The organism is Mesorhizobium sp. CA15, assembly GCF_020165215.1.
In the GTDB taxonomy this organism is placed as follows: Bacteria; Pseudomonadota; Alphaproteobacteria; order Rhizobiales; family Rhizobiaceae; genus Mesorhizobium.
Window position 1 is genome coordinate 512,403 of the sequence record NZ_JAIUHQ010000003.1, and the last position, 55,575, is coordinate 567,977.

General features: G+C 64.0%; 51 protein-coding genes (2 of these 51 running past the window's edge). 30 read left to right on the forward strand and 21 right to left on the reverse strand.

All coding sequences use genetic code 11. The features are described from left to right. Nucleotides 1-588, reverse strand: the 5' portion of a protein-coding gene (locus LB515_RS09025; protein WP_224529906.1) for a haloacid dehalogenase type II. The gene continues 75 nt to the left of window position 1, outside the view; the window shows 588 of its 663 coding nt (coding positions 1-588); its start codon is at nt 586-588; its stop codon lies off the left edge, out of view. A 151-nt stretch (nt 589-739) separates the two neighbouring features. Between LB515_RS09025 and LB515_RS09030 the strand changes: the two genes are divergently transcribed. The 5 genes from LB515_RS09030 to LB515_RS09050 all read left to right on the forward strand — a co-directional run bounded on the left by LB515_RS09030 (nt 740) and on the right by LB515_RS09050 (nt 6,724). Further along, nucleotides 740-1,618: a branched-chain amino acid aminotransferase gene (locus tag LB515_RS09030; protein WP_224529897.1), complete on the forward strand. Its 879-nt coding sequence runs from the start codon at nt 740-742 to the stop codon at nt 1,616-1,618. A 210-nt stretch (nt 1,619-1,828) separates the two neighbouring features. After that, entirely contained in the window at nt 1,829-2,431 is a 603-nt protein-coding gene (locus tag LB515_RS09035) for a superoxide dismutase (RefSeq protein WP_095766866.1), read from the forward strand. A gap of 163 nt (nt 2,432-2,594) precedes the next feature. Next, on the forward strand, nt 2,595-3,032 hold the full coding sequence (locus LB515_RS09040; protein ID WP_041002227.1) for a c-type cytochrome: 438 nt from the start codon (nt 2,595-2,597) through the stop codon (nt 3,030-3,032). 10 nt (nt 3,033-3,042) lie between these two features. Then, a complete protein-coding gene (locus tag LB515_RS09045) occupies nt 3,043-3,987 on the forward strand; it encodes a cytochrome c (protein WP_224628754.1) in 945 nt (314 codons plus the stop codon). Between the two features lie 190 nt (nt 3,988-4,177). Next, complete coding sequence (locus LB515_RS09050) at nt 4,178-6,724, forward strand: AMP-binding protein (protein ID WP_224707473.1); 2,547 nt, start codon at nt 4,178-4,180, stop codon at nt 6,722-6,724. An 81-nt stretch (nt 6,725-6,805) separates the two neighbouring features. Here LB515_RS09050 and LB515_RS09055 read toward each other — a convergent pair whose 3' ends face one another. Continuing rightward, nucleotides 6,806-7,195, reverse strand: a complete 390-nt coding sequence (locus LB515_RS09055; RefSeq protein ID WP_095766869.1) for an SET domain-containing protein — start codon at nt 7,193-7,195, stop codon at nt 6,806-6,808. Between the two features lie 102 nt (nt 7,196-7,297). Beyond that, nucleotides 7,298-9,409, reverse strand: a complete 2,112-nt coding sequence (locus LB515_RS09060; protein ID WP_224707474.1) for a S9 family peptidase — start codon at nt 9,407-9,409, stop codon at nt 7,298-7,300. A 131-nt stretch (nt 9,410-9,540) separates the two neighbouring features. Here LB515_RS09060 and LB515_RS09065 point away from each other — a divergent pair, with 131 nt between their 5' ends. After that, the gene (locus tag LB515_RS09065) at nt 9,541-9,885 is read left to right on the forward strand and encodes an SH3 domain-containing protein (protein WP_224606435.1); all 345 of its coding nucleotides are present in this window, start codon (nt 9,541-9,543) and stop codon (nt 9,883-9,885) included. A 418-nt stretch (nt 9,886-10,303) separates the two neighbouring features. Beyond that, entirely contained in the window at nt 10,304-10,729 is a 426-nt protein-coding gene (locus tag LB515_RS09070) for a MucR family transcriptional regulator (protein ID WP_040991330.1), read from the forward strand. A gap of 80 nt (nt 10,730-10,809) precedes the next feature. Here LB515_RS09070 and LB515_RS09075 read toward each other — a convergent pair whose 3' ends face one another. After that, on the reverse strand, nt 10,810-11,238 hold the full coding sequence (locus LB515_RS09075; RefSeq protein WP_095767172.1) for a SufE family protein: 429 nt from the start codon (nt 11,236-11,238) through the stop codon (nt 10,810-10,812). 174 nt (nt 11,239-11,412) lie between these two features. Further along, complete coding sequence (locus tag LB515_RS09080) at nt 11,413-11,814, reverse strand: DUF5330 domain-containing protein (RefSeq protein ID WP_095766872.1); 402 nt, start codon at nt 11,812-11,814, stop codon at nt 11,413-11,415. A gap of 555 nt (nt 11,815-12,369) precedes the next feature. Here LB515_RS09080 and LB515_RS09085 point away from each other — a divergent pair. The 3 genes from LB515_RS09085 (at nt 12,370) to LB515_RS09095 (ending at nt 15,286) form a co-directional block, all read left to right on the forward strand. Then, entirely contained in the window at nt 12,370-14,106 is a 1,737-nt protein-coding gene (locus LB515_RS09085; RefSeq protein ID WP_224707476.1) for a PAS domain-containing sensor histidine kinase, read from the forward strand. Next, the gene (locus LB515_RS09090; protein WP_224707477.1) at nt 14,081-14,869 is read left to right on the forward strand and encodes a peptidoglycan-binding protein; all 789 of its coding nucleotides are present in this window, start codon (nt 14,081-14,083) and stop codon (nt 14,867-14,869) included. Before LB515_RS09085 ends, LB515_RS09090 begins: the two co-directional genes overlap by 26 nt. 69 nt (nt 14,870-14,938) lie before the next feature. Beyond that, nucleotides 14,939-15,286, forward strand: coding sequence for a DUF1491 family protein (locus tag LB515_RS09095; protein ID WP_224707478.1), 348 nt, complete (start codon nt 14,939-14,941; stop codon nt 15,284-15,286). A gap of 75 nt (nt 15,287-15,361) precedes the next feature. Here the strand turns inward: LB515_RS09095 and LB515_RS09100 are convergent, their stop codons facing one another. From LB515_RS09100 to LB515_RS09130, 7 genes are all read right to left on the reverse strand, one after another. Then, nucleotides 15,362-15,781 carry a carboxymuconolactone decarboxylase family protein gene (locus tag LB515_RS09100; RefSeq protein ID WP_140636153.1) on the reverse strand — a complete coding sequence of 140 codons (420 nt, stop codon included), beginning with the start codon at nt 15,779-15,781 and terminating at the stop codon, nt 15,362-15,364. Next, a complete protein-coding gene (locus tag LB515_RS09105; RefSeq protein WP_095767174.1) occupies nt 15,717-16,145 on the reverse strand; it encodes a MerR family transcriptional regulator in 429 nt (142 codons plus the stop codon). The genes LB515_RS09100 and LB515_RS09105 overlap by 65 nt, the downstream gene beginning before the upstream one ends. Before the next feature lie 196 nt (nt 16,146-16,341). Then, nucleotides 16,342-17,346 carry a DUF2336 domain-containing protein gene (locus LB515_RS09110; RefSeq protein ID WP_224707480.1) on the reverse strand — a complete coding sequence of 335 codons (1,005 nt, stop codon included), beginning with the start codon at nt 17,344-17,346 and terminating at the stop codon, nt 16,342-16,344. Between the two features lie 396 nt (nt 17,347-17,742). Continuing rightward, the gene (locus tag LB515_RS09115) at nt 17,743-18,291 is read right to left on the reverse strand and encodes a DUF1254 domain-containing protein (RefSeq protein WP_140845761.1); all 549 of its coding nucleotides are present in this window, start codon (nt 18,289-18,291) and stop codon (nt 17,743-17,745) included. Then, a complete protein-coding gene (locus LB515_RS09120) occupies nt 18,284-18,868 on the reverse strand; it encodes a DUF1214 domain-containing protein (RefSeq protein WP_224707481.1) in 585 nt (194 codons plus the stop codon). The genes LB515_RS09115 and LB515_RS09120 overlap by 8 nt, the downstream gene beginning before the upstream one ends. A gap of 80 nt (nt 18,869-18,948) precedes the next feature. Continuing rightward, nucleotides 18,949-21,108 carry a transglycosylase domain-containing protein gene (locus tag LB515_RS09125; RefSeq protein ID WP_224707482.1) on the reverse strand — a complete coding sequence of 720 codons (2,160 nt, stop codon included), beginning with the start codon at nt 21,106-21,108 and terminating at the stop codon, nt 18,949-18,951. Between the two features lie 325 nt (nt 21,109-21,433). Continuing rightward, nucleotides 21,434-22,156, reverse strand: coding sequence for a hypothetical protein (locus LB515_RS09130; RefSeq protein ID WP_224707483.1), 723 nt, complete (start codon nt 22,154-22,156; stop codon nt 21,434-21,436). 203 nt (nt 22,157-22,359) lie between these two features. Here LB515_RS09130 and LB515_RS28120 point away from each other — a divergent pair, with 203 nt between their 5' ends. The 3 genes from LB515_RS28120 (at nt 22,360) to LB515_RS09140 (ending at nt 24,606) form a co-directional block, all read left to right on the forward strand. Further along, nucleotides 22,360-22,491 carry a hypothetical protein gene (locus LB515_RS28120; protein WP_263490218.1) on the forward strand — a complete coding sequence of 44 codons (132 nt, stop codon included), beginning with the start codon at nt 22,360-22,362 and terminating at the stop codon, nt 22,489-22,491. Between the two features lie 12 nt (nt 22,492-22,503). Continuing rightward, nucleotides 22,504-24,057, forward strand: a complete 1,554-nt coding sequence (locus tag LB515_RS09135; RefSeq protein ID WP_224707484.1) for a trimethylamine methyltransferase family protein — start codon at nt 22,504-22,506, stop codon at nt 24,055-24,057. Nucleotides 24,058-24,198: 141 nt separating this feature from the next. Continuing rightward, entirely contained in the window at nt 24,199-24,606 is a 408-nt protein-coding gene (locus LB515_RS09140; protein ID WP_224544169.1) for a DUF3168 domain-containing protein, read from the forward strand. Between the two features lie 230 nt (nt 24,607-24,836). Here the strand turns inward: LB515_RS09140 and LB515_RS09145 are convergent, their stop codons facing one another. Continuing rightward, nucleotides 24,837-25,223 (reverse strand): ester cyclase, encoded by a 387-nt coding sequence (locus LB515_RS09145; RefSeq protein ID WP_224606408.1) that lies wholly within the window; start codon nt 25,221-25,223, stop codon nt 24,837-24,839. Nucleotides 25,224-25,439: 216 nt separating this feature from the next. Here LB515_RS09145 and LB515_RS09150 point away from each other — a divergent pair, with 216 nt between their 5' ends. The 14 genes from LB515_RS09150 (at nt 25,440) to LB515_RS09215 (ending at nt 40,470) form a co-directional block, all read left to right on the forward strand. Beyond that, entirely contained in the window at nt 25,440-25,739 is a 300-nt protein-coding gene (locus tag LB515_RS09150) for a hypothetical protein (RefSeq protein WP_095766886.1), read from the forward strand. 64 nt (nt 25,740-25,803) lie between these two features. After that, a complete protein-coding gene (locus LB515_RS09155; protein ID WP_041002188.1) occupies nt 25,804-26,469 on the forward strand; it encodes a response regulator transcription factor in 666 nt (221 codons plus the stop codon). A 22-nt stretch (nt 26,470-26,491) separates the two neighbouring features. After that, nucleotides 26,492-27,880, forward strand: a complete 1,389-nt coding sequence (locus tag LB515_RS09160; protein ID WP_224707485.1) for an ATP-binding protein — start codon at nt 26,492-26,494, stop codon at nt 27,878-27,880. Continuing rightward, nucleotides 27,877-28,020, forward strand: coding sequence for a hypothetical protein (locus LB515_RS09165; RefSeq protein WP_224707486.1), 144 nt, complete (start codon nt 27,877-27,879; stop codon nt 28,018-28,020). Before LB515_RS09160 ends, LB515_RS09165 begins: the two co-directional genes overlap by 4 nt. Continuing rightward, entirely contained in the window at nt 28,017-28,454 is a 438-nt protein-coding gene (locus LB515_RS09170; RefSeq protein ID WP_140845770.1) for a hypothetical protein, read from the forward strand. The genes LB515_RS09165 and LB515_RS09170 overlap by 4 nt, the downstream gene beginning before the upstream one ends. Before the next feature lie 129 nt (nt 28,455-28,583). Beyond that, nucleotides 28,584-29,720 carry a c-type cytochrome biogenesis protein CcmI gene (ccmI, locus tag LB515_RS09175; RefSeq protein WP_224707487.1) on the forward strand — a complete coding sequence of 379 codons (1,137 nt, stop codon included), beginning with the start codon at nt 28,584-28,586 and terminating at the stop codon, nt 29,718-29,720. A 4-nt stretch (nt 29,721-29,724) separates the two neighbouring features. Next, nucleotides 29,725-30,165, forward strand: coding sequence for a cytochrome c maturation protein CcmE (gene ccmE / locus LB515_RS09180; protein ID WP_140845772.1), 441 nt, complete (start codon nt 29,725-29,727; stop codon nt 30,163-30,165). 65 nt (nt 30,166-30,230) lie between these two features. Beyond that, nucleotides 30,231-32,216 carry a heme lyase CcmF/NrfE family subunit gene (locus LB515_RS09185; RefSeq protein WP_224707488.1) on the forward strand — a complete coding sequence of 662 codons (1,986 nt, stop codon included), beginning with the start codon at nt 30,231-30,233 and terminating at the stop codon, nt 32,214-32,216. After that, a complete protein-coding gene (locus LB515_RS09190; RefSeq protein WP_224707489.1) occupies nt 32,213-32,677 on the forward strand; it encodes a cytochrome c-type biogenesis protein in 465 nt (154 codons plus the stop codon). The genes LB515_RS09185 and LB515_RS09190 overlap by 4 nt, the downstream gene beginning before the upstream one ends. Before the next feature lie 408 nt (nt 32,678-33,085). Further along, complete coding sequence (locus LB515_RS09195; protein ID WP_095766893.1) at nt 33,086-34,636, forward strand: Do family serine endopeptidase; 1,551 nt, start codon at nt 33,086-33,088, stop codon at nt 34,634-34,636. Nucleotides 34,637-34,835: 199 nt separating this feature from the next. Beyond that, nucleotides 34,836-35,510, forward strand: a complete 675-nt coding sequence (locus tag LB515_RS09200) for a response regulator transcription factor (RefSeq protein ID WP_040991372.1) — start codon at nt 34,836-34,838, stop codon at nt 35,508-35,510. 8 nt (nt 35,511-35,518) lie between these two features. Then, nucleotides 35,519-36,997, forward strand: coding sequence for a sensor histidine kinase (locus LB515_RS09205; protein ID WP_224544162.1), 1,479 nt, complete (start codon nt 35,519-35,521; stop codon nt 36,995-36,997). Between the two features lie 12 nt (nt 36,998-37,009). Beyond that, entirely contained in the window at nt 37,010-39,985 is a 2,976-nt protein-coding gene (locus LB515_RS09210; protein ID WP_224707490.1) for a bifunctional [glutamine synthetase] adenylyltransferase/[glutamine synthetase]-adenylyl-L-tyrosine phosphorylase, read from the forward strand. 242 nt (nt 39,986-40,227) lie between these two features. After that, nucleotides 40,228-40,470 carry a hypothetical protein gene (locus LB515_RS09215; protein WP_224634088.1) on the forward strand — a complete coding sequence of 81 codons (243 nt, stop codon included), beginning with the start codon at nt 40,228-40,230 and terminating at the stop codon, nt 40,468-40,470. A gap of 227 nt (nt 40,471-40,697) precedes the next feature. On the opposite strand, the gene LB515_RS09220 is transcribed toward LB515_RS09215, so the two are convergent. Together LB515_RS09220 and pepN are read right to left on the reverse strand one after the other, a co-directional pair. After that, nucleotides 40,698-43,019: a PAS domain-containing sensor histidine kinase gene (locus LB515_RS09220; RefSeq protein ID WP_224707491.1), complete on the reverse strand. Its 2,322-nt coding sequence runs from the start codon at nt 43,017-43,019 to the stop codon at nt 40,698-40,700. A 180-nt stretch (nt 43,020-43,199) separates the two neighbouring features. Beyond that, on the reverse strand, nt 43,200-45,845 hold the full coding sequence (gene pepN, locus LB515_RS09225; RefSeq protein WP_224707492.1) for an aminopeptidase N: 2,646 nt from the start codon (nt 45,843-45,845) through the stop codon (nt 43,200-43,202). A gap of 210 nt (nt 45,846-46,055) precedes the next feature. On the opposite strand from pepN, the gene LB515_RS09230 reads away from it, so the two are divergent. Next, entirely contained in the window at nt 46,056-47,003 is a 948-nt protein-coding gene (locus LB515_RS09230) for a DMT family transporter (protein WP_224707493.1), read from the forward strand. 92 nt (nt 47,004-47,095) lie between these two features. Here LB515_RS09230 and LB515_RS09235 read toward each other — a convergent pair whose 3' ends face one another. The 3 genes from LB515_RS09235 to LB515_RS09245 form a co-directional block, all read right to left on the reverse strand. After that, nucleotides 47,096-47,905, reverse strand: a complete 810-nt coding sequence (locus LB515_RS09235; RefSeq protein ID WP_224707494.1) for a helix-turn-helix domain-containing protein — start codon at nt 47,903-47,905, stop codon at nt 47,096-47,098. A gap of 207 nt (nt 47,906-48,112) precedes the next feature. Next, on the reverse strand, nt 48,113-49,039 hold the full coding sequence (locus LB515_RS09240) for a uracil-DNA glycosylase family protein (RefSeq protein ID WP_224707495.1): 927 nt from the start codon (nt 49,037-49,039) through the stop codon (nt 48,113-48,115). A gap of 202 nt (nt 49,040-49,241) precedes the next feature. After that, entirely contained in the window at nt 49,242-49,880 is a 639-nt protein-coding gene (locus tag LB515_RS09245) for a hypothetical protein (protein WP_224707496.1), read from the reverse strand. Between the two features lie 251 nt (nt 49,881-50,131). On the opposite strand from LB515_RS09245, the gene LB515_RS09250 reads away from it, so the two are divergent. Beyond that, nucleotides 50,132-51,811, forward strand: a complete 1,680-nt coding sequence (locus LB515_RS09250; RefSeq protein ID WP_224707497.1) for an electron transfer flavoprotein-ubiquinone oxidoreductase — start codon at nt 50,132-50,134, stop codon at nt 51,809-51,811. Between the two features lie 134 nt (nt 51,812-51,945). Beyond that, nucleotides 51,946-52,542 (forward strand): DUF922 domain-containing protein, encoded by a 597-nt coding sequence (locus tag LB515_RS09255; RefSeq protein ID WP_224707498.1) that lies wholly within the window; start codon nt 51,946-51,948, stop codon nt 52,540-52,542. 31 nt (nt 52,543-52,573) lie between these two features. Here the strand turns inward: LB515_RS09255 and LB515_RS09260 are convergent, their stop codons facing one another. From LB515_RS09260 to LB515_RS09270, 3 genes are all read right to left on the reverse strand, one after another. After that, a complete protein-coding gene (locus LB515_RS09260; protein WP_224707518.1) occupies nt 52,574-53,584 on the reverse strand; it encodes an endonuclease/exonuclease/phosphatase family protein in 1,011 nt (336 codons plus the stop codon). A 127-nt stretch (nt 53,585-53,711) separates the two neighbouring features. Beyond that, complete coding sequence (locus LB515_RS09265) at nt 53,712-55,169, reverse strand: AMP nucleosidase (RefSeq protein WP_224707499.1); 1,458 nt, start codon at nt 55,167-55,169, stop codon at nt 53,712-53,714. A gap of 275 nt (nt 55,170-55,444) precedes the next feature. After that, nucleotides 55,445-55,575: the 3' portion of a hypothetical protein gene (locus tag LB515_RS09270; protein ID WP_095766908.1), read on the reverse strand. Its footprint extends 64 nt past the window's final position; only the last 131 of its 195 coding nucleotides appear in the window; its start codon lies beyond the right edge, outside the window; it ends in the stop codon at nt 55,445-55,447.

A 55,575-nucleotide genomic window follows, 5' to 3' on the forward strand; every position in this document is an offset into this window, starting at 1 on the left:
GTTGGTCCGGTTGATCCATACCGTGCGAAAACCGAATCTCGTCGCGCCGGCGATGTCCCAACGGTTCGACGACTGGAACGAAACCGCGCCGGGGTAAAGCCGCCAGCCGGTGACCACCATGTCGTAGACCGAGGGGTCGGTCTTGAAGCGTTTGACCTCGTCGACCGAAAACACGTCGTCGAGGATCTGGTCGAGCGCCGCGGATTGGACCGCCGCGTCGAGCATTTCAGGCGAGCCGTTGGATAAAATAGCGAGCTTCGCGCCCGACGCCTTGAGCGCCTTCAGCACTGCCGGCACTTCCGGATAGCAGTCGAGTCGCCAATAGGCTTCGAGCAGTTTCGTCCGCAGCGCCGGATCGGCCGAGGGCACCTTGCGCAAAGCGAAATCCAGCGCCTGTTCGGTCAGTTTCCAGAAGTCGGCGTATGATCCCATCAGCGTCCGCACCCAGGAATATTCGAGCTGCTTGGCGCGCCAGATTTCGGAGAGAAGCTGGCCGTCCGGGCCGATCTCGCCGGCATGACGGCGCACGGCGGCATGCACGTCGAACAACGTGCCATAGGCGTCGAAGACATAAGCCGCATGATGCATGTCTCAAGTTTTGCGGCGCGCAGGCTTGCCGCGCAAGCATTGATTGCGGCCAAGTGCCTCTGGCCTCAACGATTTTTCCCGATGTCAATTGACGCCAACCGTCAAAGCATCGTCCTATGGCGGACTGAAATCACTCAATTGGACGGCGACCATGACACTGGCGGCGGCGGCGCATACCGCGACTTGGACCTATGTGGACGGCGACTGGTACGAGGGCAACGTCGCCATTCTCGGGCCGCGCAGCCACGCCATGTGGCTCGGCACCAGCGTCTTTGACGGCGGTCGCTGGTTCGAGGGCGTCGCGCCCGACCTCGAACTGCACTCCGCTCGCGTCAACGCCTCCGCGATCGCGCTTGGCCTGAAGCCTTCGATGACGACCGAAGAGATCGTCTGCCTGACTTGGGACGGCCTCAAGAAATTCGACGGCAAGACGGCGGTCTATATAAGGCCGATGTATTGGGCCGAGCATGGCGGCTATATGGGCGTGCCGGCCGACCCGGCCTCGACCCGGTTCTGCCTCTGCCTCTATGAATCGCCGATGATCCCGCCATCCGGCTTTTCGATCGGCGTCTCGCCGTTCCGGCGCCCGACCATCGAGACCATGCCCACCAACGCCAAGGCCGGCTGCCTCTACCCCAACAATGGCCGTGCCATTCTGGAGGCCAAGAACCGCGGCTTCGACAACGCTTTGGTGCTCGACATGCTGGGCAATGTTGCTGAGACCGGGACCTCCAACATCTTCCTGGTCAAGGACGGTCATGTGATGACTCCGGCCCCGAACGGCACGTTTCTCTCGGGCATCACCCGCTCGCGCACCATCAGCCTGCTCGGCGACTACGGTTTCAGGACCACCGAGAAGACGCTGTCGGTCCGCGATTTCCTCGAAGCCGACGAGATATTCTCGACCGGCAACCACTCAAAAGTGGTGCCCGTCACGCGCATCGAAAACCGCGATCTGCAGCCCGGTCCGGTAGCCAAGAAGGCGCGCGAGCTCTATTGGGAATGGGCGCATTCAACGTCCGCCGCCTGACCCGCTGGAGCGTTTCACCGTTTCAGGGAAACGGCGACACGCTCCATCTTCCTGTTTTGCGCAATTCCGCACGGAAAACCGTTTCGCACTTTTCCTGGAATTGCTCTAAAAAGTCGCTCGGCGCTCCATTCCGGAGTTGCCCCGATCCATTCCAGACCTATCTTAGCCCGGTAGTATCACCGGACTTTTTTCCTCGAGGGAGTACCATCCATGGCTTTTGAGTTGCCCGCCTTGCCCTATGACTACGAGGCCTTGCAGCCTTACATGTCGAAGGAGACGCTGGAGTATCACCACGACAAGCACCACAAGGCCTATGTCGACAACGGCAACAAGCTGGCGGCCGAGGCCGGAATGGGCGACCTGTCCGTCGAAGAGGCCGTGAAGCAGTCCTTCGGCAAGAATGCCGGGCTCTTCAACAACGCCGCCCAGCACTACAACCACATCCATTTCTGGAAATGGATGAAGAAGGGCGGCGGCGGCAACAAGCTGCCGGGCGCGCTGCAGAAGGCCTTCGACAGCGATCTCGGCGGCTACGACAAGTTCAAGGCGGATTTCATCGCCGCTGGCACCACCCAGTTCGGCTCCGGCTGGGCCTGGGTCTCGGTCAAGAACGGCAAGCTGGAAATCTCCAAGACCCCGAACGGCGAGAACCCGCTGGTCCATGGCGGCTCGCCGATCCTCGGCGTCGACGTATGGGAGCACTCCTATTACATCGACTACCGCAACGCGCGGCCGAAATACCTCGAGGCCTTTGTCGACAGCCTGATCAACTGGGACTACGTCCTGGAGCTTTACGAGAAGGCCAAAGCCTGAGTGATTTTGACGAAAAGCCCCGGTTTGCCGGGGCTTTTCTTTTTCGGGCAGTGGAAACGGCAAGCCAGCCGGCAAAATCGTCACGGCGAAGGGGAATAATCCCGTTGTGACGTCCGTTAACGTTCAGTCGCGTACCCTCTTTCCTCACCATGGAGCCAATTGAATGAGAAAGCTTGTTCTCGCCATTTCTATGCTCGCTTTTGCCGGTTCGGTCGCCTTTGCCGATCCGATAAAGGATCGCCAGGCCTTGATGAAGGAGCGCGGCAAGCTTGCCGGTCAATTGTCTAAAGTCGTCAAGGGGGAGGAGGATTTCGACGCCGCCGCTGTGCTGACGACGCTGAAGGCCCTGCAGGCCAATGCTGAGAAATGGGATGCCGAGAAACTGTTCCCAGCCGGCAGCGACAAGGGCGACACCACGGCGGCGCCGAAGATCTGGGAAGACAAGGCCGGCTTCAATGCGGCAGAAGACAAGCTGCTGGCCGATGTCAAGGCCGCGGTGGCTTCGCCGCCGGCCGACGTCGACGCGCTGAAGGCGCAACTCAACACGATCGGCGGCGATTGCGGCACCTGCCACCAGACCTACCGGATCAAGAAGAGCTGATCGCCCGGCGATGGCCTGGCTGAGGAAGCTTGTCGGCGCCGCCGTCGTGCTTGGCGGCGCCGCGGCCGCTGCCGGCTGGGTCCTGTCGGCGCCCGCCAGGCTGGACGCCGGCACCGTCGCGCAACTCGGCCCCGGTGACGCCGCCAAAGGCAAGCGCATCTTCTATGCGGGGGGCTGCACCTCCTGCCATGCGAAACCGGGCGCGCAGGGCGACGCCCGGCTGCAATTGGTCGGCGGTTTGGAACTCAAGACGCCGTTCGGCACCTTCGTCCCACCCAACATCTCGCAAGACCGGAAGGACGGCATCGGCGCCTGGAGCGAGGCGGACTTCGCCAATGCCATGCTGAAAGGCGTCTCTCCTTCCGGCGAGCATTTCTATCCGGCCTTTCCCTATGCCTCCTACGCGCGCATGAAGCCGGCCGACATCGCCGATCTCTACGCCTTCATGAAGACGCTGCCGGCGATTGCCGGCAAGGCGCCGGATCACAGGCTTTCCTTCCCCTTCACCATCCGTCGCGGCATTGGCCTCTGGAAGCTTGTCTATCTCAGCCCCGAACCGGTGATCGCGCTGCCAGAGGGCGCGCCGGACAAGGTTCTCGCCGGCCGCTATCTGGTCGAGGGTCCGGGCCATTGCGGCGAATGCCACACGCCGCGCGATTTCGCCGGCGGCGTCAAGAAGGCCGAGTGGCTGGCGGGCGCCGTGGCCGCCGAAGGCTCGGGCGTTGTGCCCAATATCACCCCGCAGGGCGGCACCAAGGACTGGTCCGAGGCCGACATCGCCAATTACCTCGAAACCGGCTTCACACCCGATTTCGATTCGGTCGGCGGCTCCATGGTCGACGTGCAGCGCAACATCGCGCAACTGACCGCCGACGACCGCGCGGCGATTGCCGCCTACCTCAAGGCCGTCCCGCCGCACCCCAACGGCTATCCGGCGCGCAAGCCGGCGAGTTAACCTGCGCACGCGGCGTCAAACCCGCGACCACACATGATGGCGTAAAGCGGTTTGGCATGCCAATCGGTCGCGAATTAGTTGACTTGAATACTCATGTATTATAGGCGCTTCGGGCCAATTCCCCGAGGACCGAAGCTTGCCCACGCCCTCCATCGACCTTGTGTCCGAATTCACCCATGACGAGCAGCGCGTGGCGCTTGTCCTCGCCGGCGGACGCATGCTGTCCTACAGGGAACTCGGCGGTCTCGCGCTAGACTTCGCGTCGCAGTTGGGACGAAGACAAAAGCGGCTCGTGGCGATTGCGGCGGAAGCTTCCGAGCACGCAGTCGCCGCCTATATCGGAGCCCTGCAGGCTGGGCACGCAGCGGCCATGCTGCCGCCGTGCGACAATAGGCTTTGGGACGATTTCCAGGCAGCCTTCCAGCCGGATTTCACCTACAGGCCAATTGACGGCCGCTGGCGTCTCGTTGAGGAAGCTCGATCCGCTGGAGATGCGGAGCCGCTGCATCCCGATCTCGCGCTGCTGCTGATGACATCCGGCAGCTCGGGCGCTGCCAAGGCGGTCAGGCTTTCCTACGGCAATCTCGAATCCAATGCGCGCTCGATCGCGGCCTATCTCGAGCTCTCTTCCTTCGACCGGGCCGCTCTCGTGCTGCCTCTCCACTATTCCTATGGGCTGTCGGTCCTCAATTCGCATCTGATTGCGGGCGCTAGCGTCCTCTTCACCGGCATGTCGGTCATGGACAGCGACTTCGTCAGCACGATAGACCACGGCGGCTGCACGAATCTGTCTGGTGTCCCGTATTCTTACGAGCTTCTGGAACGGGTGCGTTTCCGCGACGCCGAGCTCAAGGCGTTGCGCATGATGACGGTGGCGGGCGGAGCGCTTGGCCCGGACCTCATCCGCCTTTATCGGAACCACATGGTCGCCAGGGGCGGCGGCTTCTTCGTCATGTATGGCCAGACCGAGGCGACGGCCCGCATGGCTTTCGTGCCGCCGGAGAGCCTTTCCGACAAGGAGGATCGGATCGGCGTGGCGATTCCGGGCGGCAGCCTCGGTATCGTCGACGCTGCAGGCGAGCCGATCAGCCAACCAGGCATTCCCGGAGAGCTCGTCTATCGCGGTCCGAACGTAATGATGGGTTACGGCACGCGGCGCCTCGACCTCGCGCGCGGCGCAGAGCTCGAGACCCTGAACACTGGCGACATTGCCGTACGGGACCAACATGGTTTCTTCCGCATCGTCGGGCGCAGAAGCCGCTTCGCCAAGATCGCAGGCCTCAGGATCGGCTTCGATACGATGGAGCAGGCGCTGAAGCGCGCCGGCATTGCCGCCGCGGTGGTTGGCGACGATCGGGGATTGCAGGCCTATGTGATAGGCGCCGACCAGACCGGGAGAGCACGGCGCATTCTTGCCGAGATCAGCCACCTGCCAGCCAATCTGGTTCGGGTTGCGACGCGCGAGGATTTTCCCAGACTTGCCTCTGGCAAGATCGATTATGCCTGCCTCCAGCAGGAGATGTTGGAAGGGCGGACGGAAATCCGCTGTGGGCGGGGTGGCCTGCTCGGTGCCTACGCCCGCGTATTCTATCCCCTCGCGGTCGGCCGCAATGACAGCTTTGTCTCTCTTGGCGGGGACTCCCTTCGATTCCTGCAATTGGCTCTGGAACTCGAGCGTCTCGGCATGAACCTGCCGGACGGATGGGAACGCTTGAGCATTGCCGAGCTGGCAAACCGCCAGGCGGCGGGACTTCCCGAACACCGGCACGCAAGCGAGATGCCGACCGATTTAGTGCTGAGGGTTATCGGAATCCTGCTGGTGGTCGTGCATCACGAAACGCTATGGCCTATCCCCGGCGGCTCCGGCGTCATGATGCTGCTGGCCGGCTACAGCCTTGCTCGTTTCCAGTCGGCCCATTTCCTTGCCGGTCGAATTGGGCACGCGCTCAAACCAGCGATCGACGTCCTGATCCCGTATTTTCTCATTGTCGCCGCTTACGCTGCAGCCTGGCGGACGATCCCCTGGGCTTCGATGACGCTTACTGGGAATTTCGGCTATGCCGAACCGGAGCGTCACGAGATGATTCCGTACCTTTACTGGTTCATCGAGGCCTATTCGCAGACGCTCCTGCTCTTCGCTCTGATCTTTGCCATTCCTGCAGTCCGCAAGCTTGCCCGGGCTCACCCCTTCGTTTTCTCGCTCGGCCTTTTGGGGGTTGCCGCTGTCGCGCGCTTTTCGTCCCCATCGCTCGTCGACCTAGGCAACCGCCAGATATTCACGATCTATTGGGTTTTCCATTTGGCCGTATTCGGTTGGTGTGCCTGTTTCGCCGACACTCCGGCGAGAAAGCTGGCTCTGACTGCGCTTGCCGCCGCTATGCTGGGTTATTTGGCCTTCTGGGAGTCGGTCTGGTTCGGGACGACGGTCAAATATCTGATGATCTTCGCGGCGCTTTTGGTCCTTCTTTACCTGCCGCGCGTTCGCCTGCCGGCCGGGATAGGGCGGGTGGTTGCCCAGGTCGCCGTCGCGGCGTTTCCGATCTACCTTTTCCACCGTTTCGTCCCGGAAATATTGATGGCGCCCGCCGCGGGCAAGCTGCCGGTCCCGATCTTCCAGCTGCTCGCGATCGTCGGTGGCATTGCCTTAGGCATCGTTTCCGGCAAGGCCTTGGCAGGCATCCGAAACCTGCGTGGCAGATTGACCCTGGGACGCCAGCCGGAATTGCTCTCCGCCTGATCCACGCTCGTGCCGCTCTAAATCAAAGTGATGGAGCATGACGTCGTCCGAAAACCGCTCCACACTTTTCGGCATCATGCTCTACGGGTGGCGGTCGCCCAGGAAGTCGAAGCCGTTCTCGAAAAAGTGGTTGTAGTCGCAGGTCAGTTCCTCGCCGGGAGCGATGTCGCGCAACGCATAGGCCTCTTCCGGAGAGGAGATATCGCAGTTCGGGTCGTCCGCGTGGTTCATATAGCGGGCGTCGTCCGCCTCGAAGACGATGAAGTTGGGATCGCGCCGGTCCGGATAGGAATAGCGGTCGAGATAGGACTTCACCGGGCCGGATTCGCCCTCATAGGTCTCCACGGGAATGCGTCGATCGAACCTTGGATCGAGCTTCCAGATCAATGTGCCCCGCGCAATGCGGTGTTTGGCGAAGACGCCGATGCCCTGGATGGGCGATTTGTCGAGATAGACGTCGACGAGCAGCATAGCGAACCTTGCGAATGTATCTGGACGCGGCCCCGAAATGGCCACAACCGAAAACGACGGCGCATTGCCTAGCGCGCGAGCCGTGCGATTGCGAGTAGAAAATCAAGCCTTGCCTGTCACTTTCAAGGCAAAGGCGTAAATATAGGCGATCTCCTCCAGCCGCGAGAAGCGACCCGAGGCGCCGGCATGGCCGGACTCCATGTTGATCTTGAACAGGACCGGGTTGCCGCCTGCCTTGCGTTCGCGCAGCCGCGCCACCCATTTCGCCGGCTCCCAATAGGTGACGCGCGGATCGGTCAGGCCCGCCAGCGCCAGGATCGGCGGATAGTCGAGCGCCGCCACATTGTCATAGGGCGAATAGGCCGCGATCGTCGCGTAGTCGGCGGCGGACGCGATCGGATTGCCCCATTCCGGCCATTCCGGCGGCGTGAGCGGCAAGCTGGCGTCGAGCATGGTGGTGAGCACGTCTACGAACGGCACCTCGGCGACGATGCCGCCGAAGCTTTCCGGGGCCAGGTTGGCGATCGCCCCCATCAGCATGCCGCCGGCGGAGCCTCCCTGCGCCACGATGCGGTCGTGCTGTGTGTAGCGCTCGGCAACGAGATGGCGGGCGCAGGCGATGAAATCGGTGAACGTGTTCATCTTCCTTGCCCGCTTGCCGCCCTCGTACCAACCGTATCCCTTGTCCTTGCCGCCGCGCACATGCGCGATGGCATAGACGAAGCCGCGGTCGACCAGCGACAGGCAATTGGTATTGAAGGCGGAAGGCACCGTGATTCCGTACGAGCCGTAGCCGTAAAGCAGGCAGGGCGCCGAACCGTCGAGGGGCGTGTCGCGATGATATAGCAGCGAGATCGGCACTAACTCGCCGTCGTCTGCCGGCGCCATCAGCCTGCGCGTGACATAGTGCGCAGGATCGTGGCCGGAGGGCACTTCCTGCGTCTTCAAAAGCACGCGTTCGCGGCTGCGCATGTTGTAGTCGAACACCTGCGCCGGCGTCGTCATCGACGAATAGGTGAAGCGCATCACGTCGGTGTCATATTCGTAGGAGCCGGAGAGACCGAGCGAAAAAGCTTCCTCGTCGAAAGTGATGAAATGCTCCTCGCCGCTGGCGCGCTCGCGCACGACGATGCGCGGCAGGCCTTCCTTGCGCTCGAGCCGGACCATGTGATGCTTGAAGCCGAGCACCGACAGGATCAGCCGGCCGGGCTCGTGCGGCACCAGTTCCTGCCAGTTGGCGCGCCCGGGATTGTCGACCGGCGCGGTCATGATCTTGAAGTCCTTGGCGCCGTCGGCATTGGTGAGGACGAAGAAGACGTCGCCGCCTTCTTCCAGATCGTATTGCAGGCCGGTCTCGCGCACCGCCACAAGCTTCGGCTCTGCGGTTGGATCATCGGCGGGCAGCAGGCGGTATTCCGACGTTTCATGATCGTTGATGCCGATCATGATCCAGTCGTTGGCGCGCGTGCCGCCGACATCCATGAAGAAGCCCGGATCGGTCTCCTCATAGATCAACCGGTCGTTTTCAGACCTGTCGCCCAGCGCGTGGAAGAACACTTTCGACGGACGATGGTTGTCGTCGAGACGGGTATAGAAGAAGCCGCCGTCGCCGGCGTCCCAGACCCCGCCGCCGCCCGTATCCGGGATCTGGTCGGCAAGTTCTTTGCCGCTCGCAAGATCGCGCACGCGCAGCGTGAAGAACTCCGAACCCTTGTCGTCGAAGCCCCACAGCAGCTTCCCGTGGTCGGCCGAATGGTCGACGCCGCCAAGCCGGAAATAGGGCTTGCCCTCGGCTTCCGCGTCGCCGTCGAGCAGGATCTCCTCAGTGCCGCCGTCGCACGGCGTGCGGAAATAGCGCGGCTGCTCGCCGCCCTGCCGGAACGACGATCCGTAGGCATAGCGGCCGTCCTTCATGGGGACCGTCGAGTCATCCTCCTTGATGCGCCCCTTCATCTCGGCAAACAGCCTGGCGCGCAGGTCCGCGGTGCCGGCCATGAGCGCGGCCTGATAGGCGTTCTCGGCATTGAGATGGGCGCGGATGCGGCCGTCGAGCAGGGAAGGGTCGCGGAACACGGCCTGCCAGTTGTCGGCCCGCATCCAGGCATAGTCGTCGCTGCGGGTGATGCCGTGATGCGTGTCCGAAACCGGGTGTTTCTCAGGGGTCGGCGGGCTGGCGGCCGGGAAGGCGGAAGTCAAGGCGGAAGCTCTGGTCATTACGTCTCGCTGCGGAATTTGCTTGAATGACGAATGAACACGCCGCTCAGCGGCGGTTCAACGGGCGCGGTTCAAGGTGGTACAGAAGCTAAGTCGAAGGGGGAAAGATGAAATCCTGTGTTTCTACCGCAATGTCAGTTGCCGTCGTAGCGGCAGGTCTGGCTTTTTCCAGCCAGTCTCATGCAACCGTCTTTGCCGCCTGGCAAGTGGCGGGCGTGCCGTTCGGTGATACGCTCAATGCTCGAAAATATCCGTCCAATACATCGCAGAAACAGGCCGCCTATCCGAACGGCACCGTGCTGCAGATGACCGGCCGCTGCACCGGAGGTGTAAACCTGCTCGATATCGGCCGGCAGCCACAATGGAAGCAGCGCCAGGCGATCCGCTATCGCTGGTGCGAGATCTGGCACGATCCGGCGCAGAATGGTCATTTCGTCACCGGCTGGGTCTACGGCAAATACATCGCGCCTTACTGATGAATCCCGTCGCGTCGCCTTGTCGGGTCCAGCCGCCAAGGCGGTATCCTTGCGCTTCGCTGTGCCGCACGATTCGTTGTGCAGGTGAAAGGGCACCCAAGCATTAGTCAAGCATTGAACGTGGTGTCGAGTGGCGATCGGATGTCTAACATGCGGATGCCGCAACGTCATGCCATGCTGGTCTGACCAGAAAAATCTCGCGAAGTTACACGGCGCACGAATTTTTGAAGCTGAATCGGCAATAGTTGATGAATATCGACCAATATAAGTCAATATGCGAATTGACTTACTTTCAATGCGGCGTCATTAAGATAACCGACGCGAATCTCAGAGCCTTTCCTGAACGAAATCCGCGCGATGCCCGATCCACAAAAAAGGGCGCAGTTTTAGAAACAACTCTCGTTGGGGCCTTAGCACTATGGAAATCGTCGAAACACCTTCGAAAAACGGTGACGCGCTGATCGAGCTGACCGCCGATGTCGTCGCCGCCTATGTCAGCAACAATCCGGTGCCGGTTGGGGAACTGCCGAACCTTATCGCCGACGTCCATGCCGCGTTGGGCCGCGTCGGGGGCTCGTCGGAGCAGCCGTCGGCTGAGAAGCAGAAGCCGGCCGTCAATCCGAAGCGCTCGGTCCATGACGACTACATCGTCTGTCTCGAGGACGGCAAGAAGTTCAAGTCGCTGAAGCGGCATCTGATGACCCACTACAATCTCACGCCGGAAGAGTATCGTGAGAAGTGGGGCCTGGACGCCAACTATCCGATGGTCGCCCCCAATTACGCTGCCGCCCGCTCGCAGCTCGCCAAGAAGATGGGTCTGGGCCGCAAGCGCAAGGGCCGTTGATAGGTCCCAGCTCGTCAAGCAATTCGACGGCGCCCTTACGGCGCCGTTTTGCTTTCCTGATGGGAGCGATATCGGCCGGATCAGGCCGTCTGCTTCAGCGCCGCTTCCGCATCGCGCTTGATGCGCTTGACCATCGAACGGAGGCCGTTGGCGCGCTGCGGCGACAGATGTTCGTCAAGGCCGAGCTCCTTCAGGGTCGCTTCGGCGTCCGTGTTCTGGATTTCGCTTGCCCGCCGGCCCGAAAACAGCGCCAGCATGATGGCGACGAGGCCGCGCACGATATGGGCGTCCGAATCGCCCTGGAAGCCGATCACCGGATCGGCGCCCGCTCCCTGCTTGGTGGTGAGCCACACCTGGCTCACACAGCCAGGCACCTTGTTCGCAGCCGTGCGCTCCTCCTCAGGGAAAGGCGGCAGGCTCTCGCCGAGCTCGATCACATAGCGATAACGGTCCTCCCACTCGTCGAGCAGGGAAAAGTCGTCGCGAATGGTCTGAATCGAGGTGGCCATTGCCCGCATATAGTGGCCCGACACGGCCGCGTCACGGAAAAAGAAAGACGCCGCGGGCGTCGAGAGGTCGGACGGGGCCCGCGGCGTTAGAGCAATTCTGGGGAACGTGCGTAGGCGGTTTTGCGCCAGGAATTGCGCTAAAATTAAAGTGCCGAGCGAACGGCCGGAAAGAACTCAGTTCTTGGCCGTCAACATCACCGGAATGTTGACCTTGGTCGGCAACACGATGTCCTCGGCGACGCTGCCGGTGGTCGTGACGGAGCCATCCGCGACCTTCGTTTCGGGCGTGCCTGCCTGCCCGGACTGCCCGGACTGCTTGTCGTCGATCATGGCCGCGGCGATCTTGGCCGTTTCCTTGGCGCGAACGGTGATGGTGTACATGGCCGATTTGCCGGTCTCGCAGACATCGGGCTTGCGCTCGCAGAGCCCTGCAATGTCGCCGACCGCCTCGCGCGCCGCAAACAGCGCCTGGATCGGTCCGACGCTCTGCTGGCCGTTCTCGCCCGGGCCGACGCCGAGCGGCAGCGCCAGCAGCACCAGCGAAAACCAGAAAGCCATCCTGATCAGAAAGCCCATCTTACTTGCCTCTCATCGGGGATGGAATGATGCATCCATCCGTGACGGATCACGCATCCATCGGCATGACCTCTTTTATGGGCACGATAGTGGCACGGTCACGCAAAGGACGGCTTGCATCGAAGCCGCGAATTTTCCTCAAATTTTAGGCAAATTCGAAAGGATCGGTTTTGACATGGGCTTGTGTCGAATCTCATCGGCTTCGTTAACTTTACGATAACCATGTATCGCATTGTTATTAAACGATTTTACTCCAGGCAGAACTTAGTCGGTTCAAGTTCCGGCCCGTTTTGGCACAGGCCTTGCGGCTAACCCGCCGTTTACCATGGCGCCAAGTCGGCATGCTTTGCCGGGCTGGCATCACAATATTTGCCTTGGCGCGGTCGCCGGCTTCGCCAGCCTTATCCATTCCTTAAACGCTGGATGCGAGTTTCAAGCCAATTGATGAGTCACCTGCCAGGCAGGCGTTTTTCACGACCGGGTACGCGTGCGTTGAGTTCTATTTCAGCCAGATACGTTCAATTGCCTGGCGCGGTTTCCGCCGGCTGCGAACGCATGGTTCACCCGACCGTGACGGGTGAGGCGGAGCGCCTGCGCCAGCGCCGCTTCATCGGTGTCATGCTCGCCGCGCCCTTCCTTGCCGCGGGCGCCGCGGTCACGCTGGTCACTTCAAGTGTCGGCGCTGCCGTCACGATAGCCGCGATCTTTGCCGCTTTCGGCCTGTGCTGGTTCGCGGCGCTTCTGGTGGCGGCCACCGGCCATATGGCGCTTGCCGGCCGCATGGCGGTCGTGTTGGGTGGGCTTGCCCTAGCCGGCGCTATCGCTGCGGCGGGCGGATTGGCCTCGCCGGCGGCACTCCTTGCTGTCGCATTGCCGGTTGAAAGCTGGTGGGTCTCAGGGTCGCGGCGCGCCGCGCTGACGGGCGCGCTGGCGGCGCTTGCCGCTATCGTGCTGCAGCCCTTTGCCGGGCAGTTGCTGCCGTTCGGCGAGACCGCCGCCTGGCATTGGCTGCTGCCGCTCGCCTGGGCGCTGACGCTGTTGCCGCGGGCCGCCGCCTTCGCCAGCCCGGCCGGCTTAGGGTCGGCGGAGCCTGCCGGCGATCGTCTCGAGGACGTCATCGACGCCGTCGTGCTCCGCCTCGGGCGCCAGGGCGAAGTGGTCGACGCGTCCGCCAAGACGCGTTCGATCCTGAAATTGGCGCCCGAGCTTCTGCTCGGCACCGGCCTGTTCGACCGCATCCATCTTTCCGACCGCGTCGCTTATCTCACCGCTCTGGCCGACATGCGCGAGGGCGCGCCGAAGCGCCAGCTTGATCTGCGCATCCGCTTGCCGCGCGAGGGTTCTGGCGCGGTCGACAATTTCCGCCCGTTCAGCCTCGAGCTGCTGCGCGGCGCGGTCGACCGCGACGTCTTCATCCTGGTTCTGCGCGAAAATGACGATGTCGCAGCACTTCGCGAGGAGCTTGCGCAGGCGAGGGAAGCCGCTGCGGCTGCCGACGTGGCCAAGGGCCGCTTCCTGGCCGTGGTCAGCCACGAGCTGCGCACGCCGCTCAATGCGATCCTCGGCTTTTCCGACATGCTCCTGCATGAGATGTTCGGGCCCTTCAAGGATCCGCGTCAGAAGGAATATGTCGGCCTGGTCAGGGAGTCCGGCCAGCATCTGCTGTCCGTCGTCACCTCGATCCTCGATGTTTCGCGCATCGAGGCGGGCGCCTATGCGACCGAGCTGGAGCCGTTCCGCTTTGTCGAGGCCGTCGACATGTGCCGCTCGATGATGCGACCGCTGGCCGATGCCAAGAGCATAGTTCTTGCCACGCAGATTGCCCCGGATGCGGGCGAGATCAATGCCGACCGCCGGGCGGTCCAGCAGATTCTGATTAATCTCGCCTCGAACGCGGTGAAGTTCACGCCCGATGGCGGCAGCGTGGTGATCGGGGCCAAGCGCGTCGGCTCGCACCTGCATTTCTGGGTGAGCGATACCGGTATCGGCATCGCCGAGGAGGACATGGCCAATCTCGGCAAGCCGTTCATGCAGATCCAGAACGACTACACGCGTCGTTTCGAGGGAACCGGACTCGGCCTGTCGCTGGTCAAGGGCCTGGTGGCGCTGCACGAGGGTACGATGTCGATCGAGAGCGCGCCGGGTGAGGGCACCACGGTGACGATCGGCCTGCCGGTGAACGGGCCGAAGCGGCGATCCGGTGCGCCATCCGGCGTGCTGGCCATGCCGGCGGCCAAGCCGAAGGGGGACGCAAATGGGGAGAGGAATGGCTCGCTCCGCAAAACGGCCTAAGGTGGTCGAACCCGAGCGCGGCGTTCTTGCCGAGGGCGCGGTTGCCGTCGGTCAACTGATCGCCAGCAATCCGGTTCTGGTCGGCGGCTCGACCGCTTTTCTGGTGACGCTGTTCTACGTCTCGGCCAATGCGCTCTGGTATCAGCCTTTTCCGCATACCGGAGCCTTCTTCGCCACGCGAAGCATCGAGAACTTCCCGCATACCGTCTCCGACGAACCGGAGACCACTATCAACATCGTGCGCCAGGCGCCGGCGCAGCCGACGGTCAAGCCGGACCCGGTCGTCCAGCAGGTGCAGGGCATCCTGAAGGACCTCAACTTCTACGACGGCACGGTCGACGGCCTCACCGGACCGGCCACGCGCAAGGCGATCCAGACCTACCAGCTGAAAGTCGGGCTGCCGGGGTCGGGCGAGATTGACGGCGCGCTGCTCGACCAGCTTGGCGCCCGCCAGACGACGGCGGCCATTCCCCACCCGGCGCCGCGGCCGGCCGATGGCGCAGTCGCCGCGTCTGCCAAACCGCAGGTGATCCAGGTCTCCGCTCCGGCCGATGGCGCCACGCAGCCGCCCGACGCCCGCATCGTCAAGATCCAGGCCGGCCTCAAGGCGTTCGGCAATGGCGACATGCAGCTCGACGGCAAGGTCGGCGCCCGCACCAAGGCCGCGATCAAGGAATTCCAGGCCTTGTTCGGACTGCCCGAGACCGGCGAGCCGGACGAGGCCGTTTATGTCAAAATGCGCGAGATCGGCCTGACGAACTGAGCGGCAGCGATCGTTTCGGTTCTTTGATCCTTGCTGTAAGAAACCGCGCATGACATCCGGAACCTTCCCATGCGCGTGACCACCGATCTCTGGGTCTCGGCCCTTGTGCGCCGCGTGTTCGGCGCCGGCGGCTTCGCCGCCGTCGTCAAGCGCGGCGCGACCGAGGCTGGCGCCGTCTTCGTGTTGTCGCGCGGGCGTCTGGGAGAGGTGACCTTCTACGGGCCGGCGCCGCAGACCAGCTACGATTCGGCCAAGCCCGATGAGCGCTTTTTCGCCGTGCTCGGCACGAGCGACGACAGCTCGGCCTTCGATGCGCGGCTGGAGCGGGAGAAAAAATTCGATCCCGACATCTGGGTGGTCGAGATCGAGGGCGGGACCGTTCCCATCGAAGAGCTTCTTTCGGTGAAGGCCGACTAGGGCGTTTTACCGTCTACGGGAATCACCATGAGAGCACGAGCGCCGGCCGCGGGCCAACGAAGCGCAGAAGGTTCATCACGCCGCTTCCCCGTTCTGGACGGGAAACCGTGCGGCGAAGACTTCTTTGGCCGCAAACAATCCGTTGAGCGCCGCGGGAAACCCGGCATAGACCGTCATCTGGATGATAGTTTCGACGATTTCGTCCTTGGTCAACCCGACATTGAGCCCCGCCTCGATATGGACTTTCAGTTGCGGGGTAGCGGTTCCCATCGCTGTCAGCGCCGCGATGGTCGCGATCTCACGGGCGCGCAGATCGAGACCGGGGCGGCTGTAGATGTCGCCAAACGAGAACTCGAACACGTAGTTCGCGAAGTCGGGGGCAATGTCAGCAAGAGCGGCAATGACTTTGTGGCCGGCTTCGCCGTCGATTTCAGCGAGCGCCCGCTTGCCGCGTTCCAGCCGGCTTTCGCCGATGTTCGGGGATTGATGCGTCATAGTCCTTCATCCTCTGTTTCACGCCGGCATATCCGGCGATCTTGGTGTCGAGGACGAGAAGGCAGGCTTGCAGTTTGGCCACATGCGCACGGACACGCTCACGGTGCTGCTTGAGCAGCGCGCCGCGCTCCGCTTCGGTGTCGGCGCCGCGCTCCCGCAAGGCCGCGTAGCGCAGCATTTCCCGAATAGGCATCCCGGTCGTTTTGAGCCGGTCGAGAAATTCTATCCAGGTCAGGATTGATGCGTCGTAGTCACGTTGGCCCGATTGGTCCCTGTCGGCATGGGGAAGCAGCCCGATCCGCTCATAGTAACGGATTGTGTAGGCAGACAGTCCCGAACGCTTCGCCAGCTCGCCAATCTTCATCAATGCCATTCTTTCGTCACGACGCCCAGAAAGCTACGAGTTAGAGCGCACTCTAAGTCAAGAGGCGTTGTCACTTTGTCGTGTCGCGGAAATGCCCGGTCTCGCGACGAACATCGGCTCGTTGATTTTAAAATAAAAAACAAACGCTTAAAGGCGTCGCCACCGGGTTCCTTCAGCGCGAGGCGCTTTAAACCGATCAGGATGCCTTGACGCTGGCACTCGCCGCGCCGCTGTTCGAAGCCTGATGCGCGACGCCGGACGCGTCGGGCGCACCGCCGCGGATCGCCCGCGAAAGGGTCTCCGTCTTCCAGGCGCGTACCTTATCGAGCGCCGTCTCGCGGTGCAGCAGCCGATAGCTGTCGAGGAACAGGCGGATCGCCTGCGGATGCGGGAACTCGCCGGGATAGACCGCGACGGCGATCAGGAAGGCCCTGTCTTCGCTGAGGTCGAGGGCACGCAGCGCCGCAAGCAGCGCGACATAGCCCGATTGCCCGGTCACCGAGCGGGCCGTCGCGAAGTCGATCTCCAGCACATCGGCCAGCGCGGTCTGGAAGAATGCCAGGTTCCCCGTCAGCGCCGTCTCGCGCAATTTCACATAGGCCGGCTGGCCAAGGAAGGTGTTGACGTCCGCAGCGTCGCCGGTCGGGCGCATCATCGCCCGCAGGCGGCGCCGCGCGTGCTCCGCGGCTTCGCCTGGCGCGGGACGGTCGGTATCCGCCTTGGCCGCCGGCTCGGGTTTCGGCGCAAGCCTGGTGACCGTCTCGGGCGGCCGTGCCTTGACCAGCGTCGGCCTTTCCAGCACGCGGATCAGGTCGGCGATCGTCGGGTTGAGCTCCTTGCGGCGCGCAATGGCGCGCGCATGCGGTAGGCCGTGCCGGCCGATCAGCGCGATGAGGTCGATATCGCTCAGCGCGTTGGAGCGGGTGAGCAGGGGGGCTGCGATCTCGACCGGCTCTTCAGCCAGCCGCCTGACCAGCGCGGTCGGCGCGTAGTCGCATTCGGAAAGGGCGGCAGCGACGTAGCGGCGCGACTCGACCGAGACTTCGTCGAACAGCGGCAGTGTCAGGTCTTCGAGCTGGGCGATCTCTCGGCGCGAGGGACGCGTCAGCGAGCAGAAGGCCGACACGGCGGCGCGGAACAGCCTTTCGGCCTTTCCTGCTTCGGTCCGGATAGCGATTTGCCTGAAATCGGAAGATGACACGGAGGATACGCCCGATACTCGACACAATCCCGAACCGCGCAATCCGGCCGGGCCGGTTTCGCACCTTCAGGAAAACAAACGTCAAATTAGCCGCTATCCGTTAGCGCTCCGTTAACCCTCTAAGCCCCTTAATCAACTTTGGAGGCGTTGCGTTGTGCTCCGGTCAAACCGAGAGGAATGCGCGAACCATGGGCATGGTCCTGTCTTTTGTGCCGCGAGCGGCACCAGTAAATCGAGCAAGTCACGACACCACGACGGCGGCGGCGGTCATCATTTTCCCCGGCGTCCGTTACGAGTTGCATCCGCAGGCCGGTGAGGCACGGCCCGGCGACAGCAGCTCCGACAGGCCGGGCTCTCCGCCTCCTGCCAAGCCGCATCACTGATCGGGCGCCTTTCTCAGTAGTCCTGCAATTCGCAGGCGCCCTGATCGAGGAAGCGTGACACGATCGGCTTCCAGCTCCCGTCCGGCACAAAGGCGCGGACGACGAAAATGCCTTCCTCGATCGGCGCCTCGACGAAGATCGCGCCCTGCAGATCCTCCGGAAGGTCGCGCCGCACGTCGATCATCTGCGCCGGCGTCAACACCACCGCGTCGAGCTTCTCGCCATTGGCGTTGTGGTCGTTGAAGGAATAGATGTTGTGGCCGTTGCGGTCGTAGACCGAGGCCGACCAGAACGGCACGTCGCCCGGCGCCCTGATCCTGACCAGCCCGTCGGCAAGGTTGAAACGGCAGGCGGCCGCATAAAACAATGGATCCACCGATTTCACCACCGGCGCGCCGCCGGCCTCGGCGTCTAGCCGCGTCATCTTGTAGAAGTCGGATGCCATCGCCAGGCGCGACCAGGCATCGCGTTCGGAAAATTCCGGCACCAGGAACAGCACAACGATGTGCACGATGCCGGCGCCGAGCAGGCCGAGGATCAGGGCATGCAGCAGTCTACGCATTGCAGCCCGCCTTCAGGATGCGCGGCAGTGTCACGTCCGAGAGGCCGGTGCTCGAGGCGATCGGCGTGTCGTAAAAGGTCAGCACGAAATACATCTTGCCGGAGCCGCCGGTCAGCAGCCAGTTTCCGGGCGCCGGCCGGCTGCCGACGGAGATGACGACGGAATTGTCGGGCTGGCGCAGCACTTCGTAGGATTGCAGCGCCGACTGCCTCGGCTTGCCTGTGTCGATCGCGCCAAGCGACTGGTCGGCGGCATAGAGCGTCCAGAAGCGGGCGGTCGGATAACCGCCTTCGATCGTATAGGTGCATTCGCGTTTCAGCGGCTCGCCGGCATCGTCGCGCTCGGCAACGAAGGCAAGTCCCTCGGCCTGGCCGAGCGCCAGCACGCCCTCGCGTGCAACGCGCGCCTTGGAATAAGGGTCGGCGGCCAGTGTCCCGACCTCCGGGAAAGCGGTCCATTGGCCGATGCGGATCGCGCCCACGCCGTCCTGCGCGTTGAGCGCATACCAGACGCTGTAGCCGCCTAGCCCGATGGCTATGGCAAGCGAAAGCAGCGTCAGGATGGCGTTCTTGAGCATGAGAGCCGCAAACAGAGGAGGTTGCCCGGGATATCGCGGCGCGGGGTGCCGTGGCAAGCCGGCTTCACGCCAGGGCCGTCCTAAAGCGCCGAAAGCGTCTCCGGCATGGTGGGCGCAACGAGCGCCGGCGCGGCCTGGAACGCCTTGGTCATGTCCCGTAACGTTTGGCTGGTGCGGCTGGAAAGCACCGGCGGGCGTTCGGCCTCGGCTTGCGCCGCCGCCGCATCGGCTTCCTTCTTGGCCGCTTCCTCTGCTTTGGCCGCGACCTCCGGATCGACCCAAGGATGATCGAGACCGGGGATCGGCTTCAGATCGATGTTCTGATGCGCGTAGACCATCAGCCGCTGCCAGACCATCGCCGGCAGCGAGCCGCCTGTCATCTTGTTGGTCGCCGTGAAGTCGTCATTGCCGAGCCAGACGGCGGCTGTGTAATTGCCGGTGAAGCCGACGAACCAGGCGTCGCGGTAGGATTGCGTCGTCCCGGTCTTGCCGGCAACGACGATGTTCGGAAGCTGGGCGCGTCTCGCGGTGCCGATAACCGGCACCGCCGCCAGCATGGTGTTCATGTATTTCAGCGCCTTTTCCGACAGCACCCGATGTGGTGGCGGCGCGTCCTTGGCCCAGTCATAGACCACGTCGCCGGTGCGGGTGACGAGCTGGGTGATGCCGTGGCGCGAGCCGACGAAACCGTTCTGCGCAAAGACGCTGTAGCCCGTCGCCTGGTCCATCACCGTCATGCCGGATGTGCCGAGCACCATGGTCTTGTGCGATTCCAGTGGCGATTCCACGCCCATCGATTCGGCCATCGCCTTGATCGGCCCGATGCCGAGGTAATCCTTGGCGAGCCGCACCGGCACCGTGTTGATCGACTTGGCGATCGCCGTGAGCAGCGTCACGTTGCCGGCCGATCCGCCGCTGTAATTATGCGGCGACCAGCTGCCCCAGCTGATCGCGCCGCCGGAAACCACCGAGTCCGGCGTGAACCCGTGCTCCATCGCTGTGGCGTAGACATACGGTTTGAAGGATGAACCGGTCTGGCGCAGAGCCTTGGTGGCGCGGTTGAACTGGCTGGTGCCATAATCCCGGCCGCCGACGATGGCGCGCACCGCGCCGTTGGTCTCGATCACCACCACCGCGCCTTCGGTGACATTGTATTCCTTGCCGAACTGGCGAAGATGGAACTCGACCGACTCCTCGGCCGCCTTCTGGATGTTGGCGTCGAAAGTGGTGTGGGCGACCAGCGAGTGCTGGCCAGGCTTGGCGATCTTCTTGACCTCGTCGAAGGCCCAGTCGAGGAAATAATCCGGGCTCTTCTGCTCGCCGCGATCGACGACGTCGGCCGGATGCAGGCGCGCCTGCAGCACCTGGCCCTCGGTCATGAAACCCGCATCGACCAGGTTTGACAGCACCACATTGGCGCGGGCACGGGCCGCCGGCAGGTTGATGTGCGGGGCGTATTTGGTCGGCGCCTTGAACAGGCCGGCCAGCATCGCCGCTTCGGCGAGGCTCAAATCCTTCACGCTCTTGCCGAAATAGAAATCCGCCGCCGCCTCGATGCCGAACGTGCCGCCGCCCATATAGGCGCGGTCGAGATAGAGCTGCAGGATCTCTTTCTTGGACAGGTTTGCTTCCAGCCATAGCGACAGGAAGGCTTCCTTGATCTTGCGCTCCAATGTGCGCTCGTTGGAGAGAAACAGGTTCTTGGCGAGCTGCTGCGTGATGCTGGAGCCGCCCTGGACCACGGAATTGGCGCGCACATTCTCGAAGATCGCGCGCGACAGGCCGAGGACATCGATGCCGTAATGGTCGAAGAAACGCCGGTCCTCGGTCGCCAGCACCGCCTTGATGACGATGTCGGGCATCTCGTCGACCGGCACGGAATCGCGCTGGATGATACCGCGCTGGCCGATCTCGTTGCCGTAGCGATCCAGGAAGGTCACGGCGAAATCGCCCTGGCTGCGCCAGTCGCCGGTGGTGATGTCGAAGGCGGGCATGGCGAGCGCGAGCAGCACCACGAAGCCGCCGGCGCCCATGGTGAACCCTTCGCTCAGCACCTCGATGACCGTGCGGCGCCAGCCATGCACCCGGAAACGGCGGGAAAAGATAGTCGCCGCTTCCCAGAATTCGCGGGCCTTGAAGCCGATCTCGTAGAGCGAGCTATCGAACCAAGCGTCGACGCCGAGCAGCGCCGAAGCGATGCGGCCTCTTCTCCTCTTGCGTGGTTTCGAAGGACTTGCCATTCCGACTTCCGCCCCAACGCCCTTTCGCCCGAAAACAGCATGCGGGCAGTTTCAGGGTGGCACCCTGTCAAACTATTTGACCATTTTATCACCGCTCACAAGGGCAGCGAAGCCACAGCACCAGCTTTGTTGATCGGAGGTGTGCTGGCCGTCAACGGCCGATCGAAATCACCGCGCTGCGATGAATCGCATACGATGCACCGCATCCGCCTCGGTCGGTTCCTGGCCGATGAAGGAGCGCAGATAGGCGGCGAGATGGCTGACGCGCGCCTTGCCCCATCGAGGTGTCTGTCACGCGAGGTTGGCCCATTCTTGCCGCGCGAATTCATAGACTTGCACGATTATGCTCCGGGGTGCTCTCGACCCGTTCATCTGAACGGCCGGCGCCACGGGAGGCAGCTGTGGTGCTTGGGAACCGCACGTCCAGCATATGTTCGACAGCATTCCATCTAGCCTCTTGGTATCGACGAAGGGCGAAGACGCTGACGGCGAATACCAACATGCCAATTCCGGTTGCTGGAACGATACCCAGGACTGCGACGGCTTTCGCCAGCACGCCGGCGAAGACACCTGCAATGACACTGGCGACGACGCTCACCATCCCCGCTGTGCTCATGAATGACTGCCAGTGCGAGGAATGAAGGGCTTTGCTGACGATCAATGCCTCGTCGTCGTCGTGACGGGAGTGGATCAAGTATTTCTCCACGCCTGGAGCCGTCTCCACGAAATAGTGCCGGATGCGAGCCATGCCACGTGCGAGGACCATGTCCTCGATTGCGACTTGGACCGCCCGAACGAAGGTGACGATACCGATGAAATACAGGCAGGGAAGCAGGATCAGACTGAAAAAAACGAATGGCTGCCCCATGCGCGTTACTTGAGCGACGAATGCCAGCGCGACGGTCGCGCTGGAAACGGCGGTCAGGAAAAGGTCTGCGCGCGAATTGGCTTCCTGGATGGTGGCCGACCGCGCCGTCTGCAACACGAAATGTTCGGTCGTGAGGCATTGCAGGGTTTGATCGCTGGTTTTGTCCTCGCCCGTCGTCATTGGATGCCGTCAACTCGCTGCCTTGAAATGACGCGGCTTTGTGATGGACCTTGAACTGAAACAATCTTTAATTGTTCCAAAATGCATCCGATTCTTCGGAAGGTCGCGAGACGTGGGTGTCCAACGGTCGTCGGCTTGAACGAACAGATAGGAACCTCCGCGCCGGCAGGGTGCGTTGCTACAGGCTCGCTAAGAGCGTCGCCTTGGCGTTGCTCGATGACGGTTTCGCCGGGGAGGGGACCGAGCTTTCCGTACACATTGTCGGGGTCGAACGGCCGGCGCGCGCCATCGCCGCCTCGCCCTGCGACGTCGAAGGCAAGGCGATGCGGCAATGAGGAGGAACCGCCATGATTGAGGAAGCCGCACGCGATCTCAGGCGCGAGCGCCGCCGGGGACGCACCGGGGAGGCCGGCAGCGAGTCGAGCCGCCATCCGAATTACTGGTCGCTGAAGAACCCGTTCCTGCCGCAGCCGATCTTTTCCGACGACCAGGTCGCGGCCATCCACGCTACCGCGCTGCGCGTGCTGGAGGAGCTAGGCATCAAGGTGCTGCTACCCGAGGCGCGGACGATCTACGGCAAGGCCGGTGCATTGGTCGACGAAGACGGCCAGATGGTCAGGATCGGTCGCGACATGGTCGAAGCCGCGCTCGCCTCGGCGCCGCGCACGATTCCGGCACTCGGCGGCGACCGCTCCCGCGACCTGACGCTCGAGCTCGGCTCGATGACCTTCCTTGCCGGCTCCGGAGCCCCTAATGTCACCGATCTCGAGCGCGGCCGCCGGCCGGGCACGCTCCAGGCCTTCGAGGAATTCATCAAGCTGGTCCAGCATTTCGACGTGCTGCATATGCTCGGGCCTTGCGTCGAGCCACAGGAACTCGACAATCGCTTCCGCCATTATGCCGTCAACCGGGCGCAGCTGACGCTGTCGGACAAGTTCCCCTTCGTCTTCGCGCGCGGCACGTCGCAGGTGGAGGACGGCTTCGAGATGATCTGCCTGGCGCGCGGCCTCTCGCAGGACGAGTTCCGCGCCGGTGCCTATTGCTACACCGTCATCAACACCAACTCGCCGCGCCAGCTGGATATCCCGATGGCGCAAGGCATCGTCGACTTCGCCAAGGCCGGCCAGGTGCTGGTCATCACGCCTTTCTGCCTGGCGGGCGCGATGGCGCCGATCACGGTCGCCGGCGCGCTGACCTTGCAGCATGCCGAGGCGCTCGCCGGATTGACGCTGGCCCAGATCGTGCGGCCTGGCGCGCCGGTGGTCTATGGCTCCTTCTCGTCCAATGTCGACATGAAGTCCGGCGCTCCGGCCTTCGGCACGCCGGAGCACGTCAAGGCGACGCTTGGGGCGGGGCAGCTAGCTCGCCACATCGGCCTGCCCTGGCGCTCCGGCGGCGGCAGCGCCGCCAATGTCTCCGACGCGCAGGCCGCGCACGAGACCCAGTTCGCGCTGTGGGGCTCGGTGCTGGCCGGCGCCACCGTCTGCATCCACGCCGCCGGCTGGCTGGAAGGCGGTCTCAGCGTCTCGCTGGAGAAGCTGATCACCGACGTCGAGGCGCTGCAGACGGTCGCCGAGCTTTGCGCCACGACGCCGGGCGACGAGGATGCAATTGGCTTCGAAGCGATTGCCGAAGTGCAGCCCGGAGGTCATTTCTTCTCGGCCACCCACACCATGACGCGCTACCGCAGCGCCTTCTACGAGCCGCTGGTGGCCGACTGGTCGAACTTCGGCAATTGGACGCAAGCCGGCGGCAAGAGAGCCACGGAGCGCGCGACCGGCATCTGGAAGCGGATTGTCGCCGACTTCCAGCCGCCGGCCACCGCTGCCGCCGCCGCGGGAGTGCTCGACGAGTTCATTGCCAGGCGCACCGAAGAAGGCGGTGCGGCTCCGGTCTCATGATTTGACTAAAACATAATAAATTCTAGACCTTCGCCCTTCACGCTATACTCAAATCGATTTGCGATCTGGCATCGGATCGCGAGCGCGGCTACGCTGCCGGAATTGGCTGCGGCGCGGAGACATGTTGGCGATGGACTGTAGATGACGGCGCCTGGCGATTTGATGCAGGCCTTGTTCCTGAGGCTGAAGACCGATGAGTCGCTGTCGGCGCTGCTTGGCGGCGCGGGCCTGCTCGAGCAGGCGAGCGACAAGGCCGCCTTTCCGCACGTCACATACGGCCGCACCAGCGCCTTCGACCTCGAGACCGGCGTCGACAACGACAATGACCAGCTGGTCACCTTGCACGTCTGGTCGAAAGCCCAGGGCGAGGCCGAGACACGCCTCATCATGGACAGCATCAAGGCGAGCCTCGATGGCGCGGCGCTGTCCATTGGCCCGCGCGGCCAGACGCGCCTGTCCCTGGAATTCGCGGAGGCGCGCTATGACGAGGATCTTGCAGTCTATCATGGATTGCTGCGCTTCCGCGCGCTGACCCAGGAAAGTGCATAAGGTGTGTTGAGATTCAGGTCAGGCCGAGTCGGAGTCGAAGACGGGCGCGAAGCGACCAAACTGGGTGGCTTCCGAGAACCGGCCTACGCCGGCCGTAGCCTTCATAGAGCGCATACACTTATGAGGGCTTCGGCCGGCGAAGGCCGGCGCGGAGCGTACTTAAAGTACGTGAGCACCGGAGCGCAGGAAGCCGGCATTTGCAGGCAGCCTCACCTGAACATCAACACACCCTAAAGCTGCGCCTGGATCGCGGCCTTGTCGATGACCGACCAGACCTCCCTTATGCGGCTGTCGTGGAATTCGTAGAACACGTTCTCGGCGAAAGAAACCCGCCTGCCGTGGACCGGCAGGCCGAACAGCACGCCTTTGGGATGGCAGTCGAAATGCAGGCGCGCCGCCACGCGCGGCGGCTCCGAGATAAGAAGCTCGATGTTGAAACGCAGGTCGGGAATGGCCTCGAAATCGCCTTCCAGCATGCGCCGATACCCCGACAGCCCGATCGTCTCGCCATTATACTGCACCTCCTCGCCGACGAACCGGCCGAGATTGCCCCAGTCCTGCTCGTTAAGGCAGGCGATGTAGCCCCGGTAGAGATGGGCAATATCCTCACGCGTCATCGCATCCTCCCATGGCCGTCCGGCGTTTCTACACTAGGTAGCGCGGGGCACGGAATCGGCAGGCCGAAAAGCGTAGCGGACCGACTTATTTTCCGGCTATGAATTTGCACCCGGGCTTGAGGGAGCGTTGGCGTCCATAGGGGGCATGGCGGGCATGGATTTTCGATCGTTCACCGTTCATTTCACGTTCAGCCCATATGCGTTAGAACCGTGATCATGAAAAAGTTTGGCCCTCATCTCCGCAAAGCAGTGCTGGCGCTTGCCGCAGCCGGCCTCTTTGCGTCGCAGGCGATTGCCCTGCCGGTCACCGAGCCGTCGGTCGATCGGCCGGTGGTGCTCGCCGCCAGCGATTGCTACGCCATCGGCCAGCAGGTCGCCGCGCAGAATGGCGGCACGCTGGCCAAGGCCTCGCAGGCGACGCGGGGCGGCCAGCAGGTCTGCGTGATTGTCGTTCTGGTTCCCGGCAAGGAAGGCCAGCGTCCGCGCCGCTCGGAAATCGTCGTTCCGATGGGCTGACCCTGTCGTTTCCCAGGCTGGCGGAATCGGCCTATAGGTCTACCCAACAACAGGCTTCAATCCCATGCGCGTGCTCGTCGTCGAGGATGACAAGGATCTCAACCGGCAACTGGCCGACGCGCTGGTCGATGCCGGCTATGTGGTCGACCGCGCTTATGACGGCGAGGAGGGGCACTTCCTCGGCGACACTGAGCCTTACGATGCCGTCGTCCTCGATATTGGCCTGCCGCAGATGGACGGCATCAGCGTCGTCGAGCGCTGGCGCCGCGGCGGCCGCAAGATGCCGGTGCTGATCCTGACCGCGCGGGACCGCTGGAGCGACAAGGTGGCCGGCATCGACGCCGGCGCCGACGATTATGTGACCAAACCCTTCCACATCGAGGAGGTGCTGGCGCGGGTGCGGGCGCTGATCCGCCGCGCGGCCGGCCATGCCTCGTCGGAACTCACCTGCGGGCCGTTGCGCCTGGACACCAAGGCGTCCAAGGCCGATGTCAACGGCGTGCCGCTCAAGCTCACCTCGCACGAGTTCCGGCTGCTCGCCTATCTGATGCATCATATGGGCGAGGTGGTGTCGCGCACCGAGCTGGTCGAGCATCTCTACGATCAGGATTTCGATCGCGATTCCAACACGATAGAAGTGTTTGTCGGCCGGCTTCGCAAGAAGATGGGCATCGACATGATCGAAACCGTGCGTGGCATGGGCTATCGCATGCGTGAGCCGGAGGCGTGACGCGGAACCGCTGAAGCCAACCATGGAAACGCGGCTTTCGAAGCTGCGGCTCTGGCCGCGCTCGCTGACCTTCCGCGTCATCGCCTTTTCCACCATCTGGGCGATCCTGACTCTGGTTGTCATCTTCACCCTCATCACCACGCTTTACCGCCAGGCCAGCGAGCGCGGCTTCGACAGCCTGCTTTCGGCGCATTTGTTCAACCTGATCGGCTCCGTCGGCATTTCCGACAACGGCGCGCTGACCGGCTCGCCCGACCTCGGCGACCTGCGCTTTTCCGAGCCGAATTCCGGCTGGTACTGGTCGGTGGAGCCTGCCTCCGAAGGCGTGCATGGCGAAATCCATTCCTCCTCGATGACGACCTCGCTCCTGTCGCCGAGCGTCGCGGAGGTCCCGTTCAATGCGAACTTCCAGCGCAGCTACTCGATGGAGGGCATCAAGGGCGAGCGGCTCGAAGTGTTCGAGAGCGAGTTCGTGCTCGACGCCAAGAACCGCGCCGCGCGCTTCCGCGTCATGGGCAACCACAGCGAGCTCGAGCAGGAGATTGCGAGCTTCCAGCGTCGCCTGCTCACCTATCTCTCGCTGTTCGGCGTCGGCATGATCGCCATCAATGCCATCGCCATCCTGCTGGGTCTCCAGCCTTTGCGCCGGGTCCGCAATGCGCTCGCCATGGTGCGCGAGGGCACCGCGCAGCGGCTCGACGGCAGCTTCCCAGCCGAGATCGAGCCGCTGGCCAGCGAGACCAATGCGCTGATCGAGAACAACCGGCGCATCGTCGAGCGCTCGCGCACCCAGGTCGGCAACCTTGCCCATTCGCTGAAGACGCCCTTAGCTGTGCTGATCAATGAAGGCCGCGCGCTCGGCGGCGCCAAGGGCCAGTTGATCGCCGAACAGGCCACCTCCATGCAGAAACAGGTCGACCACTATCTGCAGCGCGCGCGTGTCGCCGCGCAACGCGACAGCGTCGTTTTCCGCACGCCGGTTTCACCGCTGGTCGAGCGCATGGTGCGCGTGTTGCGGAAACTCAATCCGCAAACCAGGCTGACGCTGTCGCTGCCGCCGGCGGAGATCGTCTTTGCCGGCGAGCGCGAGGATCTGGAGGAATTGCTCGGCAACCTGCTCGACAATGCGATGAAATGGGCAAAGAGCGCCGTTGCCGTTTCGGTCGCGCTTGCACCGGGAATGAGCAACATGTTCGAAATCGTTATAGAGGATGATGGCCCGGGCATTCCCGAGGACAGCGCGCGGGACGTTTTGAAACGTGGCAAGAGACTCGACGAGACGAAGCCGGGAACAGGGCTCGGGCTGGCCATTGTCGCCGACCTCGTCAACGAGTATGGAGGCTCGCTGGCGCTGGAACGGTCCGGCATGGGCGGCTTGAGGGCGGTGGTGGGATTGCGGAGCCTTCAATGATGTTTTTTATCGATTTGCGAGCAGCGGCCGACGGCCAAATTTCCGACAAATATCAACACTATGGCCATGAAAACGTCCTGATGGCGCGCCCCCAGTCCATCCAGTTCCATCCCGCTGAAGAGAACCGGTTGTCGGCATGAAGATCCGCGTCGCGCTCGTTTCCGCCCTGCTCGCCGTTTCCGGCTGCACGACCCTGGGCAAGGGTGGTCCGACCTCTCCCGTCACGCCTGTTTCCACGCCGCCGACCGGCGGCAAGGTGTCGACCGGCATCGTTTCGGCCATGAATGGCGGGCTTATCGGCGGGTCGATCGGTTCGGGCCTCAGCGATGCCGAAAAGCGCAAGGGCCTGGAAGCGGAATACAAGGCGCTGGAATACAACACCAGCGGCCAGAAGGTGACGTGGAAGAGCGACAACTCCTCGCATTATGGCGAGGTCGTCGCCGCCCAGCCTTACAGGGTCGGCTCGCAGGATTGCCGCCAGTACACCCATACCGTCTATACGAGCGGCGCGGGTGTCACCGCACGCGGCACCGCCTGCCGCAATGCCGACGGCAGCTGGACGCCGCTGACCTAGAAAGAAACCCGGCCGGCCCCGTTATTCGGTCGGATTGACCTCGATCAAGGTCGGACGGCGCGTTTGCCGTCAAAGCGTCGCAGTACGTCCGTGTTGGCAGGGCAGGGCTCTGCCTTTATTGGAAGGACCATGCTGTTCTGGGTCATAGCCGCAATCCTCACGCTGGGCGCCAGCCTGGCCGTGCTGTTGCCGCTTACCGGCGGCATGAAAGGCGCGTCGCCGGCCGGCGATCACGATCTCGAAGTCTATCGCGACCAGCTGTCCGAGCTCGACCGCGACATGGCGCGCGGCCTGATCCAGCCCGGGGAGGCCGAGGAGGCGCGTGCCGAGATCGGCCGCCGCATCCTCCGTCTGGGCGCGGCCGTGCAGCCGGACGCGGCAATACTCAAGCCCTCGCGCAGCGCCAGATGGGTCGCCAGCGTGGCCGTGCTTGCGGTTCCCCTGCTGAGCTGGGGGCTCTACGGAATGCTCGGCTCTCCCGATCTGCCTTCGCAGCCGCTGGCCGAACGTCTGGCCAAGAACCCGGCCGATGCCTCGGTCGACGAGCTGGTCGCCCGCGCCGAAGCCCATCTCGCCGCCAATCCGTCGGACGGCAAGGGCTGGGACGTGCTGGCGCCGATCTATCTTCGGCTGCAGCGCTTTCCCGAGGCCGTGACCGCCTATCGCAACGCCATCCGCCTCGACGGCGACAGCGCCGTGCGCCAGTCGGGTCTCGGCGAAGCGATCGCCAGCGCTGCCGGCGGCATCGTTTCGGCAGACGCCCAAATAGCCTTCGAGGCGGCCCTGAAGCTCGATCCGTCCAACGCCAAGGCGAATTTCTACCTGGCGGTGGGCCTGGCACAGGAAGGCAAGAAGGCCGATGCCGTCGCCGCCTGGCAAAAGATGCTCGGCCAGCTCGCGCCGGATTCGCCCTGGCGCAGCGCCGTCCGGCACGCGCTTGCCGAGGCCGGCGAGCCCGCTGTCGCCGGTGCCGCGCCGGCCAACGGCCCGGACGCGCAGCAGGCGGAAGCCGCGCAGCAGATGTCGCCGCAGGACCGGAAGGCGATGATCGAGACCATGGTCGCCGGTCTCGACGACAAATTGAAGCAGAATCCCCGCGACGAGGAAGGATGGATGCGGCTCATCCGTTCCTATGTCGTGCTTGGCAAGGCCGACCAGGCGCGCGACGCGCTCGGCCGCGCTGTCGCCGCCTTTGGTGCCGACAGTGAACAGGCCAAGAAATTCACCGCCTTCGCCGCCTCGCTCGGCGTGACGGCGACGGAGTAAGGCAATGACGCGCAAGCAGAAGCGGATGTCGGTGATCCTGGCGGGGCTGGCTTTCCTCGGCGCCGCTGCCGGGCTCACCTTCTATGCGCTGGGACAGAAGGCCTCCTATTTCTACATGCCGGCCGACCTCGCCACGGCAAGCGTGCCGCCCGGACAGCGGATCCGGCTCGGCGGTCTTGTCGAGAAGGGCACCATCATGCGCGGGCAAGGCGCCACCGTCGCCTTCTCGGTCACCGACAAGCAGAAATCGGTCAAGGTCACCTATACCGGCATCCTGCCCGATCTGTTCCGTGAGGAGCAGGGCGTCATCACCGAGGGCGCTTTCGGCCCGGACGGCGTCTTCGTCGCCGACAGTGTGCTGGCCAAGCACGACGAGCGCTACATGCCCAAGGAAGTCGCCGACGGCCTGAAGGCCAAGGGCGTCTGGCAGGAAAGCACGAACTGATGAGCAGGTTGCGCAAAAGTGCCATGCGGTTTTGCGATCAGAACCTGCGGGAGAACAGGTAACCAATGGTCGAGACCGGACATTTCGCGCTTGTGCTCGCCTTCGCGCTGTCGCTGGTGCAGATGCTGGTGCCGCTGGTCGGCGCCCGCACCGGCAACCAGCGCCTGATGGCGGTTGGCGGTCCGGTCACGGTCACCGGCTTCGCATTGACCGCGTTGTCCTTCGCCGCCCTTGCCAGCGCCTACGCCGGCTCGGATTTCTCGGTAGCGAGCGTTTGGGAGAACTCCCATTCGCTGCAGCCGATGATCTACAAGATCACCGGCACCTGGGGGAACCACGAAGGCTCGATGCTGCTTTGGGTGCTGATCCTGACCTTCTTCGGCGCGCTCGTCGCCGTCTTCGGCAACAATCTGCCCTCGACGCTCAAGGCCAATGTGCTGGCCGTGCAAGGCATGATCGGCGCCGCCTTCTTCCTGTTCATCCTGGCGACATCCAACCCGTTCATCCGCCTCAATCCGGCGCCGATTGAGGGCCGCGACCTCAATCCGATCCTGCAGGATCTCGGCCTCGCCATCCACCCGCCGATGCTTTATCTCGGCTATGTCGGCTTCTCGATCTGCTTCTCTTTCTCGGTCGCGGCGCTGATCGAGGGGCGCATCGACGCCTCCTGGGCACGCTGGGTGCGGCCCTGGACGCTGGTCGCCTGGATGTTTTTGACCGGCGGCATCGCCATGGGTTCCTACTGGGCTTATTACGAGCTCGGCTGGGGTGGCTTCTGGTTCTGGGACCCGGTCGAGAACGCTTCCTTCATGCCCTGGCTCGCCGGCACCGCGCTGCTCCATTCGGCCATCGTCATGGAGAAGCGCTCGGCGCTGAAGATCTGGACACTGCTCTTGGCCATCCTGACCTTCTCGCTGTCGCTGCTCGGCACCTTCCTGGTGCGTTCCGGCGTGCTGACCTCCGTGCACGCCTTCGCCACCGACCCGGCGCGCGGCGTCTTCATCCTGTGCATCCTGACGCTGTTCATCGGCGGCTCGCTGGCGCTGTTTGCGCTGCGCGCCTCGCGGCTGACGGCGGGCGGCCTGTTCCATCCGATCTCGCGCGAGGGCGCGCTGGTGCTGAACAATCTCTTTCTCACCACCGCCACGGCAACGGTGCTGGTCGGCACGCTCTACCCGCTGGCGCTGGAGGCGCTGACCGGAGGCAAGATCTCGGTCGGCGCGCCGTTCTTCGATCTGACCTTCGGACCGCTAATGCTGCCGCTATTGGCGATCGTCCCGTTCGGCCCCTTGCTCGCCTGGAAGCGCGGCGACGTCATTGCCGCCTCGCAGCGGCTGATGGCGGCCTTCGCTTTGGCGATCGCCGCGATGCTGGTCACCGGCCTGTTCATCGACGGCGCCTCGGTCTTCGCAGCGCTTGGCGTCGGTCTTGCCGTCTGGCTGGTCGTCGGCGCACTGACCGATCTTGCCGTCAAATCCGGTTTCGGCGCCGTGCCGCCGGCAATCATGCTGCGGCGCTTCGCCGGCCTGCCGCGGTCGGTCTTTGGCACGGCGTTTGCCCATCTCGGCCTCGGGCTGACCTTGCTCGGCATCGTCGGCACGCTCTGCTTCGGCACGGAGAAAATCCTCAGCATGCATCCCGGCGAGACGGTGGAACTCTCCGGCCACACGCTGCGCTTCGAAGGGCTCTCCCCGCGGAAAGGTCCGAACTTCACCGAGGATCGCGGTCGCTTCCTGCTGATGGGCGCCGACGGCAACGCCGATGGCATGATTACCTCCGCAAAACGCTTCTATCCGGTGCGCCAGACGGTGACGACGGAGTCCGGCATCAGGACGATCGGCTTGAGCCAGCTGTATCTGTCGCTCGGCGACGAGAACAATGACGGCTCCGTCGTCGTGCGCCTCTGGTGGAAGCCGCTGGTCACGCTGATCTGGGGCGGCGGGCTGGTGATGATGGCGGGCGCAGCCATGTCGCTGCTCGACCGTCGCCTGCGCATCGGCGCGCCGGCAAAGCGGCGCAAGCCTGCGACAGCGGCAGCGGCCTCGCCATGAAGGCAAGATTTTCGCTCGCCTCGCTGGTCCTGCTGCTGGCGCTGTTCTTCGCCGGCGCCGCTCAGGCGGTGAAGCCTGACGAGGTGCTGCAGGATCCCGCATTGGAGGTGAGGGCGCGGGCGCTCTCGGAAGGCCTGCGCTGCATGGTCTGCCAGAACCAGTCGATCGACGAATCCGACGCCGATCTTGCTCGCGACCTGCGCATCCTCGTGCGCCAGCGCCTCGTCGCCGGCGACACCGACCAGCAGGTGATGGACTATATCGTCTCGCGCTATGGCGAGTTCGTGCTCTTGAAGCCGCGCTTCAGCCTGCGCAACGCGCTTTTGTGGGGCACGCCGGTGTTTCTGCTTCTGGCCGGCGGCCTGTTCATCGTGCTCAGCGCCCGCTCGCGCCGAACTATGCCGGACAGCACCCTGAGCGCCGAGGAACAGGCGGCGCTGGATAAGATGCTAAGCGACTAACATGAATTGCGGACCTCGGAGATTGGCCGAGACCCCTGTGTCGTCGTCATCCACGGGCGAAGCAAGGAGCGAAGCGACGCGCGCAGACCCGAGGATCCATTCCGTGACTTCAAAGGCGTCGCGGCCGTCCAGAATTTCTGCTCTGCTGCAACCCTCGCGCGAGGTAACGGCATGGATTCCAGGGTCTCCGCGACGGAGCTTCGCTCCTGCTTCGCCCTGGAATGACGAAGTCTCGGGTGCTTCCGCAAGCCTTCCAAGCGCGGCATGCCTGTGGTCATCGTCGCCAATCCTCAACATTACAAAACTTTCATGTACCGGAAATGGCCCCGTAATGTGCGGCTCTCTAATCCTCTTGCCCGAGGATGCTTCGCCTGAGTGCATCCACGTCGATAGAGGATAGGAAACCCCATGAATAATGCCCCCAATTCATTTGCCTCCACCCGCAAGCGCCTGATGGCGGCTGCAGCGTCCCTGGCCGTTATCGGTGCGGTCGGCGCGGGCGCGCTTGCCACCGGCACCGCCCCCGTGCTGGCCGATGCCGTGCGCGTCGAAGCCCCGCAGGTGCCGAGCTTCGCCGATGTCGTTGAGCATGTCTCGCCGGCGGTCGTCAGCGTCAAGGTCAAGGCCAAGATCCAGCCGACGGCCGACGATGGTTCCGACGACCAGGACGGTTTCGACAACCTGCCGGACAATCCGCAGCTGCGCCGCTTCTTCAAGGAATTCCGTGGCTTCGGTGACCAGGGTGGCCAGTTCGGCATGCGCCGCTTCGACCACCGCGACCATGGCAATGGCCAGCCGCGTCCGATCGCTCAGGGCTCGGGCTTCTTCATCTCCGAGGATGGCTATCTCGTCACCAACAACCACGTCGTCTCGGAAGGCTCGGATTTCAGCGTCGTCACCAATGATGGCAAGGAGCTCGACGCCAAGCTGATCGGCACCGATCCGCGCACCGATCTCGCCGTGCTCAAGGTCGATGGCGGCGGCAACAAGTTCACCTATGTCGACTTCGCCGACGATTCCAAGGTCCGCATCGGCGACTGGGTGGTCGCCGTCGGCAATCCGTTCGGCCTGGGCGGCACTGTCACCGCGGGCATCGTCTCGGCCCGCGGCCGCGACATCGGCGCCGGCCCTTATGACGACTTCATCCAGATCGACGCTTCGGTCAACCGCGGCAATTCGGGCGGTCCGACCTTCAACCTCAACGGCCAGGTGATCGGCATCAACACCGCCATCTTCTCGCCGTCGGGCGGCAGCGTCGGCATTGCCTTCGACATCCCGGCCTCGACCGCCAAGCAGGTGGTCCAGGACCTGATGAAGAGCGGCTCGGTCCAGCGCGGCTGGCTCGGCGTCGAGATCCAGCCGGTCACCTCCGACATCGCCGAGTCGCTCGGCCTGAAGTCGGACAAGGGCGCGCTGGTCTCGAGCGCCCAGGACGGCGGGCCGGGCAAGAAGGCGGGCATCGTCGCCGGCGACGTCATCACCAAGGTCGACGGCAAGGACGTTGCCTCGCCGAAGGAACTCGCCCGCATGATCGGCGCATTCGCCCCGGGCAAACCGGTCGACGTCACCGTCTGGCGCAACGGCAAGGACGAGACGGTCAAGGTCGATCTCGGCACGCTGCCGGCAAGCGACAAGCAGGCTTCGAACGATGACAGCAACAAGCAGTCGGCGCCGGCGGCCAAGGCCGACACGCTGGCCGATCTCGGCCTGACCGTCACCAAGGCGGAAAAAGGCAAGGGCCTCGTGGTCACCGACGTCGATCCCGACAGCGACGCGGCCGACCGCGGCATCCAGCCCGGCGACGTCATCACCTCGATCAATTCGAACGACGTGAACACCACCGACGACGTGTCCAAGGCGATGACGGATGCCGCCAAGGCCGGCCGCAAGGCCGTGCTGATGCAGATCACCCGTGACGACTCGAACCGCTTCGTGGCGCTGCCGGTCGGCAAGGGCTGACATCGACTTTCAGCTTCCCCATGGCGGTATCAACACCCCCGAGCCGCCATGGGGAAACATGGGGCCGAGCACGTAAGTCAGTCACCGTGTTTCGCTCCTGGCGGCAGCGGGTTTCCCATCACCCGCTGCCGTTTTAACTTGAAGGCAAGACGATATGACTGCCCCTCAACCTTCCAATGAAATCGCGTATAACGGCTCCATGAAGATTCTCGTCATGGAAGACGATCGCGAGGCGGCGGACTACTTGCAGAAAGCCTTCGCCGAGGCGGGCCACACCGCCCATGTCGCCGGCGACGGCGAGACCGGCTTCGCGCTCGCCGATGCCGGCGACTATGACGTGATGGTGGTCGACCGCCTGATGCCGCGCCGTGACGGCCTGTCGGTGATCGCCGCGCTTCGCTCGCGCGGCAACACCACGCCGGTGCTGATCCTTTCGGCGCTTGGCGAGGTCGACGACCGGGTCACCGGATTGCGCGCCGGCGGCGACGATTACCTCACCAAACCCTACGCCTTTTCCGAATTGCTCGCCCGCGTCGAGGTGCTGAACCGCCGCGCCAGCGCGCGCGAGTCCGAGACGGTCTACCGCGTTGGAGATCTCGAGCTCGACCGGCTGTCGCATTCGGTCAAGCGCGCCGGCCGCGAGATCACGCTGCAGCCGCGCGAGTTCCGCCTGCTCGAATATCTGATGCGCCATGCCGGCCAGGTGGTGACGCGCACCATGCTTCTGGAAAATGTCTGGGACTATCATTTCGATCCGCAGACCAACGTCATCGATGTCCACGTCTCGCGCCTACGCGGCAAGATCGAAAAAGGCTTCGACAAGCCGATCCTGCACACGATCCGCGGCGCCGGCTACATGCTGAAAGGCGGCTAGAACCCGTTATGGCATTGTCCCTGCCGGCCATCATGAAGACGACGGCGGCCCGGCTTTCGGCGCTTTATCTTCTGCTTTTCGCGCTCTGCGCGGTGCTGCTCGTCCTCTACATGACGTCGCTGTCGGCGCGCATGCTGACCGCGCAGACGCAGGAGACCATCAACGACGAGGTGCTGGGCCTGGCCCGCGCCTATCAGCGCGGCGGCCTGCCGGTGCTGGTGCGCGTCGTCGAGGCCCGCTCGCGCCAGCCCGGCGCCAATCTCTATCTGATCGCCGACGCCAACGGCCAGATCTTGACCGGCAATGTGCAGAGCCTGGAGCCCGGGGTCATCGAGACCGAGGGCTGGACGACGGACCCGTTTTCCTACCAGCGCTTCGGCGAAGGCGAGCTCGATCGGCTGCGCAGCGGCGGTTCGGACCAAGCCACGCCTCCGGCCAACGAGGGCAACACTCCACAATCGACAGGTGAGAAGGGGCACAACGCCATCGCGCTGGTGCTGAGACTGCCCAACCAGATGATCATGCTGGTCGGCCGCGATCTTGGCGAGCCCGAGCGCTTCCGCGCCGTCATCAGCCGCGCGTTGACCCTGGCGCTTGGCATGATGGGTTTGGGCGGCATCCTGATCTGGTTCTTCGTCGGGCGCGCCGCGCTAAAGCGCATCGACAGCGTCTCGGACGCCAGCCGCCGCATCATGGGCGGCGATTTGTCCGGACGGCTGCCGGTCACCGGCGCCGGCGACGAATTCGACCGCCTGTCCGAAAACCTCAATTCGATGCTGGCCAGGATCGCCATGTTGAACGAGGGGCTGAAGCAGGTCTCCGACAACATCGCCCATGATCTGAAGACGCCGCTGACCAGGCTGCGCAACCGCGCCGAGGCGACGCTCGCCGGCAGGCACAAGACGGAGGAGTACCGCCAGGCGCTTGAAGGCACGATCGCGGAGTCCGACCAGCTCATCAAGACGTTCAACGCCATCCTGATGATCTCGCGCCTGGAGGCCGGCTACTCCTCGGAACAGACCGGTCCCGTCGATCTCGCCGCCACGGTGAGCGATGTCGTCGAGCTTTACGAGCCGGTGGCGGAGGAGGCGGGGGTTGCGCTGGAAACGATCGTGTCCGAGGCCTTCACGATCAACGGCAATCGCGAGCTGATCGGCCAGGCGTTGTCCAACATCGTCGACAACGCCATCAAATACTCGACCGACGCTGCCGAGGCGCCGAAAGTACGGGTGGTGCTGGAGCGCGCCGGCAACGAGATCAAGCTTGCCGTCACCGACAATGGCCACGGCATCCCGGACGACGCCGATCGCGCCCGCGCCACCGAGCGCTTCGTGCGCCTGGAAAAGAGCCGCTCGCAACCGGGCTCGGGCCTCGGCCTCAGCCTCGCCAAGGCAATCATGACTTTCCACAACGGAAGGCTTGATCTTTTGCCCGCCAATCCGGGATTGTCCGTGGTCATGAGTTTCCCGTTGCGGGAGACGCATTGACAGCGCGGATAAATGGCGAAGAAGATAATCGAATCCGAATTCCGGCATAGCCCGACACTGGCGCTCCACCCCTTGGACGCGGGCCATGCCCGGCGCGAATTGTCAGAAATCGCCGATGCCGCCGAGGAGGAGGGGCTTTCCCGCCTTGCTGCGTTCCTGGCGGGCGAGGGGCCGCTGCAGGACCTGCTAGCGGCCGTCTTTGACCTCTCGCCCTTCTTGCGCGATGTCGCGCGCCGGCGGCCGGCAATTCTCGACACGCTGTTCGACCGGAAAATCGAAGCGCGGCTCGGCGCCATCGGCGAGGCGATCGGCGGCGCGGCCAGCGGGGATGATGCCTCGGAATCGAGCCTGATGATGGCGCTGCGGCAATGGAAGACCGAAGCGCATTTCCTGATCGCGCTGGCCGATCTTTCGGGTGAAGCGGAGACCTCGGTGACGGTGCGCCGTCTCAGCGATCTCGCGGATGCCTGCACAAAAGCCGCCGTCGATTTCCTGCTGCTCGACGCGCACCGGCAAGGCAAGCTCAAGCTGCCGAATCCGGCGGAACCGGCGAAGGGTTCGGGCTGGATCCTGCTCGGCATGGGCAAGCTCGGCGCGCATGAGCTGAATTTTTCCTCCGACATCGATCTCGTCGTCTTCTTCGATCCGGAGGCGCCGGCCGTCATCGATCCGCTCGACGCCACCGAGCTGTTCTCACGCCTCACCCGCCGGCTCGTGCGCATCCTGCAGGACCGCACCGAGCACGGCTATGTGTTTCGCACCGATCTGAGGCTCCGCCCTGATCCCGGCTCGACGCCGCTGGCGATCCCCGTCGAGGCCGCACTTCGCTATTACGAGGCGCGCGGCCAGAACTGGGAGCGGGCGGCCATGATCAAGGCGCGGCCGGTTGCCGGCGACCTTGCCGCGGGCGCGGCCTTCCTCAAGGAATTGCAGCCCTATGTCTGGCGCAAATACATGGACTATGCGGCGATCGCCGACGTCCATTCGATCAAGCGCCAGATCCATGCCCACAAGGGCCATGGCGAGATCGCGGTGAAGGGCCATAACGTCAAGCTCGGCCGCGGCGGCATCCGCGAGATCGAGTTCTTCGTCCAGACCCAGCAACTCATCGCCGGCGGCCGCTTCCCGGAGCTGCGCGGCCGCGAAACCGTGCCGATGCTCGCAGCGCTCGCCGCGCGCGGCTGGATCACCGCCGACGCACGCGACGCGCTCACGCGACAATACTGGTTCCTGCGCCGCGTCGAGCATGCCATCCAGATGGTGGCGGACGAGCAGACGCATATCCTGCCGGAAGAAGACGAGGAGCTGAAGCGCATCGCGCTGATGCTGGGTTTTGTCGGCGAGGCGGAATTCACCCAGACCTTCCGCGCCTCGCTGCAGCAGGTCGAGCGCCATTATGCGGCGCTGTTCGAAACTGCTCCCGAGCTTTCGGCCGGCGTCGGCAATCTGGTCTTCACCGGCGATGTCGACGATCCCGACACGCTGCAGACGCTCGATCGCCTGGGCTTCCAGCGGCCTAGTGACATCTGCCGTGTCATCCGCGGCTGGCATTTCGGCCGCTACCGCGTCACCCAGTCGGCCGAGGCGCGCGAGCGGCTGACCGAATTGGCGCCGGCGCTGCTCAAAGCCTTCGGCCAGACGCGGCGCGCCGACGAGGCGCTGATGCGCTTCGACGAGTTCCTCGCCGGCCTGCCCGCCGGTATCCAGCTTTTCTCGCTGCTGCAGTCGAACCCGGCGCTGCTCAAGCTGATGGCGACCATCATGGGCGCCGCGCCTCGGCTGGCGGCGATCATCACGCGTCGTCCGCATGTCTTCGACGGACTGCTCGATCCGGCATTGCTCACCGAACTGCCGGATCGCGCCTATCTCTCGGCCCGGCTTGCCGCCTTTATCGAAGGCGACCGCGCCTATGAGGATGTGCTCGACCGGCTGCGCATCTTCGCTTCCGAGCAGAAATTCCTGATCGGCGTTCGCCTGCTTGCCGGCTCTATCGATCCGGCGCGGGCGGGGCGCGCCTTCTCGGATCTCGCCGATCTCACCATCGAAGCGGCGCTCGACGCCGTGATCGCCGAATTCGCGCTGCGCCACGGCAGCATCGCGGGCGGCAGGGTGGCGCTGCTCGGCATGGGCAAGCTGGGCAGCCGCGAGCTTACGGCGGGTTCGGATGTCGATCTCATCCTGCTCTATGACCATGACACCGACGCCGAGGACTCCGACGGCGAGAAGCCGCTGGCGCCTTCGCATTACTATACCCGCATGACGCAGCGCCTGATCGCGGCCGTCTCGGCGCCGACGGCCGAAGGTGTGCTCTACGAACTGGATCTGCGCCTGCGTCCATCAGGCAACAAGGGGCCGGTCGCCACGCATATCGACGCGTTCAAGAAATATCAGCGCCAGGATGCGTGGACCTGGGAACACTTGGCGCTGGCACGGGCCCGCGCCATCGGCGGCGACGCCGAACTCTGCGCCGAGCTCGAGACGGAAGTGGCGGCGGTACTGGCGCAGCCGCGCGACGCGGCCAAGGTCAAAGCCGAGGCCTCGGACATGCGTGCGCTGATCGAGAAGGAGAAGGCGCCGCGCGATCTCTGGGACATCAAGCTGATCCCGGGCGGGCTCATCGACCTGGAATTCATCGCGCAGGTCGCGGTCATTACCGGCGCGATCGAACCTGGCCGCCGGGTCACGGCGACTGCCGACATTCTGGCCCGGCTTTCTCCGGACTTCGCCGCAGCCGATATGCGTGAAGAGCTTGGCGAGGCCTATCGGCTCTATCTGGCGCTGACCCAGATGATCAGGCTTTGCCTCACCGGCGAGTTCCAGCGCGACGATGTCCCGCCGGGACTCTCGGATCTGCTGCTCGCGGTCACCGACCTGCCGGATTTCGCTGTGCTGGAAGCACATCTCAAGGAGATGTCGCGGAAGGTCAGGAGAGATTTCGACCGTCTGCTTCGTGCGGGAGCGTCGCCATCAACCGCATCGTTGCGATGAGATTCCCCAGGTGGCACATTAGCCACAGTTAATATTAATCGGCGATCCGGTCTTGCGCCAGTGGCAGAGGTGTCCCGTAATGGGTCAATAGGTCTGGCACCGCAATTGCACTGTCAGCAATGCCGGGGTCAACCATCACCCCGACGATGGGGGGCCCCGCCGCTTCGCAAATGGAGCGGCGGGTTCTTAACGGCTGATTTGAAAGCCGCCTAAATCGCCATGCATTGGGGCGCTGGGCAATTATGGATCTTCCGAAATTTTTGGTAGGCATGTTCACGACGTCATTCATCGTGGCGATCTGGGCTTACAACGAAACTGGTTCTGTCTGGGCGGTGCTTGGATGGGCAATCCTGGCCATGATCATTCTGCAGGTCGGATATATCGGTCTGGTCATCAGCTTGATCTATAGACGGGCGTCGAAAGGCGCCGATGCAAGTCCGGCATCTGCAGCAGCAAATGATTTAAACCTTACCGGTCCAGTTTAGCGACCCGACAGTCCGTTGGGTTTGACTGATTGCCGCCCTGACCGGCCCGGGGCAAGCCGGAAGTGAGATGTCCAGCAGGACGGAGGGGGGTGTCCGCCGGAGCCTTTGGAAATTCCGCATTCTGAACTAGAGCAATTCCAGGAAAAGTGTGTGCGGTTTTCCGTTCGGAATTGCGTAAAAACAAAGAGCTAGAGCGGTTCGCCGTTTTCATGAAACGGTGAAACGCTCTAAGCCGCCGCCTTCACCGCGGACGGCGCCTTCTTCAGCGGAATGCGTACCGACACGATAGTGCCGACACCCTCGGTCGAACGGATCTTCAGCGCGCCGCCCTGCAATTCGGCCAGCGAGCGCGAGATGGCGAGCCCGAGGCCCGAGCCTGTGTGGTTCTTGGAGAACTGGTTCTGCACCTGCTCGAACGGCCGGCCGAGCTTGCTCAGCGCCTGCTTGGGAATGCCGCAGCCATTGTCCTCGATGGTGAGCAGCAGCGCGCCCGACGTGTTGCGCGCTCTGACCGTGATCTTGCCGCCTTGTCCGGTGAATTTCACCGCATTGGAAAGAAGGTTGATGGCGATCTGCTTGATCGCGCGGCGGTCGGCATAGAGCCGCATCGTATCGGCGATGCGCGTCTCGACATTGATCGACTTCTCCGCTGCCTGCAGCGAGATCACCCGCACCGTTTCCTTGATCAGCGGGCAGAGGTCGATCTCCTCGTGGTCGAGCGAGAACTGGCCCGCTTCGATCTTCGACATATCGAGGATGTCGTTGATGACGCCGAGCAGGTATTTGCCGCTGCCGTTGATGTCGGTCGCGTATTCCTCATAGCGCTCCGAGCCGAGCGGTCCGAACAGGCCCTGCTGCATCAATTCGGAGAAGCCGATGATGGCGTTGAGCGGCGTGCGCAATTCATGCGACATGTTGGCGAGGAATTCCGACTTGGCGCGATTGGCCGCCTCGGCGCGCTCGGTTTCCTTCATGTATTTGCGGTTGAGCTCTACCAGTTCGCTGGCGCGTTCCTCCTCGGCGCGCCGCGCGAGGCTGAGATCGTGGATCGTCGCCATCAGCCGGCGCTCGCTGTCGACCAGCTTTTCCTGATGCAGCTTTATCTGGGTGATGTCGGAGCCGACCGAGACGACACCGCCGTCGCGGGTCCTGAGCTCGTTGACCTGCAGCCAGCGGCCGTCGGCGAGCTGGCGCTCGAGTGTGATGCCGCCATGCGGCCCGTTGGCATTGGCCAACCTGCGCTCCGAGGCGAAGGCCAGCATGCGCTGCTCCAGCATATCGCGCGTCGCGCCCGGCACCACGTCGCGATCCGACAGCCCATTGTCCTTCTGGAACTTCGAATTGCACATGATCAGCCGTTCGGCGGCATCCCACAGAACGAAGGATTCGTTGATGTTCTCGATCGCTGTCCTGAGCCGCATGTCGGCCGCTTCCGAACGCAGCGCCAGATGCCGCTGCTCGGTGACGTCGACGGCGATGCCGATCAGCTGAATCTCCGGCGCCTCCGGGTCGATCACCTGGGCGCGGGCTCGCATCCAAACCCATTGTCCGTCGGCGTGGCGCATGCGAAAGACCTGGTCGATATGGTCGATCTCGCGTTCGATGATGCGGTTGGCGAGCTCGAACAGGTCGCCGTCTTCCGGGTGGACGATCTCGTCGACCTCGCCGAAGGAGAGCATCGTGTCGCAGGGCTCATAGCCCAGCATGTCGTACATCGAGCGCGACCAGTACATCTTGCCGCGCACCATATCCCAGTCCCACAACCCACAGCGGCCGCGCACCAGCGCCATGTCGATGCGCTGATGCGCTTCGAGATAGATGCGGTCCGCCGCCTGGGCGCGCGCCGCCTGGCCGAAATAGGCGTAGAGGATGACGATCAGCACGCCCGCCGTCAGCACGAACAGCGTGACGTTGAGCGACATAGACTTGCGCCAGCTGTCGAACACCGCTTCCTTCGGCACCAGCACTGCGGCCGCGTGTTTGCGGTCGCCGCTGAGGCTGACAGCGGCAAACCAATCCTGTCCGCCGGTGCTGACATCCATCACCCCGGCTCGGTCGCCGAACATGAAAAGCGGCTGGCCGCCAAGGACCAAACTGTCGAGCATGCGGCCCTGCCAGCCCGTCGACAACGGCGAAACGGCGATGACCTTGAAGTTGGCGTCGGTGATGGCAAGCACATGGGCGCGGCTCATGGCGCCCTGGCGGCTGACGTTCTCCAGGAGGCTTGTGGCATTGACGCCGGCCACGCTGGGGTCCGCGGTGATCGCCTGCGCCATCTGGCCGGCGGCGAGCGCCAGCACTGCCTTGGCGTCGCGCTCGATCTCGTCATGCTCGTTCATCAGCGACAGGAAGCGCAATGCCGCGATGACGATGAGGAAAACGACGATCAGCGCCGGGATCGACCGGCGCAGCAGCGGCTCGGCGGCCAGGAGCCGCTGATAGGTGGGTTCGGCGATCAGGCGCGCATTGCCGGCAAGTCCGTCGCTCCTTGCCTTGCGACGCGCAAAAGCCTTCCCTCCGGGCGCGCCCCACGCGTCCGCCTTGGCCATAAATGGCACTCCCCGATTTGCCGCATACTTGGATGATCCGGCTACGCCGCACGCCCCGAATCGCCATTAAAGAATCAAAGCCGATTCGCCTTGTCCAGAGGCGCGGGCGAAAAAGATTAAAAGTTGATTGAAATTCGTCGCAACTGCTGATCTCTCCCCCACGAGGGGGGAGATTGCTAATCACGCCAGCGTCCGCTCGACGATATCGCGCAGATCCGCCGACAGGTTCTCAACCTTCGCCATGTCGAGCAGCGCCTGCCTGGCCTTGGCCTGGCGTCCAGGCTCCAGCGAGCGCCAGGAGCGTAGCGCCGTGGCCAGCCGCGCCGCCACTTGCGGGTTGCGCTTCTCCACTTCCAGCACCGTCTCGGCGAAGAAACGGTAACCTTCGCCGTCGGGGCGGTGGAAGCCGGTCTGGTTGGCGCTGGAGAAGGTGCCGATCAGAGAACGCACCCGGTTCGGGTTGGCGATCGAGAAAGCCGGATGCTGCGTGAGCTCGCGCACTTTCTCGACGGTCCTTGCTCCGGGCACGCCAGCCTGGATCTGGAACCATTTGTCGAGCACCAGCGCGTCGCCGCGATAGCGGACCTCGAAAGCGGCCAGCGCTTCTTCGGCCTCGGCCGTGCCTGAATGGCGATGCGCCAGCACGGCGAGCGCCGCGGCGCGGTCGGTCATATTGGTGGCGGCAGTGAAGTGTCGCGCGGCGAGGCCCGCGCCGCCCGGCAGCAGCGAAAGATAGTCGAGCAGGGTGTTGCGCAGGGCCCGGCGTCCGGCGCTCGCCGCGTCCGGACTGAAAGGCCCGTTGTCGGCAAGCCGGTCATGGAGCGTCGCGAAGGTCTCGCGGTTTGCCTCGGCGATCGCCCGCGCCAGCGCCTCGCGCGCGGCAAAGACGGCGTCTGGATCGATGCCCTTGCCGATGTCGCGGGCGATGTCGGCTTCGCCGGGCAGCGACAGCGCCAGTGCCCGGTAGGCCGGCTCCAGCGCCTCGTCGCCGGCGATCCTGCCGGCAAGCTCGGCGAGCCGTGCCGCGAAGGCCGGCTCCCTGCCGCCGAGGATCTGGCGGAAGGCGACGATCAGCGCGTCGGTCAGCAGCGTGTTGAACGCCTGCCAGCGCGCGAAGGCATCGCTGTCATGCGCCGCGAGGAAGAACTGGTCGTCGGCCTTCTGCTGCACGGAAAGCGTGATCGGCGCCGAGAAGCCGCGGTTGAGCGACACCGAAGGCCGTTGCGAAATACCCGAGAAGCGCACCGTGTGCCGGCGCTTGCGGATATGGATGACACCATCGTCCACCGTTGCGCCCTCGACGGCCGTCCAGGTGACGGGCTTGCCGTTGGCGCCGACCAGGCCGAAGGCCAAGGGGATATGCATCAGCCGCTTGCGGCTTTCCGACGGCGTCGGCGGCACCGACTGCTCGATCTCCAGGGTGAACTCCTTCGCCGCCGCATTGTGCGTGGAACTCACCGTCAGGTTCGGGGTGCCGGCCTGGTGGTACCAGAGCGCGAATTGCGCAAGGTCTCTGCCGGAGACGTCCTCGAACACTTTGAGGAAATCCTCGATGGTCGCCGCCTCGCCGTCATGCCGCTCGAAATAGAGGTCCATGCCGGCACGGAAGGTCTCTGCGCCGAGGATGGTGCGGATCATGCGCACCACTTCCGAGCCCTTCTCGTAGACGGTCGCCGTGTAGAAGTTGTTGATCTCGCGGTAGCGGCGCGGCCTGACCGGATGCGCCAGCGGCCCCTGGTCTTCCGGGAACTGGTGCGCGCGCAGCGTGCGCACCTCGGCGATGCGCTTCACCGCCCGCGAGCGTTGGTCGGCGGAGAACTCGTGGTCGCGGTAGACCGTCAGCCCTTCCTTCAGGCAGAGCTGGAACCAGTCGCGGCAAGTGATTCTGTTGCCGGTCCAATTGTGGAAATACTCATGCGCGATGATCGCCTCGATATTGGCGAAGTCGGCATCAGTCGCAGTCTCCTCGTCGGCCAGCACATATTTGTCGTTGAAGACGTTGAGGCCCTTGTTCTCCATGGCGCCCATGTTGAAGTCGGATACGGCGACGATGTTGAAGACGTCGAGGTCGTATTCGCGGCCGAAGGCTTCCTCGTCCCATTTCATCGAGCGTTTCAGCGCGTCCATCGCGTAGCCGGCAAGCCGTTCCTTGCCGGGTTCGACATAGATGCCGAGCTCGACCTCGCGGCCGGACATGGTGGTGAAGCTGCCAGCCACCTTGCCAAGCGCGCCCGCCACCAGTGCAAAAAGGTAGGAGGGTTTGGGGAAGGGGTCGTGCCAGACCGCATAATGGCGTCCGTCGGCGAGCGCGCCGCGTTCGACGGGATTGCCGTTTGAAAGCAAAAGCGGCGCCTCGTTGTGCGGCGCTTCGATGCGCACAGTGTAGACCGACAGGATATCGGGACGGTCGAGAAAATAGGTGATGCGGCGAAAGCCTTCGGCCTCGCATTGCGTGCAATAGACGTTGCTGGAGCGGTACAAGCCCATAAGCGCCTCGTTGCGCGAAGGTGCGATCTCCGTCTCCAGGCGGAGCTCGAAACGTTGCGCCGCCGGCGGCTTCAGAATCGTCAGCCGGTCCGGCGTCGCCTCATAGTCGCCGGCTGCGAGCGCGTGCCCATCGATGGCGACGCCGAGCAGTGTCAGCCCGTCGCCGTCGAGCACCAGCGGCGCCGAGGCGGCGACGCCCTCGCGTCGCTCGATGGTGAGCAGCGCGGTCACATGGGTCGCGTCCGGCGACAGGCGAAAGTCGAGGCTGGTCCTCGGGATGAGATAGTCGCAGGGGCGATAATCTTCGAGCTTGAAGACATGGCCGGTATCTGTGCGCATTCCTTGAGCTTTTCCTGTCGAGGCGGCCAGCCGGCCTGGCTGGTCCAAGAATTTTGAGGGTGCGCGCTCTTTACACGAAACGGCCACTCGACAAAACTGCGGCATAGGTTGTGTTTCGCAATTCCGGACGGAAAACCGTTACACACTTTTCCTGGAATTGCTCTTGGCCTATTTCGCGGCTTCGTTTCCCGACCATCAATACGAGGCAAGATGACCGTCGATCATGCCGTCGGCCACAACACGCTGCGCGGCATTACGCTGAAGATCGTCTCGGTGACGGTCTTCGTTGGCATGCAGACCTGCATCAAGGCGGCCGGCGACGTGCCCGCCGGACAGATCGTCTTCTTCCGCTCCTTCTTCGCCATCTTCCCGATCGTCGCTTTCCTGGCCTTCAAGGGTGAGCTCGCCACCGCGTTCACGACCAGGCGGCCGTTCAACCATATCGCGCGTGGCGTCGTCGGCGTCGGTGCCATGGGGCTCGGCTTCTTCGCGCTGACCAGGCTGCCGCTGCCGGAGGCCATCACGCTAAACTACGCCCAGCCGCTACTGGTCGTGGTGTTCTCCTCTGTCTTCCTGGGCGAGACGATCCGCGTCTACCGCTGGAGCGCGGTTGCGGTCGGTCTTGCCGGCGTGCTGATCATCTCCTGGCCCGAGCTGACGCTGCTCAATTCCGGTGAAGGCCTCGACGACCAGGAGCTGCTGGGCGTCATGGCCGCGCTGATCGCCGCCGCGATTTCGGCGGTCGCCATGCTTCTGGTGCGCAATCTCGTGCAGACGGAGAAGACGGCGACCATCGTGCTGTGGTTCTCCTCGACGGCTTCGGTGTTGTCGCTCTTCACGCTGCCCTTCGGCTGGCAGGCCCTGATGCCGATGCAGGCCGCGCTCCTCGTCTTCGCGGGCTTCTGCGGCGGGCTCGGCCAGATCCTGATGACGGCGGCCTACCGCCACGCCGAAGCCTCGGTCGTGGCGCCGTTCGAATACACCTCGATGATCCTCGGCGTCGTCGTCGGCTATTTCGTCTTCGGCGACGTCACCTCGCTCAACACGCTAATCGGCGGCGTGATCGTGGTCGCCGCCGGCATTTTCATCATATGGCGCGAGCGGCAGCTCGGCCTGGAGCGCACGCGCACCAGGACGGCCGCGCCGCCGCAAGGATAGTTCCGCTGGGTGAATCTCATGCGCCGAGTTCCTTCACACCCCCCTCTTGCCGGCAGGACAGAGGCGGGTGCTGTCCCGCCAGCATTGCCGGTTTAGTCCGCACCCCGCTCCTTCGCCAGCCGCACCAGCACCGCCCGGGTCTGCTCATCCGCAGGGAAGAAGGACTCGATCGCCAGCTCCGACAGCGTGACGTCGAGCGGCGTGCCGAAGACTGTGATCGTGCTGATGAAGGACAGCACGGCGTCGCCATGCGCGAGCTTGAGCGGATGGACGATGCCACTCGGCTCGACCGGTGCGGGCCGGCTGCTTCTCAGGCCCGACGGATAGGCGCGCAACTCTCGCTCCAGCTCAATCAGCACCGGGTCGCCGGTGGCGTCGTTCTGGTGCTTGAGCCGCTCCAGCAGATGCGCGCGCCACTCCGCCAGGTTGACGATGCGCGGTGCCACGCCGTCCGGGTGCAGGCTGAGCCTCAGTACGTTGACCGGCGGCGTAAGCAGGGACGGTTCGGAAATATCAGCAAGGAACGGGGCGATCGCGCCATTGGCAGAAATAAGGTTCCAGTGCCGGTCCACCGCCAGTGCCGGAAAGGGCTCGTGGCCCTTGAGCACGGTCTCGACGGCGGCAAGCGCCGGCGCCAGCGTCGCATCGGTCAGCGGCTTTTCGCTGAAGCTCGGCGCGAAGCCGGCGGCAAGCAACAGTTGATTGCGTTGGCGCAGTGGAATCGACAGCTGCTCGGCCAGATGCAGAACCATGTCGCGCGACGGCTGGGCCCGGCCGCTTTCGACGAAGGAGAGATGCCGCTGCGAGATATCGGCCTCCATGGCGAGGTCGAGCTGGCTCATGCGCCGCCGCGTGCGCCATTCGCGGATCAGGCTGCCGGCGGAAGGTTCGGATGTGGTCATGGGAGAGGAGTAGGGCGGCGAGGGAGGCAGTTCAATTACCTGGGAGGTCATAGCTCCACCTTCTCCCCTTGTGGGAGAAGGTGGATCGGCGCGCAGCGCCGAGACGGATGAGGGGTGTTCCAGCGGACTGAGACGCTGGCATTCCCTGGAGCACCCCTCATCCGCCCTTCGGGCACCTTCTCCCACAAGGGGAGAAGGAAAAAGTGCTCACGCCAACCCCCTCAACTTCGCCTTGACCTCGAGAAAATCCCGCCACGCCAGTTTCTTGTGCGCCGGCGTCCTGAGCAGATAGGCCGGGTGCAGCGTCGGCATCGCCGGGATGGCAACCCCGGAAGCGGTCGTGTGCACACGCCAATTGCCACGCAGGCGCAGGATGCCCTCGGTCGTGTTGAGCAGCGTCTTGGCTGACGGGCCGCCGAGATTGATCAGCACCTTGGGATTGACCAGTTCGATCTGCCTTTCGATGAAGGGCCGGCAGATTTCGGTCTCGTGCGGCGTCGGCGTGCGGTTGCCCGGCGGCCGCCACGGAATGACGTTGGCGATATAGGCCGAGTTGCGGTCGAGGCCGATCGCGGCGAGCATGCGGTCGAGCAGCCGGCCGGAGCGGCCCACGAAAGGCAACCCCTCAAGATCCTCGTCTCTGCCCGGCGCCTCGCCGACCAGCATCAGCTCGGCGTTCGGATTGCCGTCGGCGAAGACCAGGTTCTTGGCCGTGAATTTGAGATTGCAGCCGTCGAAGGCAGCCATGTGCTGGCGCAGTTCCTCGAGCGTCGAGGCGCTTGCGGCCAGTTGCCGGGCAAGCAGCGCCTGCGCCTCGTCGGGGACGGTGGCGGCCGGCATTCGCGCCGGAGCGTCCGGAATATCGCGCGCGTCGAGGCCGGATGATGGCGTTGCCGGCACGGGCGCCTGGGGCCGCTCCGGGACCTGCGCAGATGCCGGGCGGACCTCGGGTCTTGCGTCGCGAGGCGGCGCGGCTGGCGTCCGCTCGGCAGGCCTGCGTTCGGCCGACTTCGCCGCCGCTTCGGCAAACCGGTTGACCGGCGCGTCTTCAAGCGCGTCGTCGACGCCGGCGCTGGCATAGAAGGCGAGCAGTTCGGCGATCTCGGCAGGTGTGCTGGGGGAGGCGGCAGTCATGGCACCACCATTGTCCGCGTGGCGCCGATTTGCAAGGTTAAGCCACGTTCGCCTGTATTGGAGCATGTCGAGATTCAGGTCAGGCCGAGTCGAAAATGGTGGTTTCCGAGAACCGGAGCGGAGCGTACTTTTCGTACGTGAGCACCGGAAGCGCAGGAAACCGCCATTTGCAGGCCGGCATCACCTGAATATCGATATGCTTTCACCCAGTGGGTATGCGGGGATCCTGCACGATGTAAAACGTCCAGCGCGGCGTGTAGTCGGTGACCAGGAAATCGAAGGTCGCGGTCTTCAGCGGGTCGATCTTGCCATCGCGGAACAGCAGCCGGTCATAGGGTTCGAACCGGCGGTCGAAATCGGCGAAATTGCTCGACCAGATGTTGTCGGGCGTCTTGTTGCGCTGGTCGAAGGACAGGCCGTCGCCGAACACGCTCGGCTGGTCGAGGATTTCCTGCAGCTCGAACTGGAACTCCACCCAGGGCAGCGCGCTGTTGTTGAGCACGTCGATGCGCATGTACATCACGCCGTTGGCGACCTCGCCGGCCTTGCCGAAGGGCTCGATCGGCTTGGTCGCACGGATCGTCAGCGTTACCGGCGTCGCCGTGTTCAATTCCTCCCTGATGACCAGCGGGTCTTCCTTGGTGCCGATGCCAGACGCCCCCGTGATGCGGAAGCCACCCAACTCGTCGGAGAAGGAATAAGCGCCGGTCGCCCAGACCTTCACCGGATCGGCTTCCGCCGGAAGGGTCAAAAGGAGGAGCGGAAGAACCGCGCGCCAGGCCATACCTGGCGTGAAGAGTAGGCGCTTCGATGGAAAGCCGGCTGGCTCTGGACTGCGCATGACGCGAAGTATCGCCGATAACCAAGCCGTCGAACAATTAAAAACATGCCGTCGCCGCCTGGCCTGTCAACCAAGTGGCGCTGGCCTATGCTTGGCCATGGCCTGCGCGGCGACCGTTTCGTAGGGAAAACCGCGACTTTTTGTCGAAATCGGCATTGTCACGTCAGCGCCGGTTTCGCGTCGCGAATTGATGCGCTATGCAGCGCATGAGCCAGCACAATGCGAGAACATGGCGAGCCAGTGAGGGGCCGATGAGCGAAATCGAACGCGAGAGCATGGAATTCGACGTGGTGATCGTCGGCGCCGGTCCCGCCGGCCTTGCCGCCGCGATCCGTCTGAAGCAGCTCAACCCGGACCTTTCCGTCGTCGTCCTGGAGAAGGGCGGCGAGGTTGGCGCCCATATCCTCTCCGGCGCCGTCGTCGACCCGATCGGCATCAACCGGCTGCTGCCCGGCTGGCGCGAAGAGGAGGGCCATCCGTTCAAAACACCGGTGACGGACGACCATTTCCTGGTGCTCGGGCCCGCCGGTTCCTTCCGCCTGCCGAACTTCCTGATGCCGCCGCTGATGAACAACCACGGCAATTACATCGTCTCGCTGGGCAATGTCTGCCGCTGGCTCGCGACCAAGGCCGAGGCGCTGGGCGTCGAGATCTATCCGGGTTTTGCCGCGGCAAGCCTCGTCTACAACGAGGCCGGCGCCGTCACCGGCGTCATCACCGGCGACATGGGCGTCGAGAAGGACGGCACGCATGGCCCGGCCTACGCGCCAGGCATGGCGCTGATGGGCAAATATGTGCTGATCGGCGAAGGTGCGCGGGGCTCTTTGGCCAAGCAGCTCATCGCCAAATACAAGCTTTCCGAAGGCCGCGAGCCCGGCAAATATGGTATCGGCCTCAAGGAGCTGTGGCAGGTCAAGCCCGAGAACCACAAGCCTGGTCTCGTGCAGCATTCCTTCGGCTGGCCGCTAGACATGAAGACCGGTGGCGGCTCCTTCCTCTACCATCTCGAGGACAACCAGGTGGCGGTCGGCTTCGTCGTCCACCTGAACTACAAGAACCCGTATCTGTCGCCCTTCGAGGAATTCCAGCGCTTCAAGACCCATCCGGCGATCGCCGGCACCTTCGAGGGGGCCAAGCGCATCGGCTACGGCGCACGCGCCATCACCGAGGGCGGCTGGCAGTCGGTGCCGAAGCTTTCCTTCCCCGGCGGCGTGCTGGTGGGTTGCGCGGCAGGCTTCGTCAACGTGCCGCGCATCAAGGGCTCGCACAATGCGGTGCTCTCCGGCATGCTGGCGGCCGAGCATGTGGCCGGGGCGATTGCCGGCGGCCGCGCCAATGACGAGCTCGCTTCCTACGAGGAAGCCTGGCGCGGCACCGATATCGGCAAGGACCTGAAGAAGGTGCGCAACGTCAAGCCGCTCTGGTCGCGCTTCGGCACCATTGTCGGCGTCGGCATCGGCGGTCTCGACATGTGGCTGAACACGCTGTTCGGCTTCTCGCCTTTCGGTACGCTGAAGCATGGCAAGGCCGACTATGCGACGCTCGAACCCGCCGCCCAGCATCAGAAGATCGCCTATCCGAAGCCGGATGGCGTGCTGACCTTCGACCGGCTGTCCTCGGTGTTCCTGTCGAATACCAACCACGAGGAAAACGAGCCGGTGCACCTGATCGTCGGCGACATGGCGCTGCAGCAGCGTTCCGAGCACGATGTCTTTGCCGGTCCCTCGACTCGCTATTGCCCGGCCGGCGTTTATGAATGGGTGGACAAGGACGGCAACGCCGCCGCCGATCCTTCGGCCAAGGACGTGCGCTTCGTCATCAACGCGCAGAACTGCGTCCACTGCAAGACCTGCGACATCAAGGATCCGAACCGGAACATCAACTGGGTGCCGCCACAAGGCGGCGAAGGCCCGGTTTACCAGGGCATGTGAGCCGCTCCGACCGGGCCGTCTCGACTGCCGCTCCAACAGGCCCGGCGAAGGTCGGGTAGCCGCGCCTTATCGGCAGAGACCGTTGAAGCCGGGCGCCGAGTATGGTCTGCTTCGCGTCAAACGAGGAGGCGGACATGCGGCGCATCAGCCTGGCGATTTTAGCTGCTGCCGGCATGCTTTCTTGCGCGCCTGCCTTCGCCGGCACCAAGCTGACCGTGCATGTGCGCAGCTACGACGTCACCGGCAGGACCGGGGCTGAACTGATCGAGGCGATGGATGGCCTCGGGCCGAGGCACGGCCATGCCACGCGCGCCATCGCCGAGACCGGCTATACCGTGCATTGGAACCTCGACGTGAAACGGGACAACGGCATCTGTCGGCTGCGTCAGGCCACCGGCATGATCGACCTGACCTACACCTTTCCGCGCCTCACATCGCCGTCCGGCCCGGTCCTGCGCGAGCGCTGGGACCGTTTCATGGCCGGCGTGCGCCAGCATGAGCATACCCATGGCCGCATCGCCAAGCAGATGATGCGGGCAACCGAGACGGCGCTTGCCGGGCTCGAGCGGCAGGACAACTGGTTCTGCACCGGTCTTCGCTGGGACGCCAGGCATCGCATCGACACGATCTATGCCGACTACGAGGCCAGGCAGAATGCCTTCGACGCGCGCGAGCACCGCGACGGCGGCCATGTCGAGAAACTGGTCAATGCATTGATGGGGAAGAACTGAAACTCCAGCGCGTTCGCCTACCGAGCGGACGTCAGCTGCGCGGCTTGTCCGGCGCGTCGTTCGCCGCCAGCGCCGATTTGTGCTCGTCCTCGGGCGCGTTGCTGTCGGTCGGCAGCGTGAATTCAACCAGCACCGGCAGATGGTCGGAGCCGGTATCCTCCAGCCGGGCCGATGACAGGATCGTCACCCCGCCCTTGCTGAACACCTGGTCGATCGGCAGGCCCGCATAGCGGCGCAGAAAGTCAGGCAGCGTGCGGTGGATCCAGGTCGGACCGGCCGAAGGCATCAGAGTCATACCGCTCATTCGCGCCACCCGCCGCACCGCCGCGCTCCACGGCACGGCATTGCAGTCGCCTGCCATGATGGCGGTCTCGCCGAGCGCGGCCAGCGGTTGCGCCAGTTCGCCGATCTGCCAGGATTGCTCCTTCGGCCAGGGCCAGCTGAGATGGATCGCGGCGACATTGACCGGAATGCCGCCGAAATCGATCATGGCGGTAGCCATCGCGCCGCGCGGCTCGCAACGCGGCGCGGTGCCGGTGGCGAAGGGACGGCGCGAGAGCAGCGCGACGCCGAAAATGCCGTTGGGGTAGTCGCATAGGATACGATAGGGGTAGGCGCCGGCGATATAGCTGAGCTCCTTCGCCCACATGCCGGACACTTCGTCGAGCGTGATGACGTCCGGGTTGGTCCTGCCGATCAGCGACAGCACCTTCTTCGGCGTCGGGTTGTTGAAGCGCAGGTTCATCTGCAACAGGCTGTAGGTGATGCGGTCGGCCGGCTTTGCGACCGCCTGCTGCGCCGACAATCTGGGCAGTGCGCCCGCCGTCGTAGCGAAGCAGGCGATGGCGAAGACCAGCACGGCGACGGCCTGCAGCCGGTAGGGACCGGCCAGCAGGGCCAGCGCGAGCAAGGCCGTCAGCAGGCTCAGATGCATGCGGAAATGCGAGAAGGAATCGAAGGCCGGATGCAGCGCGCCGAAGAACCCGGCCAAGAGCGCAGCCGAGCATGCCATCATCGCCAGGACTATCAGCTGAGCCATCATGCTCAAGCGCGCACCGCCCGTTGTCATGTTCTCCGAAGCCCCAGTCTTCCGTTCGGACCGGTTATCGGCCAAATTGCGGCCCAAGCAAGACGACCGATTGCCTCGCCGGTCGCTGGCAGGCGTGCGGTTATTGGAATGCCGTTTCGGAAAAGCTTCTGAGCTTGCGCGAATGCAGCCGCTCCATCGGCATTTCGGCCAGCTTCTCCATCGCCTTGATGCCGATGGTCAGATGCTGCGCCACCTGTCGCTTGTAGAACTCGGTCGCCATGCCGGGCAGCTTGAGCTCGCCATGCAGCGGCTTGTCGGAAACGCACAGCAGCGTCCCGTAAGGCACGCGGAAGCGGAAGCCGTTGGCGGCGATGGTGGCCGATTCCATATCGAGTGCGATGGCCCGGGACTGCGACAGGCGCTGCACCGGTCCGCGCTGGTCGCGCAGCTCCCAGTTGCGGTTGTCGATGGTGGCGACGGTGCCGGTGCGCATGATGCGCTTGAGGTCGTAGCCCGACAGGCCGGTCACTTCGGCGACCGCCTCCTGCAGCGCCACCTGGATTTCGGCCAGCGGCGGGATCGGCACCCAGACCGGCAGGTCGTCGTCGAGCACATGGTCCTCGCGGACATAGGCATGCGCCAGCACATAGTCGCCCAACGCCTGCGTGTTGCGCAGCCCGGCGCAGTGGCCAAGCATCACCCAGGCATGCGGCCTCAGCACCGCTATATGGTCGGTGATGGTCTTGGCGTTGGACGGGCCGACGCCGATATTGACCATGCTGATGCCGCCATGGCCCGGCTTCTTCAGGTGGTAGGCCGGCATTTGCGGCAGGCGGTGCGGCAGCGTTCCTTCCGGGACCGTCTCCCCGTTCCTGGTCACGACATTGCCGGGTTCGACGAACTCGACATAGCCGCTGTCGCCATTGGCCATCAACTCGCGGGCGCGCGCCACGAATTCGTCGATGTAGAACTGGTAATTGGTGAACAGCACGAAGTTCTGGAAGTGCTGCGGACTGGTCGCCGTGTAGTGCGTCATGCGGTGCAGCGAATAATCGATGCGCTGCGCGGTGAAAGGCGCCAGCGGCCGCGGCTCGCCGAACGCCACCTCGAAGGTGCCGTTGGCGATCTGGTCGTCGGTGCCGTCGAGATCGGGCACGTCGAACAGGTCGCGGATCGGCCGCTTGATGCGCTCGGCGGCGGCGCCGTCGACATAGGTGCCTTCCAGGAAGGCGAAATGCAGCGGGATGGGTGTCGTCGATTCCGAGACCGTCACCGTCACGCCGTGATTGCGCATGATGAGCCGAAGCTGCTCGATGAGATAGTTCTCGAACAGTTGCGGCTGCGTGATCGTGGTGGCGAAATGGCCGGGCGTCGGCATATGGCCATAGGCCTGGCGCGAGTCGACCTGGCTGAACGAGGTCGTGGTGACGCCGATCTGCGGATAGAAGGCCCGGTAGCGCTTGCTTTCATCTCCGCCCGCGGCAAGGGCTGAGAAAGAATCGCGCAGGAATTTGGTGTTGCGGTCGTAGAGCGTCTGCAGCGCCGCGACGGCCTTTCTGGCATCGTGGAAGTCCTGCTTGCCGAAGGGCTCCGGCATGACGACCGAGTCGATGGCTTGGGGGTAGATTCGCTTTTCCATGGCTCAATATAGAGATTTGGAAGAGCGGTTGGGAGGGGTGAGCGGACAGGAACCGCAACCCAGCTGGAGATTTTTTGTTATCGCTCCGATTCAAGGTGTGACGCGATTCAGGTCAGGCCGAGTCGAGAAAAGTGGATTCCGAGAACCGGAGCGGAGCGTACTTGAGCTACGCGAGCACCGGAAGCGCAGGAAGCCGCTTTTCGCAGGCCGGCCTGAACTGAATATCGTCACACCTACCCCCGCTGCAGGCTGATCAGCAACACGAAGCCTACGCTGGTGTTCTTGTGCGGCGGCGCCTCGATCCTATGGCTTGTATCGGCCCGCATCATCGGCACCGCCAGCACCGGGGCTGCCAGCAGCATCA

What these genes read in the sequence shown, in the direction of transcription:
- LB515_RS09230 (WP_224707493.1), top strand. Translation starts at nt 46,056, where the DNA reads ATGACCGTCGATCATGCCGTCGGCCACAACACGCTGCGCGGCATTACG.
- LB515_RS09155 (WP_041002188.1), top strand. Translation starts at nt 25,804, where the DNA reads ATGCGCGTGCTCGTCGTCGAGGATGACAAGGATCTCAACCGGCAACTG.
- LB515_RS09120 (WP_224707481.1), bottom strand. Translation starts at nt 18,868, where the DNA reads ATGCTCAAGAACGCCATCCTGACGCTGCTTTCGCTTGCCATAGCCATC.
- LB515_RS09030 (WP_224529897.1), top strand. Translation starts at nt 740, where the DNA reads ATGACACTGGCGGCGGCGGCGCATACCGCGACTTGGACCTATGTGGAC.
- LB515_RS09035 (WP_095766866.1), top strand. Translation starts at nt 1,829, where the DNA reads ATGGCTTTTGAGTTGCCCGCCTTGCCCTATGACTACGAGGCCTTGCAG.
- LB515_RS09145 (WP_224606408.1), bottom strand. Translation starts at nt 25,223, where the DNA reads ATGACGCGTGAGGATATTGCCCATCTCTACCGGGGCTACATCGCCTGC.
- LB515_RS09220 (WP_224707491.1), bottom strand. Translation starts at nt 43,019, where the DNA reads ATGGCCAAGGCGGACGCGTGGGGCGCGCCCGGAGGGAAGGCTTTTGCG.
- LB515_RS09170 (WP_140845770.1), top strand. Translation starts at nt 28,017, where the DNA reads ATGAAGATCCGCGTCGCGCTCGTTTCCGCCCTGCTCGCCGTTTCCGGC.
- LB515_RS09160 (WP_224707485.1), top strand. Translation starts at nt 26,492, where the DNA reads ATGGAAACGCGGCTTTCGAAGCTGCGGCTCTGGCCGCGCTCGCTGACC.
- LB515_RS09105 (WP_095767174.1), bottom strand. Translation starts at nt 16,145, where the DNA reads ATGAAGATTGGCGAGCTGGCGAAGCGTTCGGGACTGTCTGCCTACACA.
- LB515_RS09205 (WP_224544162.1), top strand. Translation starts at nt 35,519, where the DNA reads ATGGCATTGTCCCTGCCGGCCATCATGAAGACGACGGCGGCCCGGCTT.
- LB515_RS09125 (WP_224707482.1), bottom strand. Translation starts at nt 21,108, where the DNA reads ATGGCAAGTCCTTCGAAACCACGCAAGAGGAGAAGAGGCCGCATCGCT.
- LB515_RS09195 (WP_095766893.1), top strand. Translation starts at nt 33,086, where the DNA reads ATGAATAATGCCCCCAATTCATTTGCCTCCACCCGCAAGCGCCTGATG.
- ccmE (WP_140845772.1), top strand. Translation starts at nt 29,725, where the DNA reads ATGACGCGCAAGCAGAAGCGGATGTCGGTGATCCTGGCGGGGCTGGCT.
- LB515_RS09090 (WP_224707477.1), top strand. Translation starts at nt 14,081, where the DNA reads ATGGCTCGCTCCGCAAAACGGCCTAAGGTGGTCGAACCCGAGCGCGGC.
- LB515_RS09045 (WP_224628754.1), top strand. Translation starts at nt 3,043, where the DNA reads ATGGCCTGGCTGAGGAAGCTTGTCGGCGCCGCCGTCGTGCTTGGCGGC.
- pepN (WP_224707492.1), bottom strand. Translation starts at nt 45,845, where the DNA reads ATGCGCACAGATACCGGCCATGTCTTCAAGCTCGAAGATTATCGCCCC.
- LB515_RS09265 (WP_224707499.1), bottom strand. Translation starts at nt 55,169, where the DNA reads ATGCCGGAGCCCTTCGGCAAGCAGGACTTCCACGATGCCAGAAAGGCC.
- LB515_RS09055 (WP_095766869.1), bottom strand. Translation starts at nt 7,195, where the DNA reads ATGCTGCTCGTCGACGTCTATCTCGACAAATCGCCCATCCAGGGCATC.
- LB515_RS09215 (WP_224634088.1), top strand. Translation starts at nt 40,228, where the DNA reads ATGGATCTTCCGAAATTTTTGGTAGGCATGTTCACGACGTCATTCATC.
- LB515_RS09165 (WP_224707486.1), top strand. Translation starts at nt 27,877, where the DNA reads ATGATGTTTTTTATCGATTTGCGAGCAGCGGCCGACGGCCAAATTTCC.
- LB515_RS09140 (WP_224544169.1), top strand. Translation starts at nt 24,199, where the DNA reads ATGACGGCGCCTGGCGATTTGATGCAGGCCTTGTTCCTGAGGCTGAAG.
- LB515_RS09060 (WP_224707474.1), bottom strand. Translation starts at nt 9,409, where the DNA reads ATGACCAGAGCTTCCGCCTTGACTTCCGCCTTCCCGGCCGCCAGCCCG.
- LB515_RS09085 (WP_224707476.1), top strand. Translation starts at nt 12,370, where the DNA reads ATGGTTCACCCGACCGTGACGGGTGAGGCGGAGCGCCTGCGCCAGCGC.
- LB515_RS09190 (WP_224707489.1), top strand. Translation starts at nt 32,213, where the DNA reads ATGAAGGCAAGATTTTCGCTCGCCTCGCTGGTCCTGCTGCTGGCGCTG.
- LB515_RS09185 (WP_224707488.1), top strand. Translation starts at nt 30,231, where the DNA reads ATGGTCGAGACCGGACATTTCGCGCTTGTGCTCGCCTTCGCGCTGTCG.
- LB515_RS09200 (WP_040991372.1), top strand. Translation starts at nt 34,836, where the DNA reads ATGAAGATTCTCGTCATGGAAGACGATCGCGAGGCGGCGGACTACTTG.
- LB515_RS09255 (WP_224707498.1), top strand. Translation starts at nt 51,946, where the DNA reads ATGCGGCGCATCAGCCTGGCGATTTTAGCTGCTGCCGGCATGCTTTCT.
- LB515_RS09135 (WP_224707484.1), top strand. Translation starts at nt 22,504, where the DNA reads ATGATTGAGGAAGCCGCACGCGATCTCAGGCGCGAGCGCCGCCGGGGA.
- LB515_RS09130 (WP_224707483.1), bottom strand. Translation starts at nt 22,156, where the DNA reads ATGACGACGGGCGAGGACAAAACCAGCGATCAAACCCTGCAATGCCTC.
- LB515_RS09075 (WP_095767172.1), bottom strand. Translation starts at nt 11,238, where the DNA reads ATGGCCACCTCGATTCAGACCATTCGCGACGACTTTTCCCTGCTCGAC.
- LB515_RS09080 (WP_095766872.1), bottom strand. Translation starts at nt 11,814, where the DNA reads ATGGGCTTTCTGATCAGGATGGCTTTCTGGTTTTCGCTGGTGCTGCTG.
- LB515_RS09095 (WP_224707478.1), top strand. Translation starts at nt 14,939, where the DNA reads ATGCGCGTGACCACCGATCTCTGGGTCTCGGCCCTTGTGCGCCGCGTG.
- LB515_RS09040 (WP_041002227.1), top strand. Translation starts at nt 2,595, where the DNA reads ATGAGAAAGCTTGTTCTCGCCATTTCTATGCTCGCTTTTGCCGGTTCG.
- LB515_RS09115 (WP_140845761.1), bottom strand. Translation starts at nt 18,291, where the DNA reads ATGCGTAGACTGCTGCATGCCCTGATCCTCGGCCTGCTCGGCGCCGGC.
- LB515_RS09065 (WP_224606435.1), top strand. Translation starts at nt 9,541, where the DNA reads ATGTCAGTTGCCGTCGTAGCGGCAGGTCTGGCTTTTTCCAGCCAGTCT.
- LB515_RS09070 (WP_040991330.1), top strand. Translation starts at nt 10,304, where the DNA reads ATGGAAATCGTCGAAACACCTTCGAAAAACGGTGACGCGCTGATCGAG.
- LB515_RS09150 (WP_095766886.1), top strand. Translation starts at nt 25,440, where the DNA reads ATGAAAAAGTTTGGCCCTCATCTCCGCAAAGCAGTGCTGGCGCTTGCC.
- LB515_RS09210 (WP_224707490.1), top strand. Translation starts at nt 37,010, where the DNA reads ATGGCGAAGAAGATAATCGAATCCGAATTCCGGCATAGCCCGACACTG.
- LB515_RS09235 (WP_224707494.1), bottom strand. Translation starts at nt 47,905, where the DNA reads ATGACCACATCCGAACCTTCCGCCGGCAGCCTGATCCGCGAATGGCGC.
- LB515_RS09260 (WP_224707518.1), bottom strand. Translation starts at nt 53,584, where the DNA reads ATGATGGCTCAGCTGATAGTCCTGGCGATGATGGCATGCTCGGCTGCG.
- ccmI (WP_224707487.1), top strand. Translation starts at nt 28,584, where the DNA reads ATGCTGTTCTGGGTCATAGCCGCAATCCTCACGCTGGGCGCCAGCCTG.
- LB515_RS09250 (WP_224707497.1), top strand. Translation starts at nt 50,132, where the DNA reads ATGAGCGAAATCGAACGCGAGAGCATGGAATTCGACGTGGTGATCGTC.
- LB515_RS09100 (WP_140636153.1), bottom strand. Translation starts at nt 15,781, where the DNA reads ATGACGCATCAATCCCCGAACATCGGCGAAAGCCGGCTGGAACGCGGC.
- LB515_RS09245 (WP_224707496.1), bottom strand. Translation starts at nt 49,880, where the DNA reads ATGCGCAGTCCAGAGCCAGCCGGCTTTCCATCGAAGCGCCTACTCTTC.
- LB515_RS09240 (WP_224707495.1), bottom strand. Translation starts at nt 49,039, where the DNA reads ATGACTGCCGCCTCCCCCAGCACACCTGCCGAGATCGCCGAACTGCTC.